Below are 56942 nucleotides of genomic sequence, written 5' to 3' on the forward strand. Positions count from 1 at the left end.
CCGTGGACCAAAGGATTATGAGTCCTCTGCTCTAACCAACTGAGCTATAGGCCCTCAGTAGGCGGCGGATTATAGCGATGGTTTCTCGGCTGTGCTATCCGAAAAGTTGGAAACCCGGGGGCGCAGGAAGGTGGCGCAGAACTCGTCGGCGCACAGGGGCAGGCTGACGATGTAGCCCTGGATCTGTTCGCAGCCTTCCTGGGCCAGGAAGGCTTGTTGTTCCAGGCTTTCCACGCCTTCGGCGATCACCGTGAATTGCATGCTGCGGCCCAGGGCGATGATGGCGCGGACGATCGCTGCGTCGTGGGGGTCGTCCGGCAGGCCACGGACAAAGGACTGATCGATTTTCAGGAAGTCCAGGGGCAGGCGCTTCAGGTAGCTCAGGGACGAGTAGCCGGTGCCGAAGTCATCGATGGCCAGTTGCACCCCCAGGTGTTTGAGCTGGTGCAGCACCTCCAGGGCTTCCTCGGCCTGGCTCATGATGAAGTTCTCGGTGATTTCCAGTTGCAGCACACCCGGCTTGAGGTGGTGGTCCTTGAGCAGTTGCTCGATGCGCCCCAGCAGGTTGGGCTGGCGCAGTTGGGCGCCGGCCAGGTTGACCGAGAGCGAGCCAAAACTCTCATGGCTGAGGTTCCAGGCGCTGACCTGGCGGCAGGCCTGCTCCAGCACCCAGTCGCCGATCAGTAGGATCATGCCGTTCTCTTCGGCCAGGGGAATGAAGTGTTCGGGGGGAACCACCCCGAAGGTCGGATGACGCCAGCGAATCAGCGCTTCGGCCCCAACCAGCTGTTGGTTGCTCAGGCTGATCTTGGGTTGGTAGTACAGGGACAATTCGTTGCGCTCGATGGCGCGGCGCAGTTCGTGTTCCAGGGCCACTCGTTCGCTGGCCTGGGCAGTGAGGTCGCGGGTATAGCGCTCCACGCGGTTGCGGCCCTTGGCCTTGGAGCGATACATGGCGGCATCGGCGTTCTTGACCAGGGTGGCGACGTCGCAGCCGTCCTTGGGGTACAGGCTGGAGCCGATGCTGGCGCTGATGAAAAACTCATGCTCGCCGGCCTGGAAGGGCGCGTTGAAGCAGTTCAACAGCTTGGTGGCGATATGGTCGGCATCGCTGGCTTGCTGCAGGCCGGGGAGGAGGATGATGAACTCGTCGCCGCCCAGGCGGGCCACGGTGTCGATGTCGCGCAACTGCTCTTTCAGGCGCACGGCAATGCCCTTGAGCAGCAGATCGCCCACCGGGTGGCCGAGGCTGTCATTGATGTGTTTGAAACGGTCGAGGTCGAGAAACAGCACGGCGCCTTGCCCGCCGTTTTCCTGCTGGTTGTTGAGGGCCGTCAGCAGTCGGCTTTCGAACAGGGTGCGATTGGGCAGGCCGGTCAACGGGTCGTGGTGGGCCTGGTAGTCGAGCCGCGCCTGGGCGTGTTTGAGGCTGGAGATGTCGGCGAACACCGCGACGAAGTGGGTGATGAAGCGGTCTTTGTTGCGCACGGCGTTGATGGTCAGCCAGCTGGGGTAGATCTCGCCATTCTTGCGTCTATTGGAAATCTCGCCCTGCCAATGGCCCTCAAGGGTCAACTGGTGCCACATGGCTGCGTAGAACGCGCTGTCATGCAGGCCGGACGCGAGCAGGCGCGGGGTATGGCCCAGGGCTTCGTTCTCGCTGTAGCCGGTGATCTCGCTGAAGGCTCGGTTTACCGCGCTGATGTGTTGCCGGGTGTCGGTGATCAGTACGCCTTCAGCCGTGCTTTCAAAAACCGTGGCGGCCTGTTGCAGGGTTTCTTGCATCAGTTGGCGCTCGGTAATGTCCCGGGCAATGGTCAGCATGCAGTCTTCGTCGCCGATCGGCAGGGGGCGGCTGGACAGTTCACAGAGGCGAATCTGCCCGTCGCTGCGGCGGATGTGGCAACTGAAGTCGCGGACAAAACCGTCGCGCTGCAGCAGGTCGAGCATCTGCTTGCGTTCGTTGAGGTTGACCCAGATACCCAGGTCCAGGGTCGAGCGATCCACGGACATGGCGTTGTTGAACCCGGTGATACGACTGAAACCTTCGTTGGCTTCGATCAGTAAGCCATCGCGCTGGCGGGTCAGCAGCAGGCCGTCTGGCGAGGCATGGAAGGCTTTGGCGAACTTCTCTTCCGAGGTCTGCAACTGTTGCTGGGTCTCTTTGAGCTGGGTGATGTCGCGGACCACCACCACGATGGCCGGCGTGGTGTCGAGGTCGAAGGGCTCGGCGGAGATCAGGCCGGTGAACAATTGGCCGTTGTGCCGGCGAAAGGGCATCTCCAGATTGCGAATACTGCCGCCCTGCAGGCGCTGCAGCAATGACGGGCCCACCCCGTTGATCCCCCAGATATTCAGGCGGGTGGCGGTCTGGCCAATGACCTCTTCGGCGCTCAGGCCGATCTGCTCTTCAAACGCGTTGTTGACCTCCAGCAGGCAGCCGTCGGACAGGCGGGCAATCACCAGGATGTCTGGGCATTGCTGGAACACCGAGGCGAACTTTTGCTCCGAAAGGCGCAGGGCTTCCTCGGTGCGCTTGGCCTCGCTGATATCAATCATCAGCCCGCGCATGATCGGCTCGTGGCCGTGTTCGATCAGGCTGACGATGTCGCGCACCCACAGGCAGCGGCCGTCGGCGGTGATCACCCGGTAGTCGAGGCTGTGATCGCGCCCGGCCAGCACCTCGTGGTCGCAGAATGCCTGGGCGCGGGTCAGGTCGGCGGGGTGGATGATGTTGCGCCAGAAGCCGGGCACCAGCCAATGGGACAGGGGATACCCCAGCAGGGCTTCGGCGTGGGGCGAAACGTAGCTGTAGGTGAAGTCGCTGATGCGCGCTTCCCAGGCAATTGCGGAAAGGCTCTCCACCAGGCCGCGATAGTGGTATTCGCTGCTGCGCAGTTCCTGCTCCAGGGCCACGCGCCGGGAGATTTCCGAGCTCAGGCGGCGATTGATGCGGATCACCACGGCCAGCACGGTGACCAGCAGCAGAAGCCCGGGCAGGCCGTAGATCAATACGTCCGACCAGAACGGGCGCTGATCGAGGACGCTGCCCACCCAGTGCTCCTGGATGGCGCTGATTTCTTCGGGGGTGAAGTCGGCGATGACCTTGTCGAGGATGCCCACCAGGACCTTGTTGTCCCGTGGAATGCCCATGGCCAGTTGATAGCGATAAGGCGTTTCGCCGCTGACGTAGAGCCCGTCAAGCTTGAGCTGTCGCAGGCTCCAGACGCTGGACGCGAGGTCACCGACGACCGCATCGACTTCGTCGGTGGCCAGCGCCTGCAACGCCGAACTGACGTTGGGCAATGCCACCAGGTTCAAGTCAGGGTGATGGGTGCGCAGCAGTTCGTGGGGCGCATAGTTCTCGACCACGGCAATCTTGAGCCCGTAAAGCTCCTTGAGGTTGCGGGGTTTCGCGCCGCCTTCATGGGCCAGGATGACAATCGGAAAATCCAGGTAGGGGCGGGTGAAGGAGAGATAGCGTTGCCGTTCCGGGGTCGACATGATGCCGGGCAAGAGGTCGAGTTGGCCTTTTTTGGCATCCTCAAGCACCTCTGTCCAACTGGCGGGCTCCACCGGTTTGAGCTTGATGGAGAGGCGATCCTCAATCAGGTTAACGTAGTCGGCGGCCAGGCCCTGGTAGCGGCCTTCCTCGTCGCGGTACTCAAAAGGCGGCCAAGACGCATCAACTCCCAGGCGTAGTTCAGGGTGGGCCGCGAGCCAGCTACGTTCTTCATCGGTGAGAGTCAGCGCGTCAGCTATTGCGGTCCAGGTGAGCAGCGACAGCAGGAGCATGGCCGACAGTCTGGGCATAACGATCTCGTTATGGCACGGGGAATGTTTCGAGTGTAGACGGGCATTTGCCGAGGGGAGGGCGCGCGTTTCAATCTGCGCAAAGCAAAACCCCCAGCAGGGCTGGGGGTTTTGGTATCACTCGTCGAGGAAGGAGCGCAGGTGCTCGCTTCGCGTCGGATGGCGCAGCTTGCGCAGCGCCTTGGCTTCGATCTGGCGGATCCGTTCACGGGTCACGTCGAACTGCTTACCGACTTCCTCAAGGGTGTGGTCGGTATTCATGTCGATGCCGAAGCGCATGCGCAGGACCTTGGCTTCACGTGCAGTGAGGCCGGAGAGGACTTCGCGAGTCGCTTCTTTCAAGCTCTCAACGGTGGCTACATCGATTGGCGACTGCATAGTCGAGTCTTCGATGAAGTCGCCCAGATGGGAGTCTTCGTCATCACCGATCGGGGTTTCCATGGAGATCGGCTCTTTAGCGATCTTCAATACCTTGCGGATCTTGTCCTCAGGCATTTCCATGCGTTCGCCCAGCTCTTCCGGGGTCGGTTCGCGACCCATTTCCTGCAACATCTGCCGGGAAATACGGTTGAGCTTGTTGATCGTCTCGATCATGTGCACCGGAATACGGATGGTGCGGGCCTGGTCGGCGATCGAGCGAGTGATCGCTTGACGGATCCACCAGGTGGCATAAGTCGAGAATTTGTAGCCGCGACGGTATTCGAACTTGTCTACCGCTTTCATCAGACCGATGTTGCCTTCCTGGATCAGATCGAGGAATTGCAGGCCACGGTTGGTGTACTTCTTGGCGATCGAGATCACCAGACGCAAGTTCGCTTCAACCATCTCTTTCTTCGCGCGGCGGGCCTTGGCCTCACCGATCGACATGCGACGGTTGATGTCCTTGATCTCGGCAATCGTCAGGCCGGTCTCGGTTTCGAGCGCGGTCAGCTTTTGCTGGCAACGAGCGATATCCGGCTGCAGACGAGCAATGGCTTCGGCGTATTTTGCTTTGCCTTTGGCCAGTGCATCGGTCCAGCTTTCGTCGACTTCATTGCCCGGGAACTGGCGCAGGAAGTCGGCACGCGGCATACGAGCGTCACGCACACACAGCTGCATGATGGCGCGCTCTTGCTGACGCAGGCGATCCAGGGCACTGCGCACGCGTTCAACCAGGCCTTCGAATTGCTTCGGTACCAGCTTGATTGGCATGAACAGCTCAGCCAGGGCCAGCATCTCGGCAATAGCCTGCTTGTTGGCGCGACCGTGCTTCTTCAGCGCCTTGCGGGTGATTTCCATCTGGTCGGCAACGGCGCCAAAGCGCTGTGCTGCGATGACCGGATCGGGACCGCTTTCGGCTTCTTCTTCGTCGTCACTGGCTTCAGCTTCTTCGTCGTCGCTATCGTCGTCCGCTTTCGCGGTCTTGGTATCGACAGGCGGAGGTACTTCCGCAGCAGGTGGCGCAATGCCGTCGTCCGGGTCGATATAACCGCTCAGAACGTCGGACAGGCGGCCACCTTCGGTGGTGACGCGAGTGTATTCGGAGAGGATGTGATCAACCGTGCCAGGGAAGTGCGCAATTGCGCCCATCACTTCACGGATGCCCTCTTCGATACGCTTGGCGATTTCGATTTCGCCTTCACGTGTGAGCAGCTCTACCGTACCCATTTCGCGCATGTACATGCGCACTGGGTCGGTAGTGCGACCAATGTCGGTTTCCACGGCCGCCAACGCTGCAGCGGCTTCTTCAGCTGCTGCTTCGTCGGTGTCGGCTTCGGCCAACAAAAGGGCATCCGCATCCGGAGCACTCTCGAATACGTTGATCCCCATGTCGTTGATCATGCGGATGATGTCTTCCACCTGTTCCGGATCTGAAATATCCTCCGGCAGGTGGTCGTTGACCTCCGCGTAAGTCAGGTAACCCTGCTCACGTCCACGGCTGATCAACTCTTTGAGGCGAGACTGCTGTTGCGCTTTTCCGGACATAACACCCTATCCACTGAAGGTCTTGGCGGGCAAAAAACAAGCCGAGGATTATACCCGAGCTATGACCTCACGCGCCAGTTGAGGTCGGGTTTGATGCGGGAACATTGCGTTTTAAAAGCTCGAGTAGCTGGATTTTCTCTTCGCTACTCAGTTCGCTTTGACGCGATTTCCTGAGAAGTTGTTCCAAAACACGCTCGCGTTGACGAGCGGACAAGCTCTTAATGGTGTCGAAAAACTGTTGTTCAAGGTTATCGCCTTCAATCAGCCACTCCTTTTCCGCCAGCGCTGTCAGCAGATTCCCTTGTGGGGTGCCGTGCCAGCGCGCCATCAGTTGATGAATAGAGCGTAGCTTAGGATTTTTCTGTACAGCTTCGATCAGGGCCACCAGCAATTGCGTGTTGGTGTTGTCGTCATCGGCAAAATGCCCGGCATCTTCAACTTTTTCTGCAAGCGTCGGGTGATGCAGCAGTGTTCGCAGGGCTGACAGCGTCGGTGGCTCCACCGCTGCAGGCACTCGCGGGCCGCGAGGTTGATCGCGATCACCGTCCCGACGCTTGCCCTTGCCGTTCTTGTCCCAGGGTTTGTTGTCCCACTTCTTGCCGCCGCCACCCTTCTTGGGTGTCCATTCCTGCTGCGGCGCGTAGGCCTCCTGAGGTTGCTGGTAATCGCTGTAGTCGGGTATCCCGTCGTAGTCGATGCCGGCGTCGTAGAGGGGCGGCGGTTCCTGGGGAGCACTCTGCACCAACTGATTGACGGCTTCATTGTTGAGGCCGGTGATCTCGCTGAGGCGCTGGCGCATCAGCAGGCGCAGGTTGGCGCCCGGGACTTTTTCGATCAGCGGTGCCGCGAGGGTGGCCATGTGGGCCTTGCCTTCGAGGGAGCGCGGGTCCGATTCATCGATCAGTTGCTGGAAGAAGTAGTCCGCCAGGGGCTGGGCATGCTGATTGATCCGGGCGCGGAAAGCATCGGTGCCTTCGGAGCGAACCAAGGTGTCCGGGTCTTCGCCTTCCGGGAGGAACAGGAAGCGTGCGCGACGTCCGTCCTGCAGGCACGGCAGCGCGGCTTCCAGGGCGCGCCAGGCCGCCTTGCGTCCAGCCTGGTCGCCGTCAAAGCAGAACAGCACGTTGGGCACAATGCGGAACAGGCGCTTGAGGTGTTCTTCGCTGGTTGCCGTGCCCAGGGTCGCGACGGCGTTGCGCAGGCCTTGCTGGGCCAGGGCAATGACGTCCATGTAGCCTTCGACGACGATGATTTCATCGAGGTTGCGGTTGTTCTTGCGGGCTTCGAACAGCCCGTAGAGTTCCTGGCCCTTATGGAAGACTGGGGTTTCCGGGGAGTTCAGGTACTTGGGCTTGTCGTCCCCCAGTACCCGGCCGCCGAAGGCGATGATGCGTCCACGGCTGTCGCGGATCGGGAACATGACGCGGTCGCGGAAGCGGTCATAGCGCTTGCCGGTTTCGGCGTTCTCGATCAGTAGACCGGCATCGATCATGGCTTTCTGCTGCAGGGTGTCGCTGCTCAGGTGTTTGAACAAGTTGTCCCAGCCAGGTGGTGCAAAGCCGAGGCCGAAGTCCCGGGCGATTTCGCCGGTCAGGCCGCGGCCCTTGAGGTAATCCACTGCGGCTTTGCGTGCCGGGTGGCTTTTCAGGGCCTGGCGATAAAAGTCGGCGGCGGCGGTGAGCAGCGGGTACAGCGGCGAGTCGGTGGGCTGGCGCGGTTTGCGTTGTGCGCGGCCGCTCTCTTCGCGAGGGATCTCCATGCCGGCGGCTTTGGCCAGCTCCTCGACAGCCTGGGGGAAGTCCAGGTTGTCGTGGTCCATGATAAAACCCAGGGCGTTGCCGCCGGCGCCGCAGCCGAAACAGTAGTAGAACTGCTTGTCGGGGCTGACGCTGAAGGAGGGGGTTTTCTCTTTGTGGAATGGGCAGCAGGCGGTGTAGTTCTTGCCGGCTTTTTTGATTTGCAGGCGCGAGCTGACGACATCGACGATGTCGGTGCGGTTCAGGAGGTCGTCAATAAAGCTCTGGGGAATTAGCCCGGCCATGGCGTTCTCATCATCACTGCGCGGAAATTGGACCTAAACGAGGGCGGCGAACATTCAGGGAATACGAAGCACAGAAAATGCCTGGCTCGACCCATTGCTGCCGGTTTGATCGTTGTCGGAAAGTCTATCTGTCGAAGGTTCACTGACGTTAGTTCCAATCAGTAATCGACGATTTGAAGATGTTGCCCTGAGTCCGGCAGCGGCCAATGACAGGCCTCGGATAGCTCATAAGCGGGCGCGCGAAGAGTGGCGCCTTGGGCTGATCGTCTGTAGGAAATCAGAAAAGGTGTGCTCGTCAGTAGCCTTGGAAGGCTCGTCAGAAGAGACGTGCACCGCTGGCAGTAGCCAGGTCTGACGTGTGAAGCAGGTTGTCTTGGTCGCGTGTGCGGCTTTGACAGTGAAGCATCAAGCGTTGTCCGCAAATGCCATTAGCCCGGCTGAGGGCCGGGCTTGGCAGAAGCTTGCAGCGAACGTCTGTGTATTAGTACAGACGTACGGCGCGGCGCTGTTCGCGCTGAACTTTCTTGGCGTGACGCTTAACAGCAGCAGCTGCCTTGCGCTTACGCTCAGAAGTCGGCTTCTCGTAAAATTCGCGGCTACGAACTTCAGCCAGAACACCGGCTTTTTCGCAGGAGCGCTTGAAACGACGCAGAGCTACGTCGAAGGGTTCGTTCTCTTTAACTTTGACGGCTGGCATCCAGAGCTACCTTCATTCATTACCGGGGTCAACGTTCTCGTCGCAAAAATCGCGGCTGAGGTCGTCGGTTTTTAAGGGTTGCGGATGTTAACCCCTCAACGCTCGGAATGCAAAGCCTCTGATCGAAAACCGCTGGTCGGGGGCAGGAGTGGCGACTATTATGCGCGCCTTCGAATTCAGCCTCTACAAGGCGCAAACCCATGCTAGTACTGGGATTAGAAACCTCCTGCGACGAAACCGGCGTCGCGCTTTACGACAGTGAACGCGGCCTGCTGGCCGATGCGCTGTTTAGCCAGATCGACCTGCACCGTGCCTATGGCGGCGTGGTGCCGGAGCTGGCCTCACGTGACCACGTCAAGCGCATGCTGCCGTTGATCCGCCAGGTTCTGGCCGAGGCCGACTGCGTGCCTACCGAGATCGACGCCATCGCCTACACGGCGGGTCCGGGCCTGGTCGGTGCCTTGCTGGTGGGCGCTTCTTGCGCCCAGGCGCTGGCCTTTGCCTGGGGCATTCCTGCCCTGGGTGTGCACCACATGGAGGGCCACTTGCTGGCGCCGATGCTGGAGGCGCAACCGCCTGAGTTTCCGTTCGTCGCTTTGTTGGTGTCGGGTGGTCATACCCAACTGGTTCGGGTCGATGGCATCGGCCAATACGAGCTGTTGGGCGAGTCCCTGGATGATGCCGCCGGCGAAGCGTTCGACAAGACTGCAAAGATGATGGGCCTAAATTATCCGGGTGGCCCGGAGATCGCGCGCTTGGCCGTGCAAGGTGTGGCGGGGCGTTTCGTATTCCCGCGGCCGATGACCGATCGTCCGGGCCTGGAGTTCAGCTTCAGCGGTTTGAAAACCTCTGCCCTGAACACCTGGCAGCAGTGCGTCAGCGCTGGAGACGACAGCGAGCAAACCCGTTGCGACATCGCCCTCGCGTTCCAGCAGGCGGTGGTGGACACTTTGACCGTCAAGTGCAAGCGCGCCTTGAAGCAGACCGGGCTGAAAAGCCTGGTCATTGCCGGTGGTGTGAGTGCCAACAAGGCGTTGCGCGTGTCCCTGGAGAAAATGCTCGGGGATATGAAGGGCCAGGTGTTCTACGCTCGTCCTGAGTTCTGTACCGATAATGGCGCGATGATCGCCTTTGCCGGTTGCCAGCGCTTGCTGGCCGGGCAGCAGGAAAGCCTGGCCATCAGCGTGCAGGCGCGTTGGCCGATGGAGCAATTGTCAGCGCTGTGAGCGGATTGCCGCCGGATAAAGGTGAAACCGGCTCATCAACGAGATTCAAAAATGCCGTTCGCGCCCGGCAAACAGGTCGCGTAAATTGCCCCGGTGGCGCCAGACGATCAGCAGTGTAAGCACGCTCATCGGCAATAGCGCTTCCGGCTCCTGCCAGGCCAACAGCGGCAAGGTCAGGGGCGTGGCGATCAGCGCAGCCAGGGAGCTGGTGCGGGTGAGGTAGAAGGTCAGCAGCCAGGCGGCAATGGCCAGCAGCGCGGCTGGCGGGTAAAGCCCCAGCAGCATGCCGGCAGCGGTGGCGACACCTTTGCCGCCGCGAAAGCGAAAGTACACCGGGAACAGGTGGCCGAGTACGGCGCACAGGCCGATCCAGGCCTGTTGTTGCAGGGAAAGCCCGGCCAGGCTGGCGATCAGGACAGGGAGCAATCCCTTGCACAGATCGCCGAGCAAGGTCAGTACGGCGAGCTTCTTGCCGGCCAGGCGCAGCATGTTGGTGGCGCCGGCATTACCGGAGCCACTCATTCGCGGATCCGGATGACCGGTCAGGCGGCTGAGCAAAATGGCGAAGGACAGAGAGCCGAGCAGGTAGGCGAGGATCGCCAGTAACCAAAACATGCTAACTATTCCGGGCGAGGACGCCCTGATTCTAACGGCGCATTGCGCCCTTGTCGTGCTGCGGAGAAGAGTGCTTGGACAGAGTGTTTATCGAAGGCCTGGAAGTCGACACGGTGATCGGTGCCTACGACTGGGAACGCGGGATTACCCAGTGCCTGCGCCTGGATCTGAGCTTTGCCTGGGACAATCGCCCAGCGGCGGCGGGCGATGATCTGACCCTGGCCCTCGACTACGCCAGCGTGTCTTCGCGCATCCAGGCCTTTGCCGAGCAGGCGAAATTTCAGTTGGTGGAAACCTTTGCCGAGCGTCTCGCTGAAGTGTTGATGAGCGAATTCCAGATCCCCTGGTTGCATTTGAAGCTGACCAAGCCTGGCGCCGTGCCGGCCGCCCGCGGCGTTGGCGTGGAGATCGAGCGCGGATGTCGCTAACTCAGGTTTTTCTGGGGCTCGGTAGCAATATCGAGCGCGAAACCCATCTGCGGGCGGGGCTCGATGCCCTGGCGGATTTTTTGCTGGATTTGCGTTGCTCGGCGGTGTTCGAGAGCCAGCCGGTGGGGATCAAGAGCGGCCCGTTCTTCAATCTGGTGGTCTCAGCGCAGACCGACTTGCCGTTGATGGAGCTGGATCGCCGCTTGAAGTTCATCGAGGCGGACAACGGGCGTTATGCGCCTGAACGCAAAGGCTTGCCGCTGGATATCGACGTGCTTCTGTATGGCGATCTGGTTGGCAACTTTGACGGGTTGATCCTGCCCAGGGCCGAAATTCTCAAGAATGCCTTTGTGCTCTGGCCTTTGTCGTTAATGGCGCCTGAGCGCGTGCATCCGCTGGCCGGTAAGCGCCTTGATGCGCTTTGGCGCGACGCCCAGATCGATCAGGTACTGGCGCCGGTAGCGTTCGAGTGGCGTGGCCAGCAATTGACGCCACCCGGTCTCTGACGGCCTTTCGCGAGCAAGCTCGGGAGCCCGCCTGCTCGCGGGTTGCTCAAGGTGTGTGCTGTTCCTTGTAGGTCTTTAGCGCGTTCAAGCGCTCGCGCTTCAGCGCCTCCCCCAATGCCGGCCCTTTGAATCCCTGTTCCAGCAATGGCTGAACCGCCACGGCGCGTGCGGCGCTGGCTGCGCCCCTGAGGTAGTCGGCTTGAGGGTAGGGGCGCGACTCCAGGCCCAGACGCCCCCGTGCATCCATTTCACACGCGGCGATGAACTCGTCGAAACGTTGCGGGCGGCGATACACGTCGAAGCTTTGCAGCAGTGCCAGCAGGGTCGATGCCCTCAGCTCAAAAGCACGATGGCTGTGGGTGTGGTACTCGCCCACCAGCAACGCCAGCTCCTGGCAATCCCGAGGGACCTTGAAGCGCTGGTTCACCGCTTCGATCAGTTTCAGCCCTGTGTGTTCATGCTCAAGGTGCCGAGGCCATTGGTCTTCTGGGGTCAGGCCCTTGCCCAGGTCGTGGAGCAGGCAAGCCCAGCGCACGGTGAGCGGCTGTTGGTGCAGGGCTGCTTGTTGCACAACGCTGAGGGTGTGTACGCCACAGTCGATCTCCGGGTGGTGGATCGGCGGTTGGGGCACGCCGAACAGGGCATCTACTTCCGGCATCAGGACCTTGAGTGCGGCGCAATCACGCAGCACCTGGATAAACACCTGTGGCTGCTTCTCCATGAGAGCACGGGAGATTTCTTTCCAGCTGCGCTCGGGCGTCAGGGCCTCCAACTCGCCAGACTCACTGAGCTGGCGCATCAGTTCCAGGGTTTCTTGGGCCACTGAAAAACCAAGCCCGGCGTAGCGAGCGGCAAAACGGGCGACCCGCAGGACTCGCAGGGGATCTTCGGCGAATGCCGGGGAAACATGGCGCAGGATACGGTCTTTCAGGTCCTTTTGACCGTGATAAGGATCGGTCAGGTTGCCCTGGTCATCTTCCGCCATGGCGTTGATCGTCAGGTCGCGGCGGATCAGGTCCTCTTCAAGGGTGACCTCGGGGCTGGCGTGAAAGGTGAATCCGCCGTAGCCGCGCCCGCTCTTGCGCTCGGTGCGGGCCAGGGCATATTCCTCGCCGCTCTTGGGGTGAAGGAATACCGGGAAATCAGCACCCACGGGACGAAAGCCCTGGGCGAGCATCTCTTCGCTGGTAGCGCCCACCACGACCCAGTCGATATCAGTGACCGGCTCGCCCAGCAGGCGATCGCGCACTGCGCCGCCGACCTTGTAAATCTGCATAAAAAACCTCCGTTAGCGCGACAGAATAACCCTTGTGCCGCGCTAGCGGAGGTTTGATCACGGCTTCAAAGGTGGATGACAGCCAGGTCCAGACGGCCGTAATCGCCTTCGTTGTGATCGCTGCGGGGCGGTACGTGATGGGTTTTGGTCACTTGGTCGCCTTGCAGGGTTTCCAGGTGAATATCGAAGCCCCACAACCGGTGCAGGTGCTTGAGCACTTCGTCGGTGGAGTCACCGAGGGGTTTGCGGTCGTGTTGTTGGTGGCGCAGGGTCAGCGAGCGGTCGCCACGGCGGTCGATGCTCCATATCTGCACGTTGGGTTCGCGGTTGCCCAGGTTGTACTGCGCGGCCAGGGTTTCGCGAATGATCCGATAACCGCCCTCATCGTGAATGGCGGGCACCAGCAAGTCGTCTTTCTGGTCGTCATCCATGATGCTGAACAGCTTGAGGTCGCGGATCACCTTGGGCGAGAGGTACTGCAGGATGAAGCTCTCGTCCTTGAAACTGCTCATGGCGAACTTGATGCTCGACAACCAGTCGGTCCCGGCCAGGTCCGGGAACCAGTGGCGGTCTTCATCCGTGGGGTTTTCGCACATACGGCGAATATCCCGGTACATGGCAAAGCCCAAGGCGTAGGGGTTGATACCGCTGTAGTAAGGGCTGTCGAAGCCTGGCTGGAACACCACGCTGGTGTGGGATGTGAGGAACTCCATCATGAAGCCGTCGGTGACCAGGCCTTCGTCGTACAGGTCGTTCATCAGCGTGTAATGCCAGAAGGTCGCCCAGCCTTCGTTCATCACCTGGGTCTGGCGTTGCGGGTAGAAATACTGGGCGATCTTGCGCACGATGCGCACGATTTCCCGCTGCCAGGGTTCCAGCAACGGCGCGTGTTTTTCGATGAAATAGAGGATGTTTTCCTGAGGTTCGGCGGGGAAGCGCGCATTGTCCTTGTCGCTGTATTTGTCCGCCCCTTTGGGGATGGTGCGCCACAGGTCATTGATCTGTTTCTGCAGGTGCTCTTCACGGTCTTTCTGCCGGCGCCGTTCCTCTTCGGCGGAGATCGGGTAGGGACGCTTGTAGCGGTCCACGCCGTAGTTCATCAGGGCGTGGCAGGAATCCAGGAGGTCTTCCACCGCATCGATGCCGTGGCGCTCTTCGCACTGCATGATGTACTGCTTGGCGAACACCAGGTAATCGATGATTGAACTGGCGTCGGTCCAGGTACGGAACAGGTAGTTGCCCTTGAAGAAGCTGTTATGGCCGTAGCAGGCGTGGGCCACCACCAAGGCCTGCATGCAGATGGTGTTCTCTTCCATCAGGTAGGCGATGCAGGGGTCGGAGTTGATGACGATTTCATAGGCCAGGCCCATCTGGCCGCGGCTGTAGGACTTTTCAGTGCTGAGGAAATGTTTGCCGTAGGACCAATGGTGATAACCCAATGGCATGCCCACCGAGGCGTACGCATCCATCATCTGCTCGGCGGTGATCACTTCGATCTGGTTGGGGTAGGTGTCCAGGGCATAGCGGGCCGCGATACGGCTGATTTCGCGGTCGTAGGCCTGGATCAGCTCGAACGTCCATTCCGAGCCGGTGGAGATAGGTTGGCGTTTCTGCTCTCTGGCGGTCATGTCACTAACCTGCGCTGGAAGAGTTCACGGAAGACCGGATAGATATCTCCGGCCGAGACCAGTTGCTGTTGTGCGAAGGTGTCGGAGAAGGCGTCAGCGATGCGCTCGTATTCGAACCACAGCGCCTGGTGTTCGCGGGGGGTGATTTCCACGTAGGTGTAGTACTGCACGAACGGCATGATCTGATTGATCAGGATGTCGCGGCAGATCGGTGAGTCGTCGTTCCAGTTGTCGCCGTCGGAGGCCTGGGCGGCATAGATGTTCCATTCATTGCTCGGGTAGCGCTCGGCCATGATCTCCTGCATCAGCTTCAGGGCGCTGGAGACGATGGTGCCGCCGGTTTCCCGGGAGTAGAAGAACTCTTCCTCATCCACTTCGCGGGCGCTGGTGTGGTGGCGGATAAAGACCACATCGATCTTGTCGTAGTTGCGCTTGAGGAACAGGTACAAAAGGATGAAGAAGCGCTTGGCAATGTCCTTGGTGGCCTGGGTCATGGAGCCGGAAACGTCCATCAGGCAAAACATCACCGCCTTGGAGCTGGGGTTGGGCTGCTTGATCAGCAGGTTGTACTTGAGGTCGAAAGTGTCGAGGAAGGGCACCCGGTGAATCCGCGCACTCAAACGCTCGATTTCGGTTTCCAGTTCCTGGATATCGCCGAAGTTGTCCGGCTCTTCCCGTTTCAGCCGCGCCAGTTCCTCCTTGGCCTCGCGCAATTTGGCCCGGCTGCTGCCTGACAGGGCGATACGCCGGGCATGGGCCGAGCGCAGGGTGCGAATGATGTTGATACGTGACGGGTTGCCTTCGTTGCTGATGCCCGCGCGCACGGTCTTGAAGGTGTCGGTGCCGGTCAGGTTGCGTTTGACCAGGTTGGGCAGCTCCAAGTCCTCGAACATGAACTCCAGGAACTCTTCCTGGGTGATCTGGAACACGAACTCATCCATGCCCTCGCCGGAGTTACCGGCCTTGCCGCGGCCCCCGCCGCCGCCTCCACCCTGAGGCCGGGCGATGTGTTCGCCGGCGGTAAATTCCTTGTTGCCCGGGTGCACGACGGTCTGTTTGCCACCGCGGCCATGATGCAGCACGGGTTCATCGATATCCCGGCCGGGAATGCTGATCTGTTCGCCGTGCTCCATGTCGGTGATGGAGCGGCGGCTGACGGCTTCTTCCACCGCCTTTTTGATGTGGTCACGGTAACGCCGGAGAAACCGCTGGCGGTTCACCGTGCTCTTGTTCTTGCCGTTCAGGCGTCGGTCGATCACGTAGCTCATGGGCCCCTCCGGGGAGCTTCAAGTCGTAAGCCACAAGCTGCAAGTAAGAGCCCGTTGACGGCGGGCTCAGTGGCTTTTTTCTTGCAGCTTGTCGCTAGAAGCTTGCCGCTGCTTCACTGCGATTTCCGGACCCGTAGGTACCATTCGGAAAGAAGCCGTACCTGTTTGTCGGTGTAGCCGCGTTCGACCATGCGTGTGACGAAGTCGTTGTGTTTTTGCTGATCCTCCTTGCTGGCCTTGGCGTTGAAGCTGATAACCGGCAGCAGGTCCTCGGTGTTGGAGAACATTTTCTTCTCGATGACCACCCGCAGTTTTTCGTAGCTGAGCCAGGTTGGGTTCTTGCCGTTGTTGTTGGCCCGGGCGCGCAGGACGAAATTGACGATCTCGTTGCGGAAATCTTTCGGGTTGCTGATGCCCGCCGGTTTTTCGATTTTCTCCAGTTCTTCGTTGAGCGCTACGCGGTTGAGGATTTCGCCGGTTTCCGGATCGCGGTATTCCTGATCCTGGATCCAGAAGTCCGCGTACAGCACGTAACGGTCAAAAATGTTCTGCCCGTACTCGCTGTAGGACTCAAGGTAAGCGGTCTGGATTTCCTTGCCGATGAACTCGATGTAGCGCGGCGCTAGGTATTCCTTGAGGAAGCGCAGGTAGCGCTCGCGGGTTTCCGCCTGGAACTGCTCCTGTTCAATCTGCTGTTCCAGCACATAGAGCAGGTGCACCGGGTTGGCTGCCACTTCATGGGGGTCGAAGTTGAAGACTTTCGACAGGATCTTGAACGCGAAGCGGGTCGAGAGGCCGTTCATGCCCTCATCGACGCCGGCACTGTCGCGGTACTCCTGGATCGACTTGGCCTTGGGGTCGGTGTCTTTGAGGTTTTCGCCGTCGTAGACCCGCATTTTCGAGTAGATATTCGAGTTTTCCGGTTCTTTGAGGCGCGACAGCACGGTGAACTGAGCCAGCATCTTCAGGGTGTCGGGCGCGCAGTGAGCCTTGGCCAGGGAGCTGTTGAACAACAGTTTGTCGTAGATCTTCACCTCGTCACTGACCCGCAGGCAGTACGGCACCTTGACGATGTAGATCCGGTCGATGAAGGCTTCGTTGTTCTTGTTGTTGCGGAAGGTGTGCCACTCGGATTCGTTGGAGTGGGCCAGCAGGATCCCGGTGAACGGAATCGCCCCCAAGCCCTCGGTGCTGTTGTAGTTGCCTTCCTGGGTGGCGGTCAGCAGTGGGTGCAGCACCTTGATCGGTGCCTTGAACATTTCGACGAATTCCATCAGGCCCTGGTTGGCCCGGCACAGCGCCCCCGAGTAGCTGTAGGCGTCGGCGTCGTTCTGTGGGAATTCCTCCAGTTTGCGGATATCGACCTTACCCACCAGGGCAGAGATGTCCTGGTTGTTTTCATCCCCGGGTTCGGTCTTGGCCACGGCAATCTGGTTGAGGATCGATGGGTAGAGCTTGACCACGCGGAACTGGCTGATATCACCGCCGAACTCGGCCAGGCGCTTGGTGGCCCACGGCGACATGATGGTGTTCAGATAGCGCCGGGGGATGCCGAAGTCCTCTTCGAGGATTGCGCCATCTTCTGTGGCGTTGAACAGCCCAAGAGGCGACTCGAAGACCGGAGAGCCCTTGATGGCGTAGAACGGCACCTTTTCGATCAGTTGTTTAAGCTTCTCGGCCAGGGACGACTTGCCGCCGCCTACGGGGCCCAGCAGATAGAGGATTTGTTTCTTCTCTTCCAGGCCCTGAGCGGCGTGGCGGAAGTAGGAGACGATCTGGTCGATGCATTCTTCCATTCCATGGAAGTCCTCAAAGGCCGGATAGCGGCGGATCACCTTGTTGGAGAAGATGCGTGACAGCCTCGAATTGGTCGAGGTGTCGAGCAGCTCGGGTTCGCCGATGGCCAGTAGCAGGCGTTCTGCGGCGGATACGTAAGCACTGCGATCCTTTTTGCAGAGCTCCAGGTATTCCTGCAGCGACAGCTCTTCCTGGCGTGTGGATTCGAAGCGTTGTTGGAAGTGGCTAAAAATACTCATGACGTCACCTCGCTCGATACGTGGAGCCGACGTCGGATCAGTCAGTCAAGTGCTGGCCCGCAACTGAGCGTCCAGTTGTGGTTTACCCCCCAGAACACCTTCAAAGCTATCGACCTTGAAAGCTAGTACCGATGACCCGCTCGCCGGTGTACCGGCTCTCCCCTGATTTGGATGGCCTGTGGCTAAGGATAGTTCGGAATCGGAGAGGTCAAGGCGAGATGGGGAATTAGTTGCGGCTGACCGTTCGTCAGCGTCCGCTTCAGCCCGCGTAAGACGCGGGCTAGAGGTGCAGAAAAAAATTATTCGGCAGTGCCTTGGGCGATTTCCGTCGGGTAAGTGGTGCGCCACAGTTCAAAGCCGCCGTCGAGGCTGTAGACCTCGGAGAAGCCCTGGCTGACCAGGTACGCCGCAGCACTCTGGCTGGAGTTGCCGTGGTAGCAGACCACGACCAGCGGGGCATCGAGATCGGCGGCGCGGATAAAGTCTGAAATGGAATGGTTGTCCAGATGCAGGGCGCCACTGATGTGGTTCAAGGCATAGGTTTGCGGATCGCGAATATCCACCACGACCGCGCCTTGTTCGCGCAGTGCCTGGGCTTGTTCTGGGGGGATGCGTTTGAATTCGCTCATGGCGGGCTCCTGGGGCTTGGTTGGCGGCGCGTTATGGGCGCTCGGCCGTGACGGGCATGGGGGTGGGCGGAAGAGGTGCGGCATGGCCCTGAGTGTCGCAGTCGCAACTCAGGCGTACGCCGGTGTCGACATTCAGCAGGGTCATGGCGCCGCCCCAGACACAGCCGGTGTCCAGGGCGAAGATGCCAGGTTCGCTGCATTTGCCCTCGAGGGCGGCCCAGTGGCCAAAGATGATCCTCAGGCCTTTGGTCTTGCGCTCTTTATGTTGGAACCAGGGCTCGTATCCCGGTGGGGCGGTCTCGACCCCTTCCTTGCTCTTGAGGTCGAGTTTGCCGTCACTGGTACAGAAACGCATGCGGGTGAAGTAGTTGGTGATCACTCGCAGCCGGGTAACGCCCTTGAGGTCGTTGTCCCACTTCGCCGGGTCGTTGCCGTACATGCCATCCAGGTAGGGCTCGAAAAGGTTGTCGTCTTGCAACGCCTCTTCGACTTCGCTGGCGCATTTGAGGGCTTTCTTCAGGGACCACTGAGGAGGAATGCCGGCGTGAACCATGGCCACTTCGCGCAGTTCGTCATAGTGCATGAGCTTCTGCTGGCGCAGCCATTGCAGCAGGGTTTCGCCATCAGGCGCCTGGAGGATCTCGCGCAGGGTGTCGCTTTTTTTCAAGCGCTCGACATTGCGCCAGGCAGCCAGCAGGTGCAGGTCATGATTGCCCAGCACGCAGACCAGCGAGTCGCGCATGCCGTGGAGAAAACGCAGGGTATCCAGGGACTGGGGCCCGCGGTTGACCAGATCGCCCACCAGCCACAGGTGATCCTTGGCAGGGTCGAAGGCGACCTGCTTGAGCAGGCACTGCAGTGGCTCCAGGCAGCCTTGCAGATCGCCGACAGCGTAGGTCGTCATCTCAGTGCAGGGCTCCGGGCACCGCCAGGCGGAACGGCGCAATGATCGCGTCGAAGTGCTTGCCGTCCTCGGCGAGCATCTCGTAGCTGCCTTGCATGTTACCCACGCGGGTGGTCATCACGGTGCCGCTGCTGTAGGTGTGGCTGTTGCCCGCTGCGATCAGCGGTTGTTGGCCAACCACGCCAGCGCCACGCACTTCTTCGACATGGCCGTCACCGTCGGTGATCACCCAGTGCCGCGACAGCAGCTTGGCAGCCAGGGAGCCGTTGTTCTGCACGGTGATGGTGTAGGCAAAAGCGAAGCGATTGTGCTCGGGTTGCGATTGTTCTGCCAGAAAGCGGGTGACGACGCTGACGTCGACCTGATAGCGGGGATCGGACATGCAAGGGGCCTTTAAAACAAAGCGGAGCGCGGGACGAAGCTGACGGGAATCAGTCTAGGTCAAGTACCGGGTAGTAAACCAGACATCGCGCCTGGCGTCCTACCCGATAACCATCAGGGCTTGTCAGTCGGCGCTGGGTTTCTCGAGGGGCTGTTCGCTGAGCTTGTCGGCCAGGCGCACGAAGGCGGCAAGGTCGAGCTGTTCCGGGCGCAGGCTGCCGTCGACGCCGGCGGCTTCGATTTCGGCGCTCGAGAGCAGTGCCTTGAGAGTGTTGCGCAAGGTCTTGCGGCGCTGGTTGAAGGCTTCGCGAACAATGCGTTCCAGCAGGCGGTGGTCTTTGGCCGGGTGCGGAAGCACCGCATGAGGGACTAGGCGCACGATGGCCGAGTCGACTTTCGGCGGTGGGTTGAACGCACCTGGGCCGACGTTGAACAGGTGCTCCACGCGGCAGTGGTACTGGACCATGATCGACAAGCGCCCCCAATCACCGCCACCCGGGCCGGCCGCCAGGCGCTCGACCACTTCCTTTTGCAGCATGAAGTGCATGTCGCGGATCAGCCCGGCGTTCTGCAGCAGGTGGAAGATCAGCGGTGTGGAGATGTTGTAGGGCAGGTTGCCGACCACTCGCAGGCTGTTCGGTGCAGCGCCCAGGGTGTTGAAGTCGAACTTCAGGGCGTCGCCTTGGTGCAGGCTGAAATTGCTCTTGCCGGCGAACTGCTGGTTGAGGATCGGGATCAGGTCCTTGTCCAGCTCCACCACGTCCAGTTGGGCGCCGCTGTTGAGCAGGCCTTCGGTGAGCGCACCCTGGCCCGGGCCGATTTCCAGCATGCGGTCATCTGGCTTGGCGTGAATGGAGCGCAGGATACGGTCGATTACGCCAGCGTCATGCAGGAAGTTCTGGCCGAAGCGCTTGCGCGCCCGGTGTTGGTAATGCTCGGTCATAAACGGGTCTCGGCCATCTGGTAGGCGGTTTCCAGGGCGACCTGCAGGCTGCCGGTGTCGATGTTGCCGCTGCCGGCCAGATCCAGGGCGGTGCCGTGGTCGACTGAGGTGCGGATGATCGGCAAACCGAGGGTCACGTTGACTGCGGCGCCGAAACCTTTGTATTTCAGCACGGGCAGGCCTTGGTCGTGGTACATCGCCAGCACCGCGTCGCAGTGCTCCAGATATTTGGGGTTGAACAGAGTGTCGGCGGGCAGCGGACCGCGCAGGTCCATGCCTTCGTTGCGCAGACGCTCCAGGGTGGGTTCGATAATGTCGATTTCTTCATGGCCCAGATGCCCGCTTTCGCCGGCATGAGGGTTGAGCCCGCAGACAAGAATGCGTGGCTGGGCGATGCCGAACTTGTCACGCAGGTCGGCATGCAGAATGCGCGTCACTCGTTCCAGGCGCTCTGCAGTGATGGCGTCGGCCACCTCTCGCAGGGGCAGGTGAGTGGTCACCAGGGCCACGCGCAGGCCGTGGGTGGCCAGCATCATGACCACTTGCGGAGTGTGGGTCAGGTCAGCGAGGAATTCGGTGTGCCCGGAGAAGGCAATACCTGCGTCGTTGATCACACCTTTGTGCACCGGGGCCGTGATCATCCCGGCGAAATGCCCATCCAGGCAGCCTTGGCCTGCGCGGGTGAGGGTTTCGAGGACAAATGCGGCATTGGCCTGATCAAGCTGGCCGGTGATAACTCTATTGGCCAGCGCGGTGTCCCAGACATACAGGCTGCCTGCCGGTGCGGGTGCATCGGGCAGGCTGTCCAGGGTGACCGGCAACAACCTGACCGCCACACCCAACTGCGCGGCCCGCTCTAGGAGCAGGTCGCGGCTGGTAATGGCAATCAGGGGGTGAGGCTGGGGTTGCGAGGCGAGCAGCAGGCACAGGTCAGGACCTATACCGGCCGGCTCGCCGGGTGTCAGAGCGAAACGCTGGGGTTTCACTGTGCCGCCTGGTCAGCGCCAGGAAGTTTGATCTCGACGTAGGCTTCGTCGCGGATCTGACGCAACCAGGTCTGCAGCTCTTCGTCGTATTTACGGTTACGCAATACGGTCATGGCTTGCTGCTCGCGGGCCTGGCTGGTGCTGTCGGTGGCACGACGGCCAAGGACTTCCAGGACGTGCCAGCCATACGGGCTCTTGAACGGCTTGGACAGCTGACCTTGCGGGGTCTTGGCCATCACTTCGCGGAACTCGGGCACCAGGGCGTTCGGGTCGATCCAGTTCAGGTCGCCGCCGTTAAGTGCGGAGCCCGGGTCTTCCGAGTAGCTTTTTGCCAGTTCGGCAAAGTCTTCGCCGGCTTCGATGCGCTCGTAGAGTTTCTGCGCCAGGCGCTTGGTCTCTTCTTCGCTGCGGATTTCGCTTGGTTTGATCAGGATGTGGCGAACATGGACTTCGTCCCGCACCTGATTGCCACCGCCGCGCTTCTCCAGCAGCTTGAGGATGATGAAGCCGCCAGGCGTACGCGCTGGCTGAGTGATATCGCCTACGGACATGGCGCTCAGCTCGCGGTCGAAAGGCGGTGGCAGTTGAGCGGCCTTACGCCAGCCCATGTCGCCGCCTTCCAAGGCGTTGTCGCTGCCGGAGCGAGCGATGGCCATCTGGGCGAAGTCAGCGCCTTGCTTGAGTTGCTGATAGACCTCCATCGCCTGGCGCGCGGCACCCTGAATCGCTTCCGAGTTGGCGCTTTCCGGGGTCGGGATCAGGATGTTGGCCAGGTGCAGTTCTTCGGACAGCTGCATCTTGCCCAAGTCGGAAGCCAGGAAGTTTTTCACTTCTTGCTCGGAGACCTGGATGCGTTCGGCGACACGGCGCTGCCGTACACGGCTGATGACCATCTCGCGACGGACCTGGTCACGGGCGTCTTCATAAGACAGGCCGTCGTGGGCCAGGGCCGCACGGAACTGATCGATGCTCATGTTGTTGCGCTGGGCGATGGTGCCGATGGCCTGGTTCAGCTCTTCATCGGTGATACGGATGCCGGAACGTTCGCCGATCTGCAGTTGCAGGTTCTCGACGATCAGGCGTTCCAGTACCTGTTGTTCCAGGACGCTGGTGGGCGGCACGCCACCGCCACGCTTGGCGATGGTTTGCTGAACCTCTTGGACCCGCTGGTCCAATTGGCTCTGCATGACCACGTCGTTGTCGACGATGGCCACGACCTTGTCGATGGACTGCACCGCGGCGCTGGCCGCGGTACTCAGGAACAGCGCGCCCAGCATCAGCGGGCGCAGACAATCAGAAAGCTTGGTCTTCACGTTCACGATAACCTTGGATGCCTTTGTCGAGGAAGCTCTCTACCTTGGTGCCCATGACGCCACCGAGTCCCTTCAGAACAATTTGGAGGAAGATGCCGCGGTCGCCTTTTTCGTTCTCCGGAGCGTTCTGACTGAACTCGTCATACTTGACCCAGTAACGGCTGATCAGGCGCAGTTTCCAGCAGCAGTTGTCGTACTCGAAACCACCAAAGGCTTCCAGCGTGCGGTTGCGGTTGTAGTCGTACTGCCAGCGGCTGATGGCGTTCCATTGCGGCACGATCGGCCAGATCACCGAGAAGTCGTGCTGCTGGATCTTGTAGTAGTCCTTCACGTAGTCCGCAGTGCCTGGGGTGCCGTAGTCGCCGCCGACCTTCCAGGTGCCGCTGTTTTCGTCGTAGCGGATCTGGTCGTTGCGATAACGGTAGCCGGCGTTGATAACCTTGTTCGGGTTGTCTTCAGGCTGGTAGTGGAACATCGCGCTGCCGGAACGCGGGCTGTGGCTGTCCGGATCCCAGTTGTAGCTGGCAGTGGTACGCCAGTCGCGGTTGAAGCGATATTCGTACTCGACCGCGTAAGGCGAGACATTGGAGGTGGCATCGGCGCGTTCACGATAATCCAGGCCCGGCAGTTGTACGGTGCGGTCCTTGAAGTACAGCGCCTGGCCGACACTGACCCGTTGACGTTCGAAGCCATTCTCTTCGATCCAGCGGTTGGTCAGTCCCAGGGACAGTTTGTTCTCGTCACCTACACGGTCCGAACCGGAGAAGCGGTTTTCCCGGAACAGCGAAGCGTAGTTGAACGAGTACTCACCGGTATCGAATACCGGGATGTCCTTCTGGTCTTCCTCGGGAACATAGAGGTAGAACAGGCGAGGTTCCAGGGTCTGGCGGTACTTGGTGCCGAACCATTGAGTATCACGGTCGAAGTACAGGCCGCTGTCGACGCTGACGATTGGCAGGCCACGGTTCTGCGAGCTGCTGAACGACTCGCCCAGCGCGGAAGCGCGGCTGCGGTTGGTCACCAGGTCGTTTTTGCCTTGCCCGTCAAGATCAAGGTTGTACTGGGTGTACATGTACTTGACCGAAGGGGTCACGTAACCGTATGTCCAGTTCAGCGGCAGGCTGACGCCAGGCTTGAGGTTCAGGCGATCGCCGTTGGCGCGAGCCAGGCCGGCGACGTTGGTGTCCAGGCGGTCTTCGGGGTCGCCGTCCTGATCGGTATAGGTACCTGTAAGCAGGTCACGCTCAAAGCGCACCAGCTCAGTGTTGTAGGTGAACTCCAGGCCTTCCGGATGGTAAGGCAGGGTCCCATCAAGGGTCAGCTGAGGCAGGCGGTTGTAAGGCGTGATGTTGGAAACACTCGCCAGCTCATAAGCCTGCACATTGAGGCGCGCAGTGTAGCTGTCGCCCCGGTAGGTGGCCGCCGCTTGCTGATTGACGTAGTCCGACGTGGAGATGCCGATCTGTTCCGATTGCAGATCCTGGAAGTAGTACGGATCGCTGATCTTGGTGTAGTCGACTTCGGTCATCAGGCGCGAATCAAGCCCGCCCTTGTGCTGCCAGTTGAGCATGTAGCGGGTTTTTTCGTAGTCGGTCTGCTTTTTGCGCTCGGTGTCGTCGTCGTTGAGGTACGCGGCGCCGAACTGACCTTCGCTGCTCTGCGTCAGGTAACGGAACTCGCCTTCCATCAACAGCCCGCGTTTGCTCATATAACGCGGGTAGACGGTGGCATCGTAGTTCGGTGCCAGGTTGAAGTAGTACGGCGTTACCATCGTGAAGCCGGTATCGCTGCCGGTGCCGATGGTCGGCGGCAGGAAGCCGGACTGACGACGATCGTCAATCGGGAAATAGATGTACGGGGTGTAGAGCACCGGAATGTCTTTGACCCGCAGCGTGACGTTGGTCGCGGTACCGAAGCCGGTGGCCGGGTTCAAGGTGATGTTGTTGCCCTTGAGCTGCCAGGCGTTGCTGTTCGGTTCACACGAGGTGTACGTACCATCCTTGAGGCGGATGATGGCGTTCTCTGCGCGCTTGGCGTACAGCGCGCTGCCACGGATTCGCGATTTGTGCAGCACGTATTCGGCGTTGTCGACCTTGGCCTCGCCGGTGTCCAACTGTACGTCGGCGTGGTCGCCGACCAGCAGGGCGCCGTTGTCGCGCACACGCACGTTGCCGTTCAGCTCGCCGCGGTTCTCAGCCTGGTAGAGGCTGGCCTCGTCGGCTTCGACTTGCATGCTGCCTTGGCGCATGACCACGTCACCCGCCAGGGTCGCAACTTGATCTTCCTGCTGATAACGCGACGCCTTGGCACCGATAAAGGTCGGGGCGTCACTTTTATTCGTCTTGTCATTCATGCCAGGACGAATCGGTTCGATATAGGAACCAGAGCAGTAAGGACCGGTCTCGGCCAGTTGGGCGGCGGTGAGCTTCTCGCGCGGTACCCAGTCGAGGTGACTGTAGTCTTCGCTGCGTGACTTCAGGCCACGGCCTTTGGCTTCGGTGACCAGCACGGGCTTGTTGCCAGTTTCGGCGGTGGAGCCACTGTCAGCCGGGGTTTCGCCAGTGGAGCTGGCGACGCCGACGTCATGCACCGGACGCGGAGGGAGCTGGGCGGCGTTGCTTTTCGGCGCGCAGGCCCAGCCACCCGAAGCAGAGACTGAGCAGTCATACTGTTCCGCGGCGACCACGAAGGAAGTGGCTAGAGGTTGCAGGGCCAGCAAACCGCCGGTAACCAACAACGGAAATTTTTTACGAAACGCGGGGGATTTCAATGCCATCTTATTAGTCCGGGCTTCCTGCGTGCCATCTGCCCGCGGTGGGGGCCGCACGCCTCTCGATGGTCTGAAAAAGATGCTGGATAATAAAGCATGACCCGCTTGACGGCTAGCGCCGTCGGAGACCCTTGCAATGCCTGACCAAGATGTACGCTTGCAACACCTGAAAGTTTGGCTCGATGAGCAGTTGGCAATCGTTTATGCAGCACAAGGCTGGGGTGCAGTGCCCCCGGCCACATTGACCGCGGCCAGCAGTGACGCCAGTTTCCGGCGTTATTTCCGTTGGCAGGGCGAGGGCCGCAGCTTTGTGGTGATGGACGCGCCGCCGCCTCAGGAAAACTGCAAGCCCTTCGTCGATATCGCCCATTTGCTCGCCACGTCGGGAATAAATGTGCCGAAAATTTATGCCGAGGATCTGGCCCGCGGTTTTCTTTTGCTCAATGACCTGGGCAATCAGACCTACCTCGACGTCATCGACAGCGACAATGCCGATGCCTTGTTCAACGATGCCCTGACTGCGTTGCTGGCCTTCCAGCAATTGCCGATGCAGGCGCCGCTGCCCAGTTATGACGTGGCGCTGTTGCGCCGCGAGCTGGAGCTGTTCCCCGAGTGGTACGTCGGCCGCGAGCTGGGAGTCGAGCTCGACCCCGCGCAACGTGGCCAATGGCAGCGGGTCAGCGACCTGCTGATCGACAGCGCCCTGGCTCAGCCCAAGGTGCTGGTGCATCGCGACTACATGCCGCGCAACCTGATGCTCAGCGAGCCTAACCCGGGCGTGCTGGATTTCCAGGATGCGGTCTATGGGCCGGTGACCTATGACGTCACGTGCCTGTTCAAGGATGCCTTCCTCAGTTGGCCCGAGGCGCGAGTGCGCACCTGGTTGGAGGCTTACTGGCGCCAGGCCGGTGAGCGGGGCATTCCGGTCCAGCCGGACTTCGACGACTTCCTGCGCGCCAGCGATTTGATGGGCGTGCAGCGACACCTCAAGGTCATCGGGATTTTTGCGCGGATCTGCCATCGCGACGGCAAGCCGCGCTACCTGGCCGACGTGCCGCGTTTCTTTGCTTATATAGAAGCCGTGTTGCTGCGTCGGCCGGAGTTGGCGGAGCTGGGTGAGCTGCTGGCCAGTTTGCGCGCCTCGGTCGGAGCCGACTCATGAAGGCAATGATCCTGGCGGCAGGCAAGGGCGAGCGCATGCGCCCCTTGACCCTGACCACACCCAAGCCCCTGATCCGCGCGGGCGGCGTGCCGTTGATCGAGTACCACCTGCGGGCACTGGCCGCTGCGGGGTTTACCGACATCGTCATCAACCACGCCTGGCTGGGCCAGCAGATCGAGGATTACCTGGGGGACGGTTCGCGCTGGGGCGTGCGTATCCAGTACTCCCCCGAGGGCGAGCCGCTGGAAACCGGCGGCGGTATTTTCCGCGCCTTGCCGTTGTTGGGGGATGAGCCGTTCCTGGTGGTCAATGGCGATATCTGGACCGACTACGACTTCAGCGTCCTGCACGCGCCGATCCATGGCTTGGCGCATCTGGTGTTGGTGAGCAATCCCCCCCATCACCCTGCAGGCGACTTCAGCCTGGTGGAGGATGAGGTGTGCGAGCCGCAGCCGGGCGAGTCGACCCTGACCTACAGCGGTGTTTCGGTGTTGCACCCGGAGTTGTTTGCCGGTTGCGCAGCGGGGGCGTTCAAGCTGGCGCCGCTGCTGCGCAAGGCGATGGCGGACGGCCAGGTGTCTGGCGAGACGTTGCGCGGTCACTGGGTGGATGTCGGCACCCTGGAGCGTCTGGCCGAGGTTGAACAGCTGCTAGAAGCGAGTCGCTGAGATGTTATGGCCAGGGACTCTGATTGGAGCCGGAGCGGGGTTTGCCATCGCCAGTATTCCGGGGGCCATATTGGGCGCGTTATTGGGGCAGGCGCTGGATCGGCGCCTGCAGTTGCACAGCTGGGCCCATGTGCGCGAGCGCTTGGGCGGTCGTCCGGCGCTGCGCAATGATGAACTGCTGTTCGTGCTCTTGGGGCGCCTGGCCAAAAGTGATGGTCGGGTAGTGGATGGGCATATCCAGCAGGCGCGCCAGGAAATGCGCGCCCTGGAAATGGCCGAGTCGGCCCAGCGTCGGGCGATTGCGGCGTTCAACCGGGGTAAGTCGGGCAATGATCGTTTGCGCGGTTACCTGCGGCGCCTCGGGGCTCAGCCCCATGCGGCAGAGGGCGTGTTGCGCGCGTGCTGGCGCATGGTCTGGGCCGATGGGCGAGCGGGCAGCGCCGAGCGTGAATTGCTGCTGCTATGGGGCAAGTGGTTGGGGTGGAGTGCGCCGCAGGTTCAGGCCTTGGCCCATGACTATGAGCCCAACAAGCGACCGCTCACCAACAGTGCCGGGAGTTATCAGGATGCGTTGCGCCTGCTCGGTGTTTCCGCCACCAGTGAGCCGGCGCAGATCAAGCGTGCCTATCGACGCCTGCTCAGTCGGCACCACCCGGACAAGATTGCCGGCACCGGCGCCACCGCCAATGAGGTGCGTGAGGCCACCGAGAAGACCCGTGAACTGCACAGCGCCTACACGTTGATCCGCCAGCGCCGGGACTTTCGTTAAACCGCGTCGCTCGTGGCGCGCCTGCCAGCTAAGGCAGCAGGTGCGCTACGGGCGGTTGGGTTCAACCCTCGACGTTTTGCGGGCTCAACCAGCCGCGTATGCGCCGGAACAGTTGCTCCTGCTGTGCGGCGCTGTTGCCCGGCAAGGCCTTGAGGGCGATCTGGGTAAAGTCCGCGGCCTTTTGCCGTTTGCTGGCTTGCAAACGCTCCAGCGCAGCTTTTTGCGCCTGGGGCTGGTCCTTGTAGAAAAAATCCGCAGTGGGCAGTTTCAACGTCGGGGTCACGGCCGCCAGCTCCGGCTTGCCGATGGCCGGTGTCTGGGCCGCGACCATCACCAGCTTCTGCACCTGGGCCGGTTGTTTTTCGCTCAGGTAGCGCGCCGCCCAATAGGCGCCGGTGCCATGGCCGAGCAAGACGATGCTGCGGGCGTTCTGTTGTTCGGCGAAGGCCAATACCGCGTCGATGCGGGCAAAGAGCCGTTCCGCGTCGGCCTTGGCCTGTTCGTCGGCGCTCTCGACCACTGCGCGGTCGGCAATATCGGCTTCACCGCCGGCGACCTGCTCGATGGGCTTGGCTTCGGTGCTGGCATCTTTGCTGCTGGCAACCTTGGCGTCAGGGGCTGGCGCAGGCGCTTCGACGACCCGTGCTTGCGCGGCGTCGCTCAACAGGTCGGGCAGGGTCAGGCTAAGGCTGCTCCACTCGGCGTTCGGCAACTTGTTGCGCAGCGGTGCAATGGCTTGCGGCCAGTCAGCGGTTTCCCCGGCCCCGGGGACGATAATCACCACGCCCTTCGGGTCGCTGGTGTTGGCGGGCTTCCACAGGGCGAGGAAAGTGTCGCCGCCCGCTTGCAGTTGCTGCTGTTCCTGGGGTGGAATCTGGCGCTCCAGGGCCGTGGCATCTTCCTGGCTGCGCTCGAGTAGCGGTTGACGTTCCTGGGGTTTTTCCTCGGCGGCCTTTTCCGTTGCGGCGGGTGCCGGTTCGGCGGCGCTGACAGAAAAGGCACAGGGCAGGATCAGCGACAGGCACAATGCGGGCAGTGCCGAGCGGTAGACAAAGGGCATCGGATATTCCAGGCCAGAAGTAATCCCGGCAGCCTAATGGGTTGGTCAGTATTTGTCAGTGGGTGAGAGTTCAGATGATGCGTATGCGCTGCCTGTTGGTTATCGGCTGTCTCTGCCTTCCCTTGATGGCCTGGGCGGCACCGGCCACTCCGGTGCCCGCCGTGCCCTTGAGCCAGGAGCAGCAGCAATGGCTCGAACAGCACAAGGAACTGCGGGTGGGCCTGGTGTTGCAGGCACCTTTCGCTTTGTACGACCGCCGCCTGCAACGCCTTTCCGGGGCCAACGTCGAGCTGATGCAATGGCTGGGCAAGGCGCTCAAGGTCGAGCTGAGCTGGCGCAACTTCCCTGACCAGGCCCAGTTGGAGAGAGCCCTGCGCGAGGGCGAGGTGGACATGGCGCCGGGGCTGAGCCAAACCCCGGCCGGGCTGCGCCTGTGGATGTTCAGCGACCCCTACATGCGCGTGCCGCAGTTGGTGGTGGGTGAGCGCAAAGGCTCCGGGGCTGTGGAACTGGAGAAGCTCGATAGCCAGTCCCGGGTCGCCGTGCGCATGCCCAGCACCGTGGCCGATTACCTGAAAGTCACCTATCCCAACCTGAATCTGCAGGGCGTCCCTCTGGAGCGCCAGGCCCTTCAATTGCTGCTCAGCCAGCAGGCGCGCTACGCGGTGGTCGATGAGGCCCAGCTCAGCCGGCTCTCGGGGGAGCCGGAGTTCGCCGAGCTGGCGGTGGTCGGCGATATCGGCCTGCCGCAACTGCTGCGTGTCGCCACCCGGCGCGACTGGCCCGAGTTGGCCAGCATCGTCGAGAACGGTTTGCATGCGATGCCGGCCAAGGAGCTGGAGCAACTGCACAACCGCTGGCTGCAACCCAAGTACCCGCGGTTGGCCGAGTCGCCGGGTTTTTGGCAGAACCTCAGCCTGATCGCCCTGGTGTTGCTGTTGGCCAGCATGGCCATTGTGGTCTGGCAGCGTCGCCAGCAACGCAACCTGGAGCAGAGCTTGCTGGCTGCCCGAGAGGATATTGCCTTGCGCGCGGCCGGTGAAGAAGCCCTGCGCCTGACCCAGTTCTCCATTGACCAGAGCACCGTGGGCATTCTCTGGGTCAACTGGGACAGCCATGTGCGTTATGCCAACCGGGCTGCCGAAGAGATGCTCGGTTACGTGGCGGGCGCTGTGATTGACCGGCCGTTGATCGACTTCGAGCCCAACCTGCACATGGACCGCTGGCTGAACCTGTGGAAGCGCGCCCGATCCAGCGAGGAGGGCGCGCAGAGTTTTGAAACCCAGTGTGTGAAAGCCGACGGCAGCATTTTGCCGGTGGACGTGTCTTTGAGTTTCCTGCGCTTTCGCGACAGTGAATACCTGGTGGTCTACCTCAATGACGTCACCGAGCGCCGCCGCGCCCTGGCCGCCCTGCGTGAAAGCGAAGCGCGACTGCAAGGCATTGCTGCCAATGTGCCGGGGCTGGTGTTTCGCCTGGAGCGGGCGCCGGTTACCGGGCAGATTGATTTTGCCTACATCAGCGAAGGCAGCGAGAGCCTGGTGGGCTATGCGCCGGCCGTGCTGAGCCACCGGGACATGGGGCTGCGCAGCCTGGTCCATCCCGACGACAAAGCCAGTTATCACTGCACCCAGGACCAGGCCCTGGACACCGACAGCGATTGGTCCTGGCAGGGGCGGATCCTGACGCGCCAGGGCGAGCAGCGCTGGGCGGAAATCAAGGCCATTACCCGGCGTCTCGACGACGGCGCCTTTGTCTGGGACGGCATTGTCTGGGACATCAGCGAGAGCAAGCGCATCGAGCTGGAGCTGGCCAGTTCCCGTGAGCAATTGCGTGAGCTCTCGGCGCACCTGGAAAGTGTGCGTGAAGAGGAAAAGGCCCACATCGCCCGGGAAGTGCATGACGAACTGGGGCAGATGCTCACCGTGCTCAAGCTGGAAACCTCCATGTGCGAGCTGGCCTATGCCCAGCTTGACCCGGGGCTGCACGAGCGGCTCAACAGCATGAAGCGCCTGATCGCCCAGTTGTTCCAGTTGGTGCGGGACGTGGCCACGGCCCTGCGCCCGCCGATCCTCGACGCCGGCATCGCTTCGGCCATCGAGTGGCAGGCCCGGCGTTTTGAAGCGCGTACGCAGATTCCTTGCCTGGTCCAGGTCCCCGACAACTTGCCGGTGCTCAGCGACGCCAAGGCCATCGGCCTGTTCCGTATCCTTCAAGAGGCGCTGACCAATGTCATGCGGCATGCGCAAGCGCATACTGTCGAACTCAGCCTGGCTCTGGAGGGCAATGAGTTGTGCATGAGCATCAGCGACGATGGTCAGGGTTTTGTCGCCGACGCCAGCCGGCCAACGTCCTTCGGCCTGGTGGGCATGCGTGAGCGGGTGCTGATCATGGGCGGTAGCCTGGTCTTGCACAGTGAGTTGGGGGAGGGCACGACCCTGAGCGTCAGGGTGCCCCTGGATGCGTGAACCACTGCTTTGATAACGTCCTGATAAAAAGGAGAACTGCGTGATTCGTGTACTGGTAGCCGAAGACCACACCATCGTTCGTGAAGGCATCAAGCAACTGATCGGCCTGGCCAAGGACCTGGTCGTGGTGGGCGAGGCGAGCAACGGTGAACAGTTGCTCGAAACCTTGCGCCATGTGCCGTGCGAGGTGGTGTTGCTGGACATCTCCATGCCCGGCGTCAACGGCCTGGAGGCGATTCCACGCATTCGCGCCTTGAACAACCCGCCGGCGATCCTGGTGCTGTCCATGCACGATGAGGCGCAAATGGCGGCCCGGGCGCTGAAGGTTGGCGCGGCGGGTTACGCCACCAAGGACAGCGATCCGTCGCTGTTGCTGACGGCGATTCGCAAAGTCGCTTCGGGCGGGCGCTACATCGACCCGGACTTGGCGGACCGCATGGTCTTCGAGGTCGGCCTGACGGACAGCCGGCCCCTGCATTCCTTATTGTCGGAGCGCGAATTTTCGGTGTTCGAGCGCCTGGCCCAGGGCGCCAACGTCAACGACATTGCCCAGCAACTGGCCCTGAGCAGCAAGACCATCAGCACCCACAAGGCGCGGCTGATGCAAAAGCTCAACATCACCTCCCTGGCCGAATTGGTGAAGTACGCGATGGAACACAAACTGCTCTAGCTGCCGCCACATACCCATTAACGACATCCCCGCCACCGGCCTTTGCCGGTTCTTGCCGCTTGCCGCTACACACTCGCCGTTGCTCTTATCCAATCCCGCCATCCTTGTAGGGCAATCCCTACACGCAACCTTCCATCCGGCTGAGGCCAATCTCTCCTACCCCCCGATTTGCGCGCTTTGCGGGCTCCACTAGGCTTGGTTCACAGCCGTCATAAACAAAAGGTGTGGGTATGAGCGAGGTCGATTCAAGTGCTGGGGCCAACGATGTTCTGGTCAGCTTTCGTGGTGTGCAAAAGAGCTACGACGGCGAGAACCTGATCGTCAAAGACCTCAACCTGGAAATTCGCAAAGGCGAATTCCTCACCCTGCTCGGGCCTTCGGGTTCCGGCAAGACCACCAGCCTGATGATGCTGGCCGGTTTCGAAACCCCGACCGCTGGCGAGATCCAGCTGGCCGGGCGCTCCATCAACAACGTGCCGCCGCACAAGCGCGACATCGGCATGGTGTTCCAGAACTACGCCTTGTTCCCCCACATGACCGTGTCCGAGAACCTGGGCTTTCCCCTGTCGGTACGCGGCCTGAGCAAGACCGACATCAGCGAGCGGGTCAAACGCGTGCTGAGCATGGTCCAGCTCGAGGCGTTCGCCCAGCGTTATCCGGCCCAGCTTTCCGGCGGCCAGCAGCAGCGGGTGGCCCTGGCTCGGGCCCTGGTGTTCGAGCCTCAGTTGGTACTGATGGACGAACCCCTCGGTGCCCTCGACAAGCAACTGCGCGAACACATGCAGATGGAGATCAAACACCTGCACCAGCGCCTCGGCGTGACCGTGGTCTATGTGACCCACGACCAGGGTGAAGCCCTGACCATGTCCGACCGCGTGGCGGTGTTCCACCAGGGCGAGATCCAGCAGATCGCCCCGCCGCGTACCCTCTACGAAGAACCGAAAAACACTTTTGTGGCCAACTTCATCGGCGAAAACAACCGCCTCAATGGCCGCCTGCACAGCCACACCGGCGACCGTTGCGTGGTCGAGCTGGGCCGGGGCGAGAAGGTCGAGGCCCTGGCGGTCAACGTCGGCAAGATTGGCGAGCCGGTGACCCTGTCGATCCGCCCGGAGCGTGTGAGCCTCAACGGTTCCAGTGAAAGCTGCGTCAACCGTTTCTCGGGGCGGGTGGCGGAGTTCATCTATCTGGGCGACCACGTCCGGGTTCGCCTGGAAGTCTGCGGCAAGGCCGACTTCTTCGTGAAACAGCCGATTGCCGAGCTCGATACTGCGCTGGCGGTGGGCGATGTGGTTCCGCTTGGCTGGCAAGTCGAGCACGTTCGTGCGCTTGACCCCCTTCTAGAGGCGAACTGATCGCCCCCTGGCAACACCAACCCTGCACGTGGAGAACACAATAAATGTTGAGATCCCTGAAATTCACCGCCCTGACACTGGGCTTGATGGGTGCGGCAAGCGCGATGGCGGCAGGCCCTGACCTGACCGTGGTGTCCTTTGGTGGGGCGAACAAGGCCGCGCAGGTCAAAGCCTTCTACGCACCTTGGGAAGCGGCGGGCCACGGCAAGATCGTCGCCGGCGAATACAACGGTGAAATGGCCAAGGTCAAAGCCATGGTCGACACCAAGAGCGTGTCCTGGGATCTGGTGGAAGTTGAATCACCGGAACTGTCCCGTGGTTGCGACGAGGACATGTTCGAACAACTGGACCCGGCCCTGTTCGGCAAGAACGAAGACTACGTCAAGGGCGCGATCCAGCCATGCGGCGTAGGCTTCTTTGTCTGGTCCACCGTGTTGGCCTACAACGCCGACAAGCTGAAAACCGCACCGACCAGCTGGGCTGATTTCTGGGACACCAAGCAGTTCCCGGGCAAGCGTGGCCTGCGTAAAGGCGCCAAATACACCCTGGAATTCGCCCTGATGGCCGACGGCGTTGCGCCGAAAGACGTCTACAAAGTGCTGGCCGGCAAAGATGGCCAGGACCGCGCGTTCAAGAAACTCGACGAGCTCAAGCCGAGCATCCAATGGTGGGAAGCCGGCGCCCAGCCGCCGCAGTATCTGGCCTCGGGTGACGTGGTCATGAGCTCGGCCTACAACGGCCGGATCGCTGCCGTGCAGAAAGAAAGCAACCTGAAAGTGGTGTGGAACGGCGGCATCTACGACTTCGATGCCTGGGCCATTCCTAAAGGCCTGTCCAAGGAGCGTGCCGAGGCAGCGAAGAAATTCATCGCGTTCTCGGTGCAGCCACAGCAGCAGAAGACCTACTCGGAAAACATCGCTTACGGCCCGGCTAACACCCAAGCAGTTCCGCTGTTGGCCAAAGACATCCTCAAGGACATGCCGACCACCCCGGAAAACATCGCCAACCAAGTGCAGATCGACGTCAGCTTCTGGGCTGACAACGGCGAGCAACTGGAGCAGCGCTTCAACGCCTGGGCTGCCAAGTAAGGCGTCCTGCAACTGCGTCGTCACCTCCGGGTGACGGCGCCATCGTTTAAAGTCTTGCGGAGTTTGTCATGACCATCACCGTTCCCCTGAACGCGGTCACCGGCCCCACCTTGAAGCAGCGTCTGGCACGTGCCGAGCGGGTCAACCGCTGGAAGGCTCAAGCCCTGATCGCGCCTCTGGTGCTGTTCCTGCTGCTGGTGTTCCTGGTGCCGATTGTGGCGCTGTTGTACAAGAGCGTCGGTAACCCGGAAGTGGTGGCAGGCATGCCGCGTACCGTTGCCGCCATCAGTGGCTGGGACGGTCGGGGCTTGCCGGCAGAACCGGCCTACAAGGCCTTGAGCGAAGACCTGGCCGAAGCACGCAAGAATCAAACCTTGGGCGACCTGTCCAAGCGCCTGAACATGGAGTTGGCCGGCTATCGCAGCCTGCTGACCAAAACTGCCCGGGCCCTGCCATTCAAGGCCGAGCCGAGCGCCTATAAAGAAGCCCTGGAAAGCCTGGACGAGCGTTGGGGCGACCCGGCCTACTGGCAGGCGATCCGTCGCAACACCAGCAGCCTGACGCCTTACTACCTGCTGGCCGCCGTGGACCACCGCATCGACGACCTCGGTGAAGTGGCGCCAGCCACCCCGGACCAGGCGATCTACCTGGACATCTTTGCCCGGACCTTCTGGATGGGCCTGGTGATCACCGCCATCTGCCTGGCCCTGGCCTATCCGCTGGCGTACCTGCTGGCCAACCTGCCGGCGCGCAAAAGCAACCTGCTGATGATCCTGGTGCTGCTGCCGTTCTGGACCTCGATCCTGGTGCGGGTGGCGGCGTGGATCGTGCTCTTGCAGTCCGGCGGCCTGATCAACAGCGCGCTGTTGGCCATGGGGGTGATCGACAAGCCCCTGGAGCTGGTATTCAACCGCACCGGGGTCTACATCTCCATGGTGCACATCCTGCTGCCGTTCATGATCTTGCCGATCTACAGCGTGATGAAAGGCATCTCCCCGACGTACATGCGCGCCGCGATTTCCCTGGGCTGCCATCCGTTCGCCAGCTTCTGGCGGGTGTACTTCCCGCAGACCTATGCCGGTGTGGGCGCCGGTTGCCTGTTGGTGTTCATCCTCGCCATTGGCTACTACATCACCCCGGCGCTGCTGGGCAGCCCGAACGATCAGATGGTCAGCTACTTCGTTGCCTTCTACACCAACACCAGCATCAACTGGGGCATGGCGACCGCACTGGGTGGGCTGCTGCTGTTGGCGACCATCGTGCTCTATCTGATTTACAGCTGGTTGGTGGGCGCCAGTCGCCTGCGCCTGAGCTAAGGAGAGAATCGAAATGCTGAGCCCTTACATGTCGCCCGTCGAACGGGTCTGGTTCTACAGCTTGCGGATTCTCTGCGGCTTGATCCTGTTGTTCCTGGTGTTGCCGGTGTTGGTGATCATCCCGCTGTCGTTCAACTCGGGGAGCTTCCTGGTGTACCCGTTGCAGGGCTTCTCGCTGCACTGGTACCAGGACTTCTTCGCCTCGGCGGAGTGGATGCGTGCCTTGAAGAACAGCATCATCGTTGCCCCGGCCGCGACCGTGCTGGCGATGATCTTCGGCACCCTTGCGGCCATCGGCCTGACCCGGGGCGATTTCCCCGGCAAGCCGTTGGTGATGGCCCTGGTTATTTCACCGATGGTGGTGCCGGTGGTGATCATCGGTGTGGCCAGCTACCTGTTCTTCGCCCCGCTGGGCCTGGGCAATAGCTTCTTCTCGCTGATCGTGGTGCATGCGGTGCTGGGCGTGCCGTTCGTCATCATCACCGTGTCGGCCACCCTGCAGGGCTTCAACCACAACCTGGTGCGTGCTGCGGCCAGCCTGGGGGCCTCGCCAGTGACCGCGTTCCGCCGGGTGACCTTGCCGTTGATCGCCCCCGGGGTGATCAGTGGGGCGTTGTTCGCCTTCGCCACCTCGTTCGATGAAGTGGTGGTGACCCTGTTCCTCGCCGGCCCCGAGCAAGCGACCCTGCCTCGGCAGATGTTCAGCGGCATCCGCGAGAACCTCAGCCCAACCATCGCCGCTGCGGCGACCCTGCTGATTGCCTTCTCGGTGATCCTGCTGCTGACCCTGGAATGGCTGCGTGGGCGCAGCGAGAAGCTGCGCACTGCCCAAGTCTGACCTCCCCCGGGCGGCCTTGAACTAAGGTCGGGGCCGCCGAATCACACCTGGCCGATGATCACCCGTAAACTTCGCGCTTCACGAGCCTACTGTGGAGTCACGGGTGAACTTCAACGACGCCAGCTTCGAAGAGCTGCTCAATGCCTTGCATGACGGTGTCTATATCACCGACGGCCAGGGCAAGACCCTCAAGGTCAACCAGGCCTACGAGCGCCTCACCGGCCTGAGTGGCGCCGACCTTTTGGGGCGGCAGATGCAGGAACTGGTGAAGTCCGGGCTGATCTCCCAATCCGCGTCGTTGCGGGTGTTGCAGGACGGCAAGCCGACGTCGGTGATGCAGAGCCTGAGCCAGGGCAAGAAGCTACTGGTCAGTGCCACGCCGATTCTCGCCGCCGACCAGAGCATCCGTTACGTGGTCAGCACCGTGCGCGACATGACCGAGCTGCTGCGCATGAAGCGTGAGCGCGACGAGCTGCAACAACTCAAGCAACTGCGCAACAGCACCGCGCGCCTGCATGCCGGTCAGCGTGACAACCTGCTGCAATCCCCCTTGATGGCCGACCAGGAAGTGTCGGGGCGAGTTTTCGCCCTGGCTCGGCAGGTGGCCGACTGTGATGTGAAGGTCTTGCTGCAGGGCGAGACCGGTGTCGGCAAGACCCTGGTGGCGCAATTTATCCACAACGCCAGTGGCCGCGCCAAGGAGCCGTTCCTGGCCCTGAACTGCGGGGCCTTGCCGGAGAACCTGATCGAGGCGGAGCTGTTCGGCTACGCCCCGGGCGCCTTCACCGGTGCCGGGACCAAGGGCAAGCGCGGGCTACTGGAACTGGCCCACAACGGCACCTTGTTCCTCGACGAGATTGGCGACCTGCCCCTGGCGGTGCAGGTCAAGCTGCTCAAGGTGATCGAGGAGAACCGCTTTATCCCGGTGGGCGGGCTGGAGCTCAAGGAGGTCGATGTGCGCATCATCAGCGCCACCCACCACGACCTCAAGCAGCAAGTGGCCGAGGGCAAGTTCCGCGCCGACCTGTATTACCGCCTGAACGTGGTGCCCATCAGCATTCCGGCATTGCGCGAGCGCAGCGAGGAAATCGGCCCCTTGCTCGAGTACTACCTGGCGCACTTCAACCAGCGCTATTCGCGACAGGCGCAGTGGAGCCTTGAGGCCCTGGAGTTGCTTGGGGAGTACGCCTGGCCGGGCAACATCCGTGAACTGATCAATGTGGTGGAGCGGCTGGTGGTGACCTGCAACAGCCAGGTCATCGAGGCCCTGGACCTGCCGGAAGACATCATCGATCGCCAGGCGCGCAACACCGACGACAGCCGCCTGCCATTGCGCAAGGTCCTGGAAAACGCCGAGCGCCAGGCCATCCGTGCGGCCTTGCAAGTGCACAAGACCACCCGCCTGGCCGCCAAGGCCCTGGGCGTCAGCCAGGCAACGGTGGTGCAGAAGATGAAGCGCTGGGAACACTCTGATTAGATTGCTGATCAACACCCGCCTCAGCGATTAGAAAAACAATCGCGTCTGCCCGGTCATTTTTCCTCCGAACCCCAGCAGGCCTTGATCTACAAGGCCTGCGACATGTTGGCACAGCTTTCGCTCTACAGCGTTCGAGCCCTTCGGAGTGCCGCCCCTGCGCGGCACTTGCCACAACAATTAATCAAGGCCGAGCTGATGAGTATTTCTGCGTTCAAAATTGCCAACAAACTGATTACTGGCCAAGGCGCCATCGAGCAACTGGCCGGCGAACTCACGCGCCTGAACATCAGCAACCCGCTGATCGTGACCGACGCGATCCTGGTCAAGTCCGGCACCGTCGACCTGGCCCTGGCCCACTTGGGTGGGCGTGCCTACGGGATTTTCGACGAGGTCAAGCCAGAGCCGGAAATTGCCATTGTCGAGGACTGCACCCGGGCCTACCGCGCCGGTGGCCACGATGGCTTGATCGGCTTGGGCGGCGGCAGCGCCATCGACATCGCCAAGGCCGTGGCGGCCTTTGCCGGCCATGACGGCCCGCTGGCGGAGCTGTTCGGTGTGGACCAGGTCAAGCGCAAAGGCCCACCGCTGATCGCCATCCCGACCACGGCGGGGACCGGTTCGGAGGTGACCAATGTGGCGATCCTTTCCGACAAAGAGGCCCAGTTGAAAAAGGGCATCGTCAGCGATTACCTGTTGCCGGATGTCGCGCTGGTGAGCCCGGTGATGACCTTGACCTGCCCACGGGGCGTGACCGCTGCCAGCGGCGTGGATGCCCTGGTGCATGCCATTGAGTCGTACCTGTCGGTGAATGCGTCGCCGATCACCGACGCCCTGGCGCTGGGGGCGATCCGCCTGATCGTCAAGGCGCTGCCCAAGGCGTACGCCAACCCCAACCATTTGCAGGCCCGTGAGGACATGGCCACCGCCAGCCTGATGGCCGGCATGGCGTTCGGCAACGCTGGCGTGGGTGCGGTGCATGCCTTGGCCTATCCCTTGGGTGGGCGTTTCAACATTGCCCACGGGGTGAGCAACGCCTTGCTGCTGCCCTATGTGATGGCCTGGAACAAGATGGCCTGCGTCGAGCGCTTCCGTGATATCGCCGCGGCCATGGGCGTGCAATTGGCTGGGCTGAGCGATCAGCAGGCGGCCGATCAAGCGGTGGAAGCGATGGCTGCGTTGTGCGCTGCCGTGGATATCCCCAAAGGCCTGCGCAGCTTCGCCGTGCCCGAGGATGCGATCCCGGCCATGGCCGTCGAGGCCAGCGGCATCGAACGCCTGATGCGCAACAACCCGCGCAAACTCAGCGCCGCCGATATCGAGCAGATCTACCGGGCCGCCTACTGATCGGCCTGTGCCTGCGGCGGTCCGTGCCGCTGCAGGCGGTTTTACACCGCAACCAATTCCAATAAGACAGGTGCAGTTGATGCCAACGCCTTCCGATACACGGCACGAGTCGCCGTATATACCCCTTGGCCCGTTCAAGGTGCGTTTACCCGTTATTCACTACAAGCTCGAACTGCCGGATTACCTGCAGGGCCTGCTGATGTGCGCCGTCGACCTGGCGGCCATTCCCCTGATGACCGAATTCCTCGGCATGCCGTTTGAAATCGCCCTGGCTGTGGTGATGCTCAATGGCCTGTTGTACCTGGCGCACCACTTGCTGGGCGACCCGGTGGTACCCGGCTGGATCACCCCGGCGGTGCCTTTGTTGATGGCTTACTGTTCGCAGTTCCCCATGGGCCCGGAGCGTGTCCATGCCTTGATTGCCTTCCAGTTGATGCTCGGGGTGTTTTCCATTGCCCTGGGTGCCACCGGCATGGCGCGCAAGGTGGTGGGGTTTGTGCCGTCGGCGATCAAGTCGGGGATTATCGTCGGCGCCGGCATCAGCGCGGTGACCGCGGTGTTCCAGGTCGGCGGCAAGTTCGACAGCCTGCCCTGGACCATTTCCATCGCCATCGGCATCGCGTTCTACCTGATCTTTTCCCAGCATTTTGCCCAGCTCAAGCTGCGTAACCGCTTCTGGTGGAACTTCGCCAAGCTCGGCATCTTGCCGATCATCCTGCTGGCGGTGGTGATCGCACCGCTGTTTGGCGAAGCGCCGTGGCCGACCATCCAGTGGGGCTTCAGCAAACCGGACTTCGCGGGGCTGTGGAATAACTACACGGTGTTCGGTCTGGGCATGCCGCCGCTGTCGATGTTCATCACGGCGCTGCCGACCATGCTGGCGGTGTACATCATCGTTTTCGGCGATGTGCTCAGCGCCAAGGTGCTGCTGGATGAAGCCGAGCAGATCCGCAAGGACGAGAAAATCGACTACGACCCGGACCGTTCGCACCTGATCTTCGGTGGGCGCAACGCCTTCATGAGTATTTTTGGTCCGGATATCGCCATGTGCGGGCCGAAGTGGGCGGCGATGCTGGTGGTGGTGATCGAGCGCTTCAAGGGCGGCCCCAAGGCCATGAAGTCGATCTACGGCGGCATGGGCTCGTTCCGCTGGGGCACCAACACCGGCCTGCTGCTGTTGCCGGTGGTGACCCTGGTGCAGCCGATTCTCGGCGTGGCGCTGGCCTTGACCTTGTTGATCCAGGGCTACGTCAGTGTGCGCCTGGGGATTTTAGAGGCCCGCAGCCAGCGTGACCTGGGGATTGCCGGGGTGATCGGTGCCGTACTGGCGATCAAGGGCGCGAGCTGGGGTTTTGCCATTGGCGTGGTGCTGTGCCTGCTGATTTACGGCAAGAACTTCTTCAAAGGTGAAAACGACCGCACCTTCAGCAAGGACCTGGATTGCGCCGACGCACCACCCGCACCCAGCGCGGCGCCTGTGAGCGCGACCAAGGTGCGTGAGGAAGTGGCCTAAGCCCGCCACAACCGAGGACGCCAGGCCGGGTGGGCCTGCCTGGCGTCCTGCACTGACAATTGCCAATCCCCAGCTACGCTTGTGCCAGCCCCACTTCTAACAAGAGGCATGAGCCCATGAGTATTTCCTCTTTCAAGAGCGCCCATAAACTCCTGACCGGCGCCGGCGCCATCGAGCAGCTCGGTGCCGAGCTGACGCGCCTGGATGTCGACCATCCGCTGATCGTCACCGACGCCGCGCTGGTCAAGTCCGGCACTGTGGGGCTGGCCCTGGCGCAGCTGGGGGAGCGCAGTTACGAGATTTTCGACCGCGTGCAGCCTGATCCGGAGATTGCCATCGTTGAGGATTGCATGCGGGTCTACCGCGAAGGCGGGCACGACGGGCTGATTGGCCTGGGCGGCGGCAGTGCCATCGATATCGCCAAGAGCGTGGGCGCCTATGCCGGTTACCACGGAGCATTGGCAGACTTGTTCGGCGTCGACCAGGTGCCGCGCAAAGGGCCACCGCTGATCGCCATTCCAACCACCGCCGGCACCGGTTCGGAGGTGACCAATGTGGCGATTCTCTCGGACCGTAAAGCCCAGCTGAAAAAGGGCATCGTCAGTGACTACCTGCTGCCGGATGTGGCACTGGTCAGCCCGCAGATGACCCTGACTTGTCCCCGCAGCGTCACTGCGGCCAGTGGGGTGGACGCCCTGGTGCATGCCGTCGAGGCCTACCTGTCGCTGAATGCCTCGCCGATCACCGATGCCCTGGCGATCGGCGCCATCAAGTTGATCGCCAAGGCCTTGCCCAAGGCTTACGCCAATCCGTCGCACCTGCAGGCTCGGGAAGACATGGCCACCGCCAGTTTGATGGCCGGCATGGCCTTCGGGAATGCCGGGGTGGGCGCGGTGCATGCCCTGGCCTACCCGTTGGGCGGGCGCTTTCATGTGTCCCACGGGGTCAGCAACGCGCTGTTGCTGCCGTATGTGATGGCCTGGAACAAGCTGGCCTGTGTCGAACGCATGCAGGACATTGCCGAAGCCATGGGGGTGAAGACGGCGCGACTGAGTGCCGCAGAGGCCGCCGACAAAGCGGTGGAGGCCATGACCGCGCTGTGCACCGCCGTGGAAATCCCCCAAGGCCTGCGCAGTTTCGGCGTGCCCGAGGATGCGCTACCGGCCATGGCCCTGGAAGCCGCGGGCATTGAGCGCTTGATGCGCAACAATCCGCGCAGATTGAGCCCTGCTGATATCGAGAAAATCTACCGCGCTGCGTACTGATCATCGCGGTCACGGTGCGCGGGCCAAAGCATGAGGTATACAATGCGCGCCACCGTGATTCCGCTCAAAAAAGGTGCGTCATGCAGCCCTTCGCTATTGCTCCGTCGATTCTCTCCGCCGACTTCGCCCGCCTGGGTGAAGAAGTGGATAACGTTCTCGCCGCCGGCGCTGACATCGTGCACTTCGATGTCATGGACAACCACTATGTGCCGAACCTGACCATCGGCCCAATGGTCTGCTCCGCGCTGCGCAAGTACGGCATTACCGCGCCGATCGACGCACATTTGATGGTGTCCCCGGTGGATCGCATCATTGGCGACTTCATCGAAGCTGGCGCCACCTACATCACCTTCCACCCTGAGGCCACCCTGCACGTCGATCGCTCCCTGCAGATGATCCGTGAAGGCGGCTGCAAGGCCGGCCTGGTGTTCAACCCGGCGACCCCGCTGGACGTACTCAAGTACGTGATGGACAAGGTCGACATGGTGTTGCTGATGAGCGTCAACCCAGGCTTTGGCGGGCAGAAATTCATCCCTGGCACCCTGGACAAGCTGCGTGAGGCGCGGGCCTTGATCGATGCCTCCGGGCGCGATATACGCCTGGAAATCGACGGCGGGGTCAACGTCAACAACATCCGTGAAATCGCCGCGGCCGGTGCGGACACCTTTGTCGCCGGCTCGGCGATCTTCAATGCTCCGAATTACCAGGAAGTCATTGAGAAAATGCGTTCCGAACTGGCGCTGGCCCGACCATGAGCGCTTTTGAGCAGCTGTTTCCCGGGAGCCTGCCGCGGCTGGTGATGTTCGACCTGGATGGCACCCTGGTCGATTCGGTCCCCGACCTGGCGGCCGCTGTGGATGACATGTTGCTCAAGTTGGGGCGTCCGCCCGCTGGCATCGAATCGGTGCGCCAGTGGGTGGGCAACGGCGTGCAGATGCTGGTGCACCGGGCCCTGGCTAACAGCCTCGACCCTCAAGGTGTGGACGAGGCTGAAGCCGAGCAGGCCCTGGAATTGTTCAATGTTGCCTACGAAGACGGCCATGCGCTGACCGTGGTCTACCCCGGCGTGCGTGAAACCCTCAAGTGGCTGCACAAGCAGGGCGTGGAAATGGCCCTGATCACCAACAAACCGGAGCGCTTCGTCGCGCCCTTGCTGGACCAGATGAAGATCGGTCGTTATTTCCGCTGGATCATTGGCGGCGATACCTTGCCCCAGAAGAAACCTGACCCGGCGGCGCTGTTCTTTGTCATGAAAATGGCCAGCGTGCCGGCGTCCCAGTCGCTGTTCGTCGGCGACTCACGCAGTGACGTGCTGGCGGCCAAGGCGGCGGGGGTCAAGTGCGTGGCCTTGAGTTATGGCTACAACCATGGCCGGCCGATTGCCGAGGAATCTCCGGCGCTGGTGATCGACAATCTGCGGGCGCTGATCCCTGGTTGCTTAGAGACGGCCGCTGAGATAACGTTGCCCGACGCTGTTCAATCCCCTCCTGGAAATTCCATCGTGGTGGTCACTCGCAAACTCTGGATGAAAGTCATCAAGGCCTTGGCCCGCTGGCGTTGGCGCGCCTGATTTTTGTCTGGCCGGATCGTCCGGCACGTTTGCATACCTGACTGTTAGACCCTCAAGCCACGAGGCACCCCATGATTCGCGAAGAATTCCTGCGTTTGGCCGCAGCCGGCTATAACCGCATCCCCCTGGCATGCGAAACCCTGGCCGACTTCGATACACCCCTGTCCATCTACTTGAAGCTCGCCGATGAGCCCAACTCTTATTTGCTGGAGTCGGTGCAAGGCGGTGAGAAGTGGGGCCGTTACTCGATCATCGGCCTGCCGTGCCGCACCGTGCTGCGGGTTCACGACCACGTGGTCAGCGTGACCCACGACGGCGTCGAGATCGAACGCCATGAAGTGGCCGACCCGCTGGCCTTCGTCGAAGCGTTCAAAGCCCGCTACAACGTGCCGACCATTGCCGGCTTGCCGCGTTTCAACGGTGGTCTAGTGGGTTACTTCGGCTATGACTGTGTGCGGTATGTAGAGAAGCGCCTGGGCAAATGCCCGAACCCCGATCCCATCGGCGTGCCGGACATTCTGCTGATGGTCTCCGACGCGGTGGTGGTGTTCGACAACCTCGCCGGCAAGATGCACGCAATCGTGCTCGCCGACCCAGCCCAGGACAACGCCTACGAACAAGGCCAGGCGCGTCTGCAGGCGCTGCTCGAACAGCTGCGCCAGCCGATCACCCCGCGCGCCGGCCTGGATTTCAGTCGGCAACAGAGTGCCGACCCGGTGTTCCGTTCGAGCTTTACCCAGGCCGACTACGAGCGTGCCGTCGATACCATCAAGGAATACATCCTGGCGGGCGACTGCATGCAGGTGGTGCCGTCGCAACGCATGTCCATCGACTTCAAGGCTGCGCCCATTGACCTGTACCGGGCGCTGCGCTGCTTCAACCCGACGCCTTATATGTACTTCTTCAACTTCGGCGACTTCCATGTGGTGGGCAGTTCCCCAGAAGTGCTGGTGCGGGTCGAAGACAACTTGATTACCGTGCGCCCGATTGCCGGCACCCGCCCACGCGGGGCCACCGAGGAAGCGGACTTGGCGCTGGAAGAAGACTTGCTGTCCGACGACAAGGAAATCGCCGAGCACCTGATGCTGATCGACCTGGGGCGTAACGACACGGGCCGGGTCTCCGAGATCGGTTCGGTGAAGCTCACGGAGAAGATGGTCATCGAGCGTTATTCCAACGTGATGCACATCGTTTCCAACGTCACCGGTCAACTGAAGGCCGGCCTGACCGCCATGGACGCGCTGCGGGCGATCTTGCCGGCGGGCACCTTGTCCGGTGCGCCGAAGATCCGCGCCATGGAAATCATCGATGAGCTGGAGCCGGTCAAGCGCGGCGTCTATGGCGGCGCGGTGGGTTACTTCGCCTGGAACGGCAACATGGACACGGCGATCGCCATCCGCACCGCGGTGATCAAGAACGGTGAACTGCATGTGCAAGCCGGCGGCGGCATCGTGGCCGATTCGGTACCGGCCCTGGAGTGGGAAGAGACGCTGAACAAGCGACGCGCCATGTTCCGCGCTGTAGCGCTCGCCGAACAAACCCCCGCACCCAAGGCTTGAGGAGTTTTCACTATGTTGCTGATGATCGATAACTACGACTCCTTTACCTATAACGTCGTGCAGTACCTGGGTGAACTGGGGGCCGAGGTCAAGGTGGTGCGCAATGACGAATTGACCGTGGCCCAGATCGAGGCGCTGAACCCTGAGCGGATCGTTGTTTCGCCTGGCCCGTGCACCCCGACCGAAGCCGGTATCTCCATCGAAGCCATTCATTACTTTGCCGGTAAGTTGCCGATTCTTGGCGTTTGCCTGGGGCACCAATCCATCGGCCAGGCCTTTGGCGGCCAGGTGGTGCGGGCTCGGCAAGTGATGCACGGCAAGACCAGCCCGGTGTTCCACGAAGACCAAGGGGTTTTCGCCGGGCTTAATCACCCGCTGACGGTGACCCGTTATCACTCCCTGGTGGTCAAGCACGAGACCTTGCCCGACTGCCTGGAAGTGACCGCCTGGACCCAACTGGCCGACGGCTCGGTCGACGAGATCATGGGGCTGCGCCACAAGACGTTGAACATCGAGGGTGTGCAGTTCCACCCCGAGTCGATCCTCACCGAGCAGGGCCACGAGCTGTTCGCCAATTTCCTCAAACAGAGCGGCGGCACGCGCTAAGGACTTTCCATGGATATCAAGACAGCCCTGAGCCGTATCGTCGGCCACCTGGACCTGAGCACTGATGAAATGCGCGATGTGATGCGCGAAATCATGACCGGGCAATGCACGGACGCGCAGATCGGCGCCTTTATGATGGCCATGCGCATGAAGAGCGAGAGCATTGACGAGATCGTCGGTGCCGTTTCGGTGATGCGTGAGCTGGCAGACAAGGTTGAACTCAAGACCCTCGACGGCGTGGTCGATGTGGTCGGCACCGGCGGCGATGGGGCGAACATCTTCAACGTCTCCACCGCCTCTTCGTTTGTGGTCGCAGCGGCGGGTTGCACCGTTGCCAAGCACGGTAACCGTGCAGTGTCCGGCAAGAGCGGCAGTGCCGACCTGCTGGAAGCGGCCGGGATCTACCTGAACCTGACGCCGGTGCAGGTGGCGCGCTGCATTGATAACGTCGGCATCGGCTTTATGTTTGCCCAAGCCCACCATGGTGCGATGAAGCATGCCGCCGGCCCGCGCCGCGACTTGGGCTTGCGTACTTTGTTCAACATGCTCGGCCCGCTTACGAATCCGGCCGGGGTCAAGCACCAGGTGGTAGGCGTCTTCACCCAGGCGTTGTGCCGGCCGTTGGCTGAAGTCTTGCATCGTCTGGGCAGCAAGCATGTGTTGGTGGTGCACTCCCAGGATGGCCTGGATGAGTTCAGCCTGGCAGCGCCGACCTACGTGGCCGAGTTGAAAAACGGCGAAATCACCGAGTACTGGGTCCAGCCGGAAGACTTGGGCATCAAGAGCCAGAGCTTGTTCGGCCTGGTGGTCGAAAGCCCGGCGGCGTCCCTGGAGTTGATCCGTGATGCCTTGGGCCGGCGCAAAACCGAGCACGGGCAGAAGGCTGCCGAGATGATTGTGCTCAATGCGGGCGCGGCGCTGTATGCGGCGGACCACGCCAGCAGTTTGAAAGAAGGCGTGGCCCTGGCCCACGACGCCCTGCACACCGGCCTGGCCCGAGAGAAGCTCGAAGAGTTGGGCGCGTTTACCGCGGTATTCAAGCAGGAGAATGAAGGATGAGTGTGCCGACGGTTCTGGAAAATATCCTCGCTCGCAAGGTTGAGGAAGTGGCCGAGCGCAGTGCCCGGGTGAGCCTGGCGGAGCTGGAAGTGCTGGCGCGCGCGGCGGATGCACCGCGCGGGTTTGCCAAGGCGCTGATCGATCAGGTCAAGCTCAAGCAGCCGGCGGTGATTGCCGAGATCAAGAAGGCGTCCCCCAGTAAAGGCGTGATCCGGGAAAACTTCCTGCCGGCGGATATCGCCAAGAGCTACGAGAAAGGCGGTGCCACCTGCCTGTCGGTGTTGACCGATGTGGATTATTTCCAGGGAGCTGATGTCTACCTGCAGCAAGCGCGCGCGGCTTGCAAGCTGCCGGTGATCCGCAAGGATTTCATGATCGATCCTTACCAGATCGTTGAAGCCCGTGCCCTGGGTGCTGACTGCGTGCTGTTGATCGTGGCCGCCCTGGACGACGTCAAGCTGGCTGAGCTGGCGGCGGTGGCCAAAGGTGTTGGCCTGGATGTGCTGGTGGAAGTGCATGATGGCGACGAGCTGGAGCGGGCCTTGAAAACCCTCGACACGCCGTTGGTGGGGATCAACAACCGCAACCTGCACACCTTCGACGTCAACCTGGAAACCACCCTCGATCTATTGCCTCGCGTTCCCCGTGACCGTTTGGTGATCACCGAGAGCGGCATCCTCAATCGGGCGGATGTCGAGCTGATGGAAATCAGTGATGTCTATTCGTTCTTGGTGGGCGAGGCCTTTATGCGTGCCGAGAGCCCGGGAGCAGAACTGCAGCGCCTGTTCTTCCCTGAGCGTGGCGTGCCGGTGAGCGGCTCCACCCTGGATTGATACTGACTGAATGAACAAGCCGGCGATGCCGGCTTTTTCATACCTATCGCAAAGGATCGTTACTGCCATGACTCAGCCCCTAGCCTTGACCGTCGAAGCCGGATTGCAAGCCGAGCAGGACCTGCTGGCCCGCGTGTGTGCCGGTGAGGCCGAGTTTGGCGTGCTGTTCTGGCAGCCCAGTGACAAGGCGCTGGTCATGCCGCGGCGCTTGAGCCGGCTGCCCGGGTTCGAGCAGGCGTGCGAGGCATCGGCCGCCACCGGTTGGCCGGTGCTGTTGCGGGAAACGGGTGGTGAGCCTGTGCCGCAATCAGCGGCCACGGTCAATATCGCCCTGGTCTATGCGCCGCCGCGCAGCGAAGGTGACCACGGGCGGATCGAAACTGCGTATCGGCGCCTGTGCCAACCCATTTGTGACCTGCTGAGCGAATTGGGTGGCACTCCGTCTCTGGGTGAAGTGGACGGGGCCTTCTGTGACGGCCGCTTCAACGTCAACCTCGACGGCCGCAAGATGGTCGGCACCGCACAGCGTTGGCGCCAGAGCAAAGGCGGGCAACGCCCGGTTGGCCTGGTGCATGGCGCGCTGTTACTGGATGACGAGCGTGAGTCGATGGTGGCGGCGGTCAATGGCTTCAATCAGGCCTGCGGCCTGGAGCAGCGTTGCCGCGCAGAAAGTCATATCGCGTTGCACGAAGCCTTTGCGGCTCCCGAGGCGATTGGGCGCCTGGACAGCCTGTATCGACAAATGCTGATGCAGCTGTTGCCCGGTTAGCGGGTACCGAAGACCACCATGGTCTTGCCTTTGACGTGCACCAGGTTGCGCTCTTCTAGGTCCTTGAGCACGCGACCGACCATTTCCCGTGAGCAGCCCACAATCCGGCCGATTTCCTGACGAGTCACTTTGATCTGCATGCCGTCGGGATGGGTCATGGCATCCGGCTGTTTGCACAGTTCCAACAGGCAACGGGCAACCCGCCCGGTGACATCGAAGAACGCCAGGTCGCCGACCTTGCGCGTGGTGTTGCGCAGGCGCTGGGCAATCTGGCCACTGAGCACGTAGAGAATGTCCGGGTCGACCTGGGACAGTTCGCGGAACTTGGCGTAACTGATTTCCGCCACTTCGCATTCGACCTTGGCCCGGACCCAGGCGCTGCGCTGTTGTTCGTGCCCGGCTTCTTCGAACAGGCCCAACTCACCGAGAAAATCACCGGCATTGAGGTAGGCGATGATCATTTCCCGACCATCGTCGTCTTCAATCAGGATGGTGACCGAGCCTTTGATAATGAAGAACAGAGTCTGTGAAGCATCACCGGCGCAGATGATGTTGCTTTTGGCCGGGTAGCGGCGACGCTGGCAATGCTGCAAGAGCTTGTCGAGGTTCTTGATCTTGGGAGTTGGGGCAACAGCAACCATGGTTGTATCCCGAAAAGACTGCACGGTGTGATTTGGTTTTTATAAGGATGAGCGCTGAACACTGGAGAGGTGGCGATGCGCCAGCCGATTGGCGTCAGCTTAACAGACACATCTTGAGCAGATTAAGATTTTTCCAATTGGTCATCCTCTGATCCGATGAACAGGCAAAAGGCTGTCATTTCGAGGCCCTGTGCTAAGCTGGCGACCCTTTTTTAACAGTGGAGTCTTGGCGATGAAGGCACGCATCCAATGGGCTGGCGAAGCCATGTTCCTCGGTGAATCGGGCAGCGGCCATGTGGTGGTAATGGATGGTCCTCCAGAGGCCGGCGGCCGCAACCTGGGTGTTCGCCCCATGGAAATGCTCCTGCTCGGTGTGGGCGGTTGCAGCAACTTCGACGTGGTCAGCATCCTCAAGAAGTCCCGCCAGGCCGTGGAAAGTTGCGAGGCTTTTCTCGAGGCCGAGCGCGCGACTGAAGATCCCAAGGTCTTCACCAAGATTCATATGCACTTTGTGGTCAAGGGCCGTGGCTTGAAAGAGGCACAGGTCAAGCGCGCCATCGAGCTGTCGGCCGAGAAGTACTGCTCCGCCTCGATCATGCTCGGCGCCGCCGGTGTGGCCATTACCCACGACTATGAAATCGTCGAGTTGGGTTGATCGGCCTCTTAATCTCCGAGTCCTGCGTGGGGCCGGGATTGCGACAGCTCGCCCATACAGCTCTGCGCTGACTGGGTGAAGCAAGACAGTCTGGAGACCTTCTACGCGCGAGAGCCGAGTGGGTTTTCCAGGTAAAAGAAAAGGGCGCTGTGATAGCGCCCTTTTTTGTGCCCGAGTGTTGGCTCAGATGCGATAAGTGCTTTTGGTCATGACCTTGGCCAGCAGGCTCATGCCGAACTTAACCGGTGCCGGGAAACGGAAACCGCCGGCATCGAGGGCGCTTTCGGCGTGGAGCTCTTCGTCGATGCGCATTTGCTCAAGAATGGCCCGGGACTTTTCGTCCTCGGCGGGCAGTTGCTCCAGGTGCTCATTCAAATGCTTGCACACTTGGTCTTCGGTGGCGGCGACGAAACCCAGGCTGACTTTGTCGCTGATCAGCCCGGCGACCGCGCCGATGCCGAACGACAAACCGTAAAACAGTGGGTTGAGTACGCTGGGGTGGCTGCCCAATTGGCGGATGCGTTGTTCGCACCAGGCCAGGTGATCGATCTCTTCTTCTGCGGCGTGCTCCATTGCAGCACGTACCTGCGGCAGCTTGGCCGTCAGCGCTTGCCCTTGATACAGCGCCTGGGCGCAGACTTCTCCGGTGTGGTTGATGCGCATCAGCCCGGCAACGTGACGGGTCTCCTCGTCACTCATCTGGGCTTCCGGCTGCACGATGGCAGGCGAAGGGCGATAAGGCTGGCCGCTAAAGGGCAGCAGAGTGCGCATGGCGGTATCGGCCTGCAGCAGCAGGCGGTCAATCGGCGAGTAGTGACGTTGGGTAGTCATACTTATCTCCGGGAAAAATCTCGGCGGCCAGTTTACTCCAATCGTTGGAGCGAAACCTGCGCTGGATCAGCGCACCCTCCCGGGAATAAACCAAGAGGGCGCTGCAAAGTGCCGTGCCAGAGCAATCAGCCCGGTGGCCAGTTCATCTGACGCTGACCCAGCACGTGCATGTGAATGTGATAGACGGTCTGCCCGCCCAACTCATTGCAGTTCATGACCACGCGGAAGCCGTCATCGCAACCCAGCTCTTTGGCCAGGCGTTGCGCGGTGAACAGAATGTGCCCGGCCAGCGCTTTATCGTCTTCGGTCAGGTCGTTGAGGGTGCGCACGTGCTTCTTGGGGATCACCAGGAAATGCACCGGTGCCTGGGGGGCAATATCGTGGAAGGCCAGTACCTGGTCATCCTCGTAAATGATATTCGCGGGTATTTCTCTGTTGATGATCTTGGTGAACAGAGTATCCACAGCTGTTTCTCCGTTGTGTTGGTCCGGGCTGAGTGTACTCAGGCGATCCGAGTGCGCCCAGCCTTTTGCTTGGTTAACGCGGGCAGTAGACGCGGTTGGCGTAGCCGACGATTTTGCGGATCAGCCAGCGTGAGCCCAGGCGACTGCTGAAGGCCATCCAGCGGTTCAGGCGGCCGGGGATGATGATGGCGCGGTTCTTTTCCAGCGCGCGCACGGCGTAGAGTGCGACCTCTTCGGGGCTCATCAGCAGTTTGCTGTTGCGCAGTTTTTCATCGTCCAGCTGAGCGGTGCGGAAGAACGCGGTGCGTGTCGGCCCTGGGCAAAGCACCGAGACCTTGACCGCGCATTTCTTCAGTTCTTCACGCAGACCTTCTGAAAAGTGCAGGACATAGGCCTTGCTGGCGTAGTAGGTGCTCATCCAGGGGCCGGGGTAAAAGGCCGCGACCGAGGCGACATTGAGGATCTGCCCGCCACCGAGGAGCGCCATGCTATTGCCCAGGGCATGACAGAGGCGGGTCAGGGCCAGGATATTGACTTCGATCAGGTCCTGCTCGGTCATCCAGTCCTGGGCCAGGAAGGGGCCGCTGGTGCCCATTCCCGCGCAGTTGACCAGCAGATCGATCTGTCGATCGCCCTCTTCGAGCTCCAACAGAAAGCCCGACAGCCGCAACGGCTCGCCCAGGTCGCAGGCGCGAAATAGCACCTCGACGCCGAAGCGTTGAGTCAATTCCAGGGCAATGCTTTCCAGCTGATCACGCTGACGGGCCACCAGAAGCAGGTTGCGGCCGCGCCGGGCCAGTGCTTCGGCCATGGCCAGGCCTATGCCACTGGAAGCACCGGTGATCAGAGCGTAACGGGTCATGCAGTTCTCCATCGCAACGGCCGGCAGCCTGCGACAGAGAGGCCGCAGGTCAGGCGCGTTTATTCTTCTTCGTCGTAGTCTACAGCGGGGGCGGCCGATTCGGCTGGCTCGCTGGCATCATCGGCGTCGCCGGACTCGATGCTTTCGCTGTAGCTGGTAGTGCTTTCGCTGTAGCGCTCTCCGAGGGAGCTGAGGCCACCGACAACCGTCCCCACCATGATCAATACGAACAGGGGGATCCACATCCAGGCCAGCACCTTGGCCGCAGTGCTGTTAGGCGGTGGCGGAGCGCCGTAACGGTTGGCAGTGGTGTTGCCAGGGGCGATTGCCAGCACGAACGGGAATACGCCGCCGACGATGGGGACGAAGTTGATCAGCCAGAGCCAGCCCGACCAGCCGAGGTCATGCAGGCGTTGAACAGATATCTGGATGGCGACCACGGTGAAGGCCACCAGTAGCCCGATTGAAATGAGGCCGCCGATGATCATGGCAAACACAGAGGATTGCAGGGTCAGCATGCTGGCGAAGCCGATCATGGCGCCAACGCCGATAACGGCCATCATTGCCAGGCTCAGTGCCAGCGTCCACGCGAGATAACGCACTCGCCCGATGCGGCCTTGAAAACTCATCACTTTCAAGGTGGAAAACTCGGCGATGCTGGTGCCGACGGTCGCCCGGGGTGGTGCATAAGGCGATTCGCTGGCCGCTGGAGCAGGAGCAGGGCTGGACGGGACCAGGGCGTCAAACTGCAGGTCCAGCAGTTGTTCCTGTTCAATCCGTGCGGCGATGCCGGTTTTGTTCAGGGCCTCCAGGTAGCGATCCGCGTCGGCTTGTGACAGGTCGCGCTTGAGTTCCACCGGTTGGCCGTTGAACAGGCGTTCAATCGAGGCGATATCACTTTTGAACAGTTCGGCCAGGTTGAGTTGAGCGGTGTTTATTTCGACACCGGGCAAGAGGCTTCCATCAAACACGATCTTGAAGCGGGATTCGCTCATGGGGGCTTCCTTGTCACTTGAATTGAAGGGTTACACAAAAGGTGGCTAGTTTACGGCCAGCGCCCCTGGACTGGCCAAAAACATTCAGGATTTGCGTGGCCAGTGCTGTTGCAGCAAGGCTGATTGTTCCTGTGCTTGGCGGTACTCGGCATCCAGCCGTGCCACCAACTTATCGATAGTGGGCAGGTCATGGATGCCGCCAACGCCCTGGCCGGCCGACCAGACGGTTTTCCAGGCCTTGGCTTCGTCGCTGATGGGCTTGAGTTTGGAGCCGAAGTCGACTGTTCCTTTACCTTGGAGCGCGGCCAGATCAAAGCCGGCGTTTTCCAGGCTCTGTCGCATGAAGCTGGCTGGAACCCCGGACACCGCGGCGGTGTGCACGATGTCTGCGGCTCTGGATGTCAGCAGCATTTCCTTATAGGCGTCAGGCGCGTGGCTTTCGGTGGTACCGATAAAGCGCGTGCCCAGGTAGGCGAGGTCTGCCCCCAGTAACTGGGCGGCGAGAATTTCATGACCATGGTTCAGGCAGCCGGCCAGTAGCAGGGTTTTGTCGAAGAACTGGCGAATCTCCGCAATCAGCGAAAACGGGCTCCAGGTGCCGGCATGACCTCCTGCGCCCGCGGCGACGGCGATCAGCCCATCGACCCCGGCTTCGGCGGCCTTCTCAGCGTGGCGTCGGTTGGTCACGTCGTGGAAGACCAGGCCGCCGTAGCTGTGCACCGCGTCAACCAACTCCTTCACTGCGCCGAGGCTGGTGATGATGAGGGGGACCTTGTGCTCGATGCAGATTTCCAGGTCCGCCTGGAGGCGCGGGTTGCTGTTATGCACGATCAGGTTCACCCCGTAGGGCGCGGGATTGTCCAATGTCGCCAGTCCCGTTTCGATTTCCTCAAGCCAGGCCTTGAAGCCACTGCTTTCTCGTTGGTTGAGGGCCGGGAATGTGCCGACTACACCATTGCGACAGCAGGCCAGTACCAGTTGCGGATTGGAAATCAGGAACATCGGCGCTGCCACGATTGGCAGGCGCAGACGTTGTTCGAGCAGAGCGGGCAGCGACATTGGAAGCACCCTCATGAGTAACGGCTATTAGGAACGGCTATTAGGTTTTAGAACGGCCGCACAACGACCAAAATTACGATAGCCAGCAATATCAGAACCGGAACTTCATTGAACCAGCGATAAAAGACATGGCTGCGGGTGTTTTCGCCACGGGCGAAGCGCTTCACTTGGGCGCCACACATATGGTGGTAGCCGATGAGCAGTACCACCAGGGTCAGCTTGGCGTGCATCCAGCCGCCTTGGCCGAAATAAGCGCTGGGGTTGAGGCTCAGTAGCCAGATGCCGAATACCAGGGTGGCGACCATCGCCGGCCCCATGATGCCGCGGTAGAGCTTGCGCTCCATGAGGCTGAAGCGCTCTTTGCTGACGGTGTCTTCGCTTTGTGCGTGGTAGACGAACAGGCGGGGCAGGTAGAACAGGCCAGCAAACCAGCAGACCAGACTGATGATGTGAAAGGCTTTGAGCCATAGATAAAGCATTTTTAGTTATTCCCAGGTTCACGGTAGCCAAGATAGTAGAGGCTTGAGCGTCCGCACGTCACGTTCGTGGTTGTCGCAGAACCTTGCGGCCCCTATTATCGACGGCTTTCCAGTGGGTTCGTTGAGGGCAGGTTTATGGTCAAGGTCGGTATTGTCGGCGGCACGGGTTACACGGGTGTCGAATTGCTGCGTTTGTTGGCACAGCATCCGCAGGCAGAAGTGGTCGTCATCACTTCCCGATCCGAGGCCGGCCTGGCCGTAGCCGATATGTACCCCAACCTGCGAGGCCACTACGACGGCCTGGCTTTCAGCGTGCCCGATATCAAGACCCTGGGCGCCTGTGATGTGGTGTTCTTTGCCACGCCGCACGGTGTTGCCCATGCCTTGGCCGGTGAGTTACTGGCCGCTGGGACCAAAGTCATTGACCTCTCGGCGGACTTCCGTCTGCAGGATGCTGATGAGTGGGCCAAGTGGTACGGCCAGCCCCACGGCGCGCCAGAACTGTTGGGCGAGGCCGTCTACGGCTTGCCGGAAGTCAATCGTGAGCAGATCAAGGGCGCGCGTTTGATTGCCGTGCCGGGTTGCTACCCTACCGCCACCCAATTGGGTTTCCTGCCATTGCTTGAAGCAGGGCTAGCGGATACTTCGCGGCTGATCGCGGATTGCAAATCGGGTGTCAGCGGTGCTGGTCGTGGTGCCAGTGTCGGCTCCCTGTATTCCGAGACGTCGGAAAGCATGAAGGCCTATGCAGTCAAAGGGCACCGTCACCTTCCGGAAATTCGCCAGGGACTGCGTCGTGCCGCTGGCAAGGATGTGGGCCTGACTTTCGTTCCACACCTGACACCGATGATTCGCGGTATTCACTCGACGCTCTACTCCACGGTCGTGGATCGCTCGGTGGACCTGCAAGCCTTGTTCGAGAAGCGTTATGCCAACGAGCCGTTCGTGGATGTGATGCCGGCCGGCAGCCACCCTGAAACCCGCAGCGTGCGCGGTGCCAACGTTTGCCGGATTGCCGTTCATCGGCCGCAGGACGGTGATCTGGTGGTGGTGCTGTCGGTGATCGATAACCTGGTCAAGGGCGCTTCGGGTCAGGCGGTACAAAACCTCAACATCCTGTTCGGCCTGGATGAGCGTTTGGGCTTGTCCCACGCGGGCATGTTGCCTTAAGCGGCTCTCCTGCCATCACACAAAGGCCCATTGATCGGGCCTTTGTGCATTCTGCAGGGGCGTTTTTGCTGACTGATATACCGTAACAATAGTTGACCGATTTTCTGGGAGAAGCGGATAATGCGCGTCATCACGCAATATGACGGCACACGCCGGGAGATAGTCAGCATGAGCGTTGAATCCTTCACCCCCACGGCTTTGCAATTCACTCACGGTGCCGCGCACAAGGTGAAGAGCCTGGTCGATGAAGAGGGTAATGATCGCTTGAAGCTGCGCGTATTCGTTACGGGCGGCGGTTGTTCCGGGTTTCAGTACGGTTTTACTTTCGATGAGGAAGTGGCCGATGACGACACCATCGTCGAGCGCGAGGGTGTGAGCCTGGTGGTCGATCCTATGAGCTTCCAGTATCTGGCAGGTGCGGAAGTGGATTATCAGGAAGGCCTGGAAGGTTCGCGCTTCGTGATCAAGAACCCGAATGCCACGACAACCTGTGGTTGCGGTTCTTCGTTCTCGATCTGATCCTGCAGCAACTCGGTTTTGTAAAACGCCGCACGGCCTTCCGGCCCTGCGGCGTTTTGCTGTCTGCTGCTCAGGCTGGGTAAATAGCGCCCAACACTCGCAGGCCGCGGGCGCCTGTCACGCTTGGGCGGTTGGCGGTAATACCTTCCAGGCAGCAATGGGCCAGCCAGGCAAACGCCATGGCTTCAACCCAGTCCGGGTCCACGCCGTATGCCGCAGTGCTGCTGACCCGGGTGTTGGGCATGAGGCTGGACAGACGATTCATCAGGGTTGCGTTATGCGCGCCGCCGCCACAGACCAAGAGCTCCGTAGTGTCGCTTTGTGCGGCCCGCAGCGAGTCGACGATGGTCAGCGCCGTCAGCTCCAGCAAGGTGGCCTGCACGTCTTCGGCTGCAATGGCGGGCAGCGTTGCCAAATGCTGCTGCAGCCACTCAAGGTTGAACACTTCGCGGC

General features: G+C 61.3%; 51 protein-coding genes (1 of these 51 running past the window's edge). 26 read left to right on the forward strand and 25 right to left on the reverse strand.

Translation table 11 applies throughout. The annotated features are described in order from the left end of the window. Positions 1–69 precede the first annotated feature (69 nt). The 4 genes from M1B35_RS26475 to rpsU form a co-directional block, all read right to left on the reverse strand. The gene (locus tag M1B35_RS26475; protein WP_268263538.1) at positions 70–3813 is read right to left on the reverse strand and encodes a bifunctional diguanylate cyclase/phosphodiesterase; all 3744 of its coding nucleotides are present in this window, start codon (positions 3811–3813) and stop codon (positions 70–72) included. A gap of 117 nt (positions 3814–3930) precedes the next feature. Further along, a complete protein-coding gene (rpoD, locus tag M1B35_RS26480) occupies positions 3931–5778 on the reverse strand; it encodes an RNA polymerase sigma factor RpoD (protein ID WP_123327478.1) in 1848 nt (615 codons plus the stop codon). Between the two features lie 67 nt (positions 5779–5845). Then, entirely contained in the window at positions 5846–7819 is a 1974-nt protein-coding gene (gene dnaG / locus M1B35_RS26485; protein ID WP_123327477.1) for a DNA primase, read from the reverse strand. A 481-nt stretch (positions 7820–8300) separates the two neighbouring features. Beyond that, positions 8301–8516: a 30S ribosomal protein S21 gene (gene rpsU / locus M1B35_RS26490; RefSeq protein ID WP_002551877.1), complete on the reverse strand. Its 216-nt coding sequence runs from the start codon at positions 8514–8516 to the stop codon at positions 8301–8303. A 200-nt stretch (positions 8517–8716) separates the two neighbouring features. On the opposite strand from rpsU, the gene tsaD reads away from it, so the two are divergent. Beyond that, the gene (gene tsaD / locus M1B35_RS26495) at positions 8717–9742 is read left to right on the forward strand and encodes a tRNA (adenosine(37)-N6)-threonylcarbamoyltransferase complex transferase subunit TsaD (protein WP_123327476.1); all 1026 of its coding nucleotides are present in this window, start codon (positions 8717–8719) and stop codon (positions 9740–9742) included. A 45-nt stretch (positions 9743–9787) separates the two neighbouring features. Here the strand turns inward: tsaD and plsY are convergent, their stop codons facing one another. Next, positions 9788–10357, reverse strand: coding sequence for a glycerol-3-phosphate 1-O-acyltransferase PlsY (plsY, locus tag M1B35_RS26500; protein WP_123327475.1), 570 nt, complete (start codon positions 10355–10357; stop codon positions 9788–9790). A 74-nt stretch (positions 10358–10431) separates the two neighbouring features. Between plsY and folB the strand changes: the two genes are divergently transcribed. Both folB and folK read left to right on the forward strand, forming a co-directional pair. Beyond that, on the forward strand, positions 10432–10785 hold the full coding sequence (gene folB / locus M1B35_RS26505; protein ID WP_268263539.1) for a dihydroneopterin aldolase: 354 nt from the start codon (positions 10432–10434) through the stop codon (positions 10783–10785). Then, positions 10776–11291 (forward strand): 2-amino-4-hydroxy-6-hydroxymethyldihydropteridine diphosphokinase, encoded by a 516-nt coding sequence (gene folK, locus M1B35_RS26510; protein ID WP_123327473.1) that lies wholly within the window; start codon positions 10776–10778, stop codon positions 11289–11291. Before folB ends, folK begins: the two co-directional genes overlap by 10 nt. 46 nt (positions 11292–11337) lie before the next feature. On the opposite strand, the gene M1B35_RS26515 is transcribed toward folK, so the two are convergent. The 11 genes from M1B35_RS26515 to M1B35_RS26565 form a co-directional block, all read right to left on the reverse strand. After that, positions 11338–12567, reverse strand: coding sequence for a multifunctional CCA addition/repair protein (locus tag M1B35_RS26515; protein WP_268263540.1), 1230 nt, complete (start codon positions 12565–12567; stop codon positions 11338–11340). 65 nt (positions 12568–12632) lie between these two features. Further along, complete coding sequence (locus M1B35_RS26520; RefSeq protein ID WP_123327471.1) at positions 12633–14195, reverse strand: SpoVR family protein; 1563 nt, start codon at positions 14193–14195, stop codon at positions 12633–12635. Beyond that, positions 14192–15463 carry a YeaH/YhbH family protein gene (locus M1B35_RS26525; protein ID WP_123327470.1) on the reverse strand — a complete coding sequence of 424 codons (1272 nt, stop codon included), beginning with the start codon at positions 15461–15463 and terminating at the stop codon, positions 14192–14194. Before M1B35_RS26525 ends, M1B35_RS26520 begins: the two co-directional genes overlap by 4 nt. Before the next feature lie 113 nt (positions 15464–15576). Then, positions 15577–17499 (reverse strand): PrkA family serine protein kinase, encoded by a 1923-nt coding sequence (locus tag M1B35_RS26530; protein WP_123327469.1) that lies wholly within the window; start codon positions 17497–17499, stop codon positions 15577–15579. Positions 17500–17798: 299 nt separating this feature from the next. Further along, positions 17799–18128: a thiosulfate sulfurtransferase GlpE gene (gene glpE / locus M1B35_RS26535; protein WP_268263541.1), complete on the reverse strand. Its 330-nt coding sequence runs from the start codon at positions 18126–18128 to the stop codon at positions 17799–17801. A gap of 31 nt (positions 18129–18159) precedes the next feature. Then, positions 18160–19032, reverse strand: coding sequence for a symmetrical bis(5'-nucleosyl)-tetraphosphatase (locus M1B35_RS26540; RefSeq protein WP_123327467.1), 873 nt, complete (start codon positions 19030–19032; stop codon positions 18160–18162). A gap of 1 nt (position 19033) precedes the next feature. Next, positions 19034–19414 carry a Co2+/Mg2+ efflux protein ApaG gene (gene apaG, locus M1B35_RS26545; RefSeq protein ID WP_123327466.1) on the reverse strand — a complete coding sequence of 127 codons (381 nt, stop codon included), beginning with the start codon at positions 19412–19414 and terminating at the stop codon, positions 19034–19036. 123 nt (positions 19415–19537) lie between these two features. After that, positions 19538–20356: a 16S rRNA (adenine(1518)-N(6)/adenine(1519)-N(6))-dimethyltransferase RsmA gene (gene rsmA, locus M1B35_RS26550; RefSeq protein WP_123327465.1), complete on the reverse strand. Its 819-nt coding sequence runs from the start codon at positions 20354–20356 to the stop codon at positions 19538–19540. Continuing rightward, positions 20353–21342 carry a 4-hydroxythreonine-4-phosphate dehydrogenase PdxA gene (pdxA, locus tag M1B35_RS26555; RefSeq protein ID WP_268263542.1) on the reverse strand — a complete coding sequence of 330 codons (990 nt, stop codon included), beginning with the start codon at positions 21340–21342 and terminating at the stop codon, positions 20353–20355. The genes rsmA and pdxA overlap by 4 nt, the downstream gene beginning before the upstream one ends. Continuing rightward, positions 21339–22655 carry a peptidylprolyl isomerase SurA gene (gene surA, locus M1B35_RS26560; protein WP_148053446.1) on the reverse strand — a complete coding sequence of 439 codons (1317 nt, stop codon included), beginning with the start codon at positions 22653–22655 and terminating at the stop codon, positions 21339–21341. The genes pdxA and surA overlap by 4 nt, the downstream gene beginning before the upstream one ends. Further along, entirely contained in the window at positions 22636–25431 is a 2796-nt protein-coding gene (locus tag M1B35_RS26565) for an LPS-assembly protein LptD (protein ID WP_268263543.1), read from the reverse strand. The genes surA and M1B35_RS26565 overlap by 20 nt, the downstream gene beginning before the upstream one ends. Before the next feature lie 130 nt (positions 25432–25561). On the opposite strand from M1B35_RS26565, the gene M1B35_RS26570 reads away from it, so the two are divergent. From M1B35_RS26570 to M1B35_RS26580, 3 genes are read left to right on the forward strand one after another with little or no spacing between them, the layout of a single operon-like run. Continuing rightward, on the forward strand, positions 25562–26587 hold the full coding sequence (locus M1B35_RS26570; protein ID WP_268263544.1) for an aminoglycoside phosphotransferase family protein: 1026 nt from the start codon (positions 25562–25564) through the stop codon (positions 26585–26587). Beyond that, the gene (gene murU, locus M1B35_RS26575; protein WP_123327460.1) at positions 26584–27255 is read left to right on the forward strand and encodes an N-acetylmuramate alpha-1-phosphate uridylyltransferase MurU; all 672 of its coding nucleotides are present in this window, start codon (positions 26584–26586) and stop codon (positions 27253–27255) included. Before M1B35_RS26570 ends, murU begins: the two co-directional genes overlap by 4 nt. A 1-nt stretch (position 27256) precedes the next feature. Then, positions 27257–28024 carry a DnaJ domain-containing protein gene (locus tag M1B35_RS26580; protein WP_123327459.1) on the forward strand — a complete coding sequence of 256 codons (768 nt, stop codon included), beginning with the start codon at positions 27257–27259 and terminating at the stop codon, positions 28022–28024. A 61-nt stretch (positions 28025–28085) separates the two neighbouring features. Here M1B35_RS26580 and M1B35_RS26585 read toward each other — a convergent pair whose 3' ends face one another. Beyond that, the gene (locus tag M1B35_RS26585; protein ID WP_268263545.1) at positions 28086–29084 is read right to left on the reverse strand and encodes an alpha/beta hydrolase family protein; all 999 of its coding nucleotides are present in this window, start codon (positions 29082–29084) and stop codon (positions 28086–28088) included. Between the two features lie 74 nt (positions 29085–29158). Between M1B35_RS26585 and M1B35_RS26590 the strand changes: the two genes are divergently transcribed. The 17 genes from M1B35_RS26590 to M1B35_RS26670 all read left to right on the forward strand — a co-directional run bounded on the left by M1B35_RS26590 (position 29159) and on the right by M1B35_RS26670 (position 48814). Beyond that, positions 29159–31552, forward strand: coding sequence for a PAS domain-containing sensor histidine kinase (locus M1B35_RS26590; protein WP_268263546.1), 2394 nt, complete (start codon positions 29159–29161; stop codon positions 31550–31552). Positions 31553–31592: 40 nt separating this feature from the next. Then, on the forward strand, positions 31593–32222 hold the full coding sequence (locus tag M1B35_RS26595) for a response regulator (RefSeq protein ID WP_123327456.1): 630 nt from the start codon (positions 31593–31595) through the stop codon (positions 32220–32222). Positions 32223–32452: 230 nt separating this feature from the next. After that, entirely contained in the window at positions 32453–33577 is a 1125-nt protein-coding gene (locus M1B35_RS26600) for an ABC transporter ATP-binding protein (protein ID WP_123327455.1), read from the forward strand. 44 nt (positions 33578–33621) lie between these two features. After that, complete coding sequence (locus tag M1B35_RS26605; RefSeq protein ID WP_123327454.1) at positions 33622–34665, forward strand: ABC transporter substrate-binding protein; 1044 nt, start codon at positions 33622–33624, stop codon at positions 34663–34665. Positions 34666–34733: 68 nt separating this feature from the next. Then, the gene (locus M1B35_RS26610) at positions 34734–35981 is read left to right on the forward strand and encodes an ABC transporter permease (RefSeq protein WP_123327453.1); all 1248 of its coding nucleotides are present in this window, start codon (positions 34734–34736) and stop codon (positions 35979–35981) included. Positions 35982–35994: 13 nt separating this feature from the next. After that, positions 35995–36819: an ABC transporter permease gene (locus M1B35_RS26615; RefSeq protein ID WP_123327452.1), complete on the forward strand. Its 825-nt coding sequence runs from the start codon at positions 35995–35997 to the stop codon at positions 36817–36819. A gap of 103 nt (positions 36820–36922) precedes the next feature. Next, on the forward strand, positions 36923–38296 hold the full coding sequence (locus M1B35_RS26620) for a sigma-54 interaction domain-containing protein (RefSeq protein ID WP_268263547.1): 1374 nt from the start codon (positions 36923–36925) through the stop codon (positions 38294–38296). A 195-nt stretch (positions 38297–38491) separates the two neighbouring features. Next, positions 38492–39640 (forward strand): iron-containing alcohol dehydrogenase, encoded by a 1149-nt coding sequence (locus M1B35_RS26625; RefSeq protein ID WP_268263548.1) that lies wholly within the window; start codon positions 38492–38494, stop codon positions 39638–39640. 79 nt (positions 39641–39719) lie between these two features. After that, positions 39720–41153 (forward strand): hypothetical protein, encoded by a 1434-nt coding sequence (locus tag M1B35_RS26630; RefSeq protein WP_123327449.1) that lies wholly within the window; start codon positions 39720–39722, stop codon positions 41151–41153. 116 nt (positions 41154–41269) lie between these two features. Further along, positions 41270–42418 (forward strand): iron-containing alcohol dehydrogenase, encoded by a 1149-nt coding sequence (locus M1B35_RS26635; protein WP_268263549.1) that lies wholly within the window; start codon positions 41270–41272, stop codon positions 42416–42418. An 80-nt stretch (positions 42419–42498) separates the two neighbouring features. Then, the gene (gene rpe, locus M1B35_RS26640; RefSeq protein WP_123327447.1) at positions 42499–43173 is read left to right on the forward strand and encodes a ribulose-phosphate 3-epimerase; all 675 of its coding nucleotides are present in this window, start codon (positions 42499–42501) and stop codon (positions 43171–43173) included. Next, positions 43170–43988 carry a phosphoglycolate phosphatase gene (locus tag M1B35_RS26645; protein WP_123327446.1) on the forward strand — a complete coding sequence of 273 codons (819 nt, stop codon included), beginning with the start codon at positions 43170–43172 and terminating at the stop codon, positions 43986–43988. The genes rpe and M1B35_RS26645 overlap by 4 nt, the downstream gene beginning before the upstream one ends. Positions 43989–44059: 71 nt before the next feature. After that, entirely contained in the window at positions 44060–45547 is a 1488-nt protein-coding gene (gene trpE / locus M1B35_RS26650; protein WP_123327445.1) for an anthranilate synthase component I, read from the forward strand. Positions 45548–45559: 12 nt separating this feature from the next. Further along, positions 45560–46153 (forward strand): aminodeoxychorismate/anthranilate synthase component II, encoded by a 594-nt coding sequence (locus M1B35_RS26655; protein ID WP_123327444.1) that lies wholly within the window; start codon positions 45560–45562, stop codon positions 46151–46153. A gap of 9 nt (positions 46154–46162) precedes the next feature. Next, complete coding sequence (gene trpD, locus M1B35_RS26660) at positions 46163–47212, forward strand: anthranilate phosphoribosyltransferase (RefSeq protein WP_123327443.1); 1050 nt, start codon at positions 46163–46165, stop codon at positions 47210–47212. Beyond that, positions 47209–48045, forward strand: a complete 837-nt coding sequence (gene trpC, locus M1B35_RS26665) for an indole-3-glycerol phosphate synthase TrpC (RefSeq protein WP_268263550.1) — start codon at positions 47209–47211, stop codon at positions 48043–48045. The genes trpD and trpC overlap by 4 nt, the downstream gene beginning before the upstream one ends. A gap of 67 nt (positions 48046–48112) precedes the next feature. Further along, a complete protein-coding gene (locus M1B35_RS26670) occupies positions 48113–48814 on the forward strand; it encodes a lipoate--protein ligase family protein (protein WP_268263551.1) in 702 nt (233 codons plus the stop codon). Here M1B35_RS26670 and crp read toward each other — a convergent pair. Next, on the reverse strand, positions 48811–49455 hold the full coding sequence (gene crp / locus M1B35_RS26675) for a cAMP-activated global transcriptional regulator CRP (protein ID WP_123327440.1): 645 nt from the start codon (positions 49453–49455) through the stop codon (positions 48811–48813). The two genes, M1B35_RS26670 and crp, sit on opposite strands and share 4 nt — an antisense overlap. Before the next feature lie 232 nt (positions 49456–49687). Between crp and M1B35_RS26680 the strand changes: the two genes are divergently transcribed. Then, positions 49688–50110 carry an OsmC family protein gene (locus M1B35_RS26680; RefSeq protein WP_020295492.1) on the forward strand — a complete coding sequence of 141 codons (423 nt, stop codon included), beginning with the start codon at positions 49688–49690 and terminating at the stop codon, positions 50108–50110. A 183-nt stretch (positions 50111–50293) separates the two neighbouring features. On the opposite strand, the gene coq7 is transcribed toward M1B35_RS26680, so the two are convergent. From coq7 to hemJ, 6 genes are all read right to left on the reverse strand, one after another. Then, positions 50294–50941, reverse strand: coding sequence for a 2-polyprenyl-3-methyl-6-methoxy-1,4-benzoquinone monooxygenase (gene coq7, locus M1B35_RS26685; protein ID WP_123327439.1), 648 nt, complete (start codon positions 50939–50941; stop codon positions 50294–50296). Between the two features lie 125 nt (positions 50942–51066). Further along, entirely contained in the window at positions 51067–51405 is a 339-nt protein-coding gene (locus M1B35_RS26690; protein ID WP_123327438.1) for a histidine triad nucleotide-binding protein, read from the reverse strand. 73 nt (positions 51406–51478) lie between these two features. Continuing rightward, positions 51479–52267, reverse strand: a complete 789-nt coding sequence (locus M1B35_RS26695; protein ID WP_123327437.1) for an SDR family NAD(P)-dependent oxidoreductase — start codon at positions 52265–52267, stop codon at positions 51479–51481. Positions 52268–52326: 59 nt separating this feature from the next. Then, the gene (locus M1B35_RS26700) at positions 52327–53262 is read right to left on the reverse strand and encodes a DUF805 domain-containing protein (protein ID WP_268263552.1); all 936 of its coding nucleotides are present in this window, start codon (positions 53260–53262) and stop codon (positions 52327–52329) included. Between the two features lie 84 nt (positions 53263–53346). Then, entirely contained in the window at positions 53347–54321 is a 975-nt protein-coding gene (locus tag M1B35_RS26705) for an NAD(P)H-dependent flavin oxidoreductase (RefSeq protein WP_268263553.1), read from the reverse strand. Between the two features lie 47 nt (positions 54322–54368). Further along, entirely contained in the window at positions 54369–54800 is a 432-nt protein-coding gene (hemJ, locus tag M1B35_RS26710) for a protoporphyrinogen oxidase HemJ (RefSeq protein WP_123327434.1), read from the reverse strand. A 135-nt stretch (positions 54801–54935) separates the two neighbouring features. On the opposite strand from hemJ, the gene argC reads away from it, so the two are divergent. Both argC and erpA read left to right on the forward strand, forming a co-directional pair. Beyond that, positions 54936–55970: an N-acetyl-gamma-glutamyl-phosphate reductase gene (gene argC / locus M1B35_RS26715; RefSeq protein WP_123327433.1), complete on the forward strand. Its 1035-nt coding sequence runs from the start codon at positions 54936–54938 to the stop codon at positions 55968–55970. A gap of 168 nt (positions 55971–56138) precedes the next feature. Beyond that, entirely contained in the window at positions 56139–56489 is a 351-nt protein-coding gene (gene erpA / locus M1B35_RS26720) for an iron-sulfur cluster insertion protein ErpA (RefSeq protein WP_007906865.1), read from the forward strand. 70 nt (positions 56490–56559) lie between these two features. Here the strand turns inward: erpA and M1B35_RS26725 are convergent, their stop codons facing one another. Beyond that, positions 56560–56942, reverse strand: partial view of an anhydro-N-acetylmuramic acid kinase gene (locus tag M1B35_RS26725; RefSeq protein ID WP_268263554.1) — the end only. Its footprint extends 709 nt past the window's final position; 383 of the gene's 1092 nt are visible here — the last part of the coding sequence; its start codon lies off the right edge, out of view; its stop codon occupies positions 56560–56562.

The organism is Pseudomonas morbosilactucae (assembly GCF_023241665.1).
In the GTDB taxonomy this organism is placed as follows: Bacteria; Pseudomonadota; Gammaproteobacteria; order Pseudomonadales; family Pseudomonadaceae; genus Aquipseudomonas; species Aquipseudomonas morbosilactucae.

Bases quoted from the DNA above. Each gene is read 5' to 3' on its own strand.
- coq7 (WP_123327439.1), bottom strand. From the start codon at position 50,941: ATGACTACCCAACGTCACTACTCGCCGATTGACCGCCTGCTGCTGCAG.
- M1B35_RS26670 (WP_268263551.1), top strand. From the start codon at position 48,113: ATGACTCAGCCCCTAGCCTTGACCGTCGAAGCCGGATTGCAAGCCGAG.
- M1B35_RS26635 (WP_268263549.1), top strand. From the start codon at position 41,270: ATGAGTATTTCCTCTTTCAAGAGCGCCCATAAACTCCTGACCGGCGCC.
- M1B35_RS26630 (WP_123327449.1), top strand. From the start codon at position 39,720: ATGCCAACGCCTTCCGATACACGGCACGAGTCGCCGTATATACCCCTT.
- plsY (WP_123327475.1), bottom strand. From the start codon at position 10,357: ATGTTTTGGTTACTGGCGATCCTCGCCTACCTGCTCGGCTCTCTGTCC.
- M1B35_RS26610 (WP_123327453.1), top strand. From the start codon at position 34,734: ATGACCATCACCGTTCCCCTGAACGCGGTCACCGGCCCCACCTTGAAG.
- argC (WP_123327433.1), top strand. From the start codon at position 54,936: ATGGTCAAGGTCGGTATTGTCGGCGGCACGGGTTACACGGGTGTCGAA.
- M1B35_RS26605 (WP_123327454.1), top strand. From the start codon at position 33,622: ATGTTGAGATCCCTGAAATTCACCGCCCTGACACTGGGCTTGATGGGT.
- dnaG (WP_123327477.1), bottom strand. From the start codon at position 7,819: ATGGCCGGGCTAATTCCCCAGAGCTTTATTGACGACCTCCTGAACCGC.
- M1B35_RS26530 (WP_123327469.1), bottom strand. From the start codon at position 17,499: ATGAGTATTTTTAGCCACTTCCAACAACGCTTCGAATCCACACGCCAG.
- crp (WP_123327440.1), bottom strand. From the start codon at position 49,455: ATGGTTGCTGTTGCCCCAACTCCCAAGATCAAGAACCTCGACAAGCTC.
- hemJ (WP_123327434.1), bottom strand. From the start codon at position 54,800: ATGCTTTATCTATGGCTCAAAGCCTTTCACATCATCAGTCTGGTCTGC.
- M1B35_RS26625 (WP_268263548.1), top strand. From the start codon at position 38,492: ATGAGTATTTCTGCGTTCAAAATTGCCAACAAACTGATTACTGGCCAA.
- M1B35_RS26565 (WP_268263543.1), bottom strand. From the start codon at position 25,431: ATGGCATTGAAATCCCCCGCGTTTCGTAAAAAATTTCCGTTGTTGGTT.
- M1B35_RS26645 (WP_123327446.1), top strand. From the start codon at position 43,170: ATGAGCGCTTTTGAGCAGCTGTTTCCCGGGAGCCTGCCGCGGCTGGTG.
- apaG (WP_123327466.1), bottom strand. From the start codon at position 19,414: ATGTCCGATCCCCGCTATCAGGTCGACGTCAGCGTCGTCACCCGCTTT.
- rsmA (WP_123327465.1), bottom strand. From the start codon at position 20,356: ATGACCGAGCATTACCAACACCGGGCGCGCAAGCGCTTCGGCCAGAAC.
- M1B35_RS26585 (WP_268263545.1), bottom strand. From the start codon at position 29,084: ATGCCCTTTGTCTACCGCTCGGCACTGCCCGCATTGTGCCTGTCGCTG.
- rpoD (WP_123327478.1), bottom strand. From the start codon at position 5,778: ATGTCCGGAAAAGCGCAACAGCAGTCTCGCCTCAAAGAGTTGATCAGC.
- M1B35_RS26475 (WP_268263538.1), bottom strand. From the start codon at position 3,813: ATGCCCAGACTGTCGGCCATGCTCCTGCTGTCGCTGCTCACCTGGACC.
- erpA (WP_007906865.1), top strand. From the start codon at position 56,139: ATGAGCGTTGAATCCTTCACCCCCACGGCTTTGCAATTCACTCACGGT.
- M1B35_RS26655 (WP_123327444.1), top strand. From the start codon at position 45,560: ATGTTGCTGATGATCGATAACTACGACTCCTTTACCTATAACGTCGTG.
- glpE (WP_268263541.1), bottom strand. From the start codon at position 18,128: ATGAGCGAATTCAAACGCATCCCCCCAGAACAAGCCCAGGCACTGCGC.
- trpD (WP_123327443.1), top strand. From the start codon at position 46,163: ATGGATATCAAGACAGCCCTGAGCCGTATCGTCGGCCACCTGGACCTG.
- M1B35_RS26680 (WP_020295492.1), top strand. From the start codon at position 49,688: ATGAAGGCACGCATCCAATGGGCTGGCGAAGCCATGTTCCTCGGTGAA.
- M1B35_RS26515 (WP_268263540.1), bottom strand. From the start codon at position 12,567: ATGCAGATTTACAAGGTCGGCGGCGCAGTGCGCGATCGCCTGCTGGGC.
- rpe (WP_123327447.1), top strand. From the start codon at position 42,499: ATGCAGCCCTTCGCTATTGCTCCGTCGATTCTCTCCGCCGACTTCGCC.
- M1B35_RS26695 (WP_123327437.1), bottom strand. From the start codon at position 52,267: ATGACCCGTTACGCTCTGATCACCGGTGCTTCCAGTGGCATAGGCCTG.
- murU (WP_123327460.1), top strand. From the start codon at position 26,584: ATGAAGGCAATGATCCTGGCGGCAGGCAAGGGCGAGCGCATGCGCCCC.
- M1B35_RS26570 (WP_268263544.1), top strand. From the start codon at position 25,562: ATGCCTGACCAAGATGTACGCTTGCAACACCTGAAAGTTTGGCTCGAT.
- folK (WP_123327473.1), top strand. From the start codon at position 10,776: ATGTCGCTAACTCAGGTTTTTCTGGGGCTCGGTAGCAATATCGAGCGC.
- M1B35_RS26590 (WP_268263546.1), top strand. From the start codon at position 29,159: ATGATGCGTATGCGCTGCCTGTTGGTTATCGGCTGTCTCTGCCTTCCC.
- rpsU (WP_002551877.1), bottom strand. From the start codon at position 8,516: ATGCCAGCCGTCAAAGTTAAAGAGAACGAACCCTTCGACGTAGCTCTG.
- M1B35_RS26525 (WP_123327470.1), bottom strand. From the start codon at position 15,463: ATGAGCTACGTGATCGACCGACGCCTGAACGGCAAGAACAAGAGCACG.
- M1B35_RS26580 (WP_123327459.1), top strand. From the start codon at position 27,257: ATGTTATGGCCAGGGACTCTGATTGGAGCCGGAGCGGGGTTTGCCATC.
- M1B35_RS26700 (WP_268263552.1), bottom strand. From the start codon at position 53,262: ATGAGCGAATCCCGCTTCAAGATCGTGTTTGATGGAAGCCTCTTGCCC.
- M1B35_RS26705 (WP_268263553.1), bottom strand. From the start codon at position 54,321: ATGTCGCTGCCCGCTCTGCTCGAACAACGTCTGCGCCTGCCAATCGTG.
- M1B35_RS26600 (WP_123327455.1), top strand. From the start codon at position 32,453: ATGAGCGAGGTCGATTCAAGTGCTGGGGCCAACGATGTTCTGGTCAGC.
- trpE (WP_123327445.1), top strand. From the start codon at position 44,060: ATGATTCGCGAAGAATTCCTGCGTTTGGCCGCAGCCGGCTATAACCGC.
- M1B35_RS26540 (WP_123327467.1), bottom strand. From the start codon at position 19,032: ATGACGACCTACGCTGTCGGCGATCTGCAAGGCTGCCTGGAGCCACTG.
- tsaD (WP_123327476.1), top strand. From the start codon at position 8,717: ATGCTAGTACTGGGATTAGAAACCTCCTGCGACGAAACCGGCGTCGCG.
- M1B35_RS26615 (WP_123327452.1), top strand. From the start codon at position 35,995: ATGCTGAGCCCTTACATGTCGCCCGTCGAACGGGTCTGGTTCTACAGC.
- M1B35_RS26520 (WP_123327471.1), bottom strand. From the start codon at position 14,195: ATGACCGCCAGAGAGCAGAAACGCCAACCTATCTCCACCGGCTCGGAA.
- trpC (WP_268263550.1), top strand. From the start codon at position 47,209: ATGAGTGTGCCGACGGTTCTGGAAAATATCCTCGCTCGCAAGGTTGAG.